A 41250-nucleotide genomic window follows, 5' to 3' on the forward strand; every position below is an offset into this window, starting at 1 on the left:
GCTGCCGCGTTAAGCCTTGACGCAAGGCAATATCAGTCACGGTCGTACCGCCCACGCCGACTTCCCGTAAAATCAACAGCTTAAAGTCAACGGGCCAGAAACGCCGACGCTCGACCCCAACAATCACCTCATGTCGAAAAATCTACGATCGCAATACGATGTCGTTAACCACGTTAGTAACGACGTCTTATAAGATCTGATAATCCGGCGCGGCAGGCGGTTCAAATCGGGCGGTTACGGTAGAGGCGGGACTCCGACCATCGAAATGGTTGTCATTTGATTAATCCTGCACGTCAGTCATGGAGTTGACTACCATCCGATCCAACATCGTGTGTTCGGGAATTTCGAGAGAGGCTCAGTAACCAGTCAAGGAAGGCCGCCGGCAATAAATGCCAGCAAAGGAGCGGCATCAAACCGTGACAGGTCATGGCTACCGGTCAGTGGATCTCAGTGACGATTTGGACCGAGTCAGAGAAGCTGTGAACCACCACGGCGATACGCGGCAGGGTCTCTGCCTGAAAGCAACAACAGACAGCCATCCAAGGATCACAAGCGCCGCCCGGAACGATGCAACGGGTGGAGATCACGTTTCGCAGGCCGGAGGATTGGCAGCGTGTCGCACCATGATCAGACTGAGATCCCAAGGTCCTGTTATTCGCCATCGCCCGCGCTGCCATCGGAATTTCCTGGCGATAGGTGATCAAGGTAGGCCCGCTGACCGAGGCGCTGTGCCGCATACGGTTCGCGACTTCAGTCGCGCACGACCTGGACTGAACATTTTGCATGGCGCACGACCCGGGCTGTGTTCGGGCCGATCAGATAATCTGACAGGGATGGTCGGGTGGCAGCCATCACGATCTGCGTCGCGGGCAGTTCGTCGGCGACATTCAGGATCTCTTCATAGACAGTTCCATAGCGGGCGATTACGTCAAACCCTATTCCCTCGGGGGCATGGGACGTGCCAATCTGCTCCAGCCGCGTGCGTGCATCCCTCAGCAGATCTTCTATCTTGAGATCTTCTGATCCACCGGTCTCACCTCGGATCGAGTAGCGCCAATCAAGGCCCGCGATCATTTCCGGCACAACCGTCATGACCGTGACATTGGCCCCGGTTGGGCTTGCCAGTGCAAACCCTTGGGGAACCGCTTTGTGCCATGAAGACTCATGGACCAGATCGATGGGGATCAGCAATTGGTCAGCCATTGTCTTATCTCCGTTCCGGACGGGCATAGAGCCAGAGAAACCAGCCGAACATGATGATGACCACGGCCGTCATCAATGAGATAGCCGAGGATGGGTTCACCGATGCCGGTGGCGACGGCAGGGTGGGCGCAAGAGCCGGTGCTGCTTGGATCGCCGGGTCGAGCCCGGTGCCGACCCCCAGGGCCGAGTTGATCGCCAAGACCGTACTGTCAGGCAGAGCGGCGACATCGGTTGGAAGCGACGCGCCGGGGCCCGCTGGACCCACTGCATCGGTATCGACGACAACCGGACCAGCCAGAACCAGTTGCGAAGAGAGCGTTTCGATGGCCCCGGGTTGGCCGTCATAGCTGCCAGCGGGGATGCGGGCCTGGCGTAGCTGTGGGAACCGGACCAGGTTGTTGCCGCTGTCCCAACCATCCACGGCGAGAAGGCGGCCATTTGCCAGCAGATCCTGCACGATGGCCGACGCGATCGGCGCGAGAACCAGCGCTGCATCGGCTTGGGCCGATGCAAGATCGCCGTCTGCAACAGGGCTGATCGTGATGCCGTCATAGGTGGTCGCAAGGATCGTTGCGACGCGGTGTGAGGCGGAACCGTCCGGCCCCGTGGCGAGTGTTTGCACATCAACCAAGCGCTCCGTATCGCCCAGGCCCACGACATGCATATAGGCCTGCCCAACGACACCGAACGCTTCAAACGGGCGAACGGTCAGGGCACCCCCTTCTCCAAGATCCGCAAATTCCACGGCGGCAGCAAGGGCGAGGGGCGCGCCGCCTGCACCGACAATGCTCAATGGGTCGTCCTGCGATTGCAGAAGGACGCGACGCCCGGGATAGGCCTGGCGCACGGTGCGGAGCGCAATACCGGTTTCCGCATCTGTGCCGATCAATGGGGAATGTGCGACAACCACCGGTTCGGTGATCTCCAAACCGTCGCCGCCGTCGATCAGGCCCAACTCAGCCAAAGCGGCGCGGGCCACTTCCCGCGGCGACAGCGCATCCTGATCAACACGACTGTTAAGTTCCTGCATCATTTCGGCATCCAGCATGCCCACAAGGCGATTGAACGCAGCCTGCAACTCTGGGAAACGCACCAGCGCGTCGGCCCGGATCAGGGGGGCTGCCTGATATACCGGGAAAAAGGTCAGGTCATCTTCCAGCAGGACAAGGCTCAGATCAGCGATTTGCCCATCGGTGGTAAAGACTTCGACGACATCGACCGAACCGTCGAGCAGCCTATCGTAGAGCGACGGCCGCTCTGCTGCGGGAACTATGTTTACTGATCCAAATTCCATACCATAGCGGGCTGTCATCGGGCCAAAGCCATCCAGCGGACGGGTCTGGAAGTTTTCGTCGATACCGATTGTTAACGTGCCTGCGCCGTCGACGAGATCGGAGATGGTGGTGATCCCAAGTTCTTCCGCTCGCCCCGCCCGCATGGCCAGCCCGTAATTATTGGCAAACCCAAAGCGGTCACCCCAGACCAGCCCAAGCGGCTGATAAAGTGAGCGCACCCGCTCCATCGCAGCATCGCCATCGGCCATTGCAGGCTGGCCCAACATCACCAGGCCGGTGCCGTTATATTCGGCATAGACGTCAATCTCACCCCTGCGGAGCGCTTCGAGGTTCACAAGCGTGTCGCCCAGGTTGGTGCGGCTGGTCACGGCAATGCCCGCATCCTCAGCCAAGGCGGCCATCATCTCTGACAGGATCGAGCTTTCGCTGAAATCCTTACCGCCAATGATTAATGTATCAGAAGCCTGATCGCAGGCGCTTAGGCCCAGAAGAGCAAGAAAGGCTAAGACATGTCTCATCACGCTCACTCCGCAGGTTTGGCAGTTGCGGCCGCTGTTTCAACATGCCCGCGCGCCTCGCGCGGTCTTGTTTTGTCTGGTCGCTCCGTCTTGATCGCCCGCATGAAGCCAACGATCTGCAACAAAAGAATGACGGAGAATGGCAAGGCGCCTGTTATTGCCATGGCCTTTGCCACGGTAATTGATCCCGTCAGGAGGGTTCCGGCTGTCAGGACAGCGATCAGTACGCCCCAGACCATCTTGTGAAAGACGGGCGGGTTCAAATTTCCCTCGGTCGTCATCATGGATAGAACGAAAGTCCCGGAATCCGCTGATGTCACCAGGAAGATGAAGATCAGCAGGCAGGCCACTCCGCCCAAGATCTCGCCCGCGGGGAAATAGTTGAGAAAGGCAAACAACGCCGATGTCACATCGGCAAAGACAAGCTCGGTCAGTCCACCCCCGCCGAAGAGTTGGATATAGATCGCGGTGCCGCCAAAGGCCGCGAACCACAGGATCGAGAACATTGTCGGCACGAAGATCACGCCAATGCAGAACTCACGGATTGTGCGACCCCGGCTGATGCGCGCGACAAAGATGCCCACAAATGGGCCCCAGGCAAGCCACCAGATCAGGTATGTCAGTGTCCAGCCACTGGTCCACCCTGAAAGGCCCTCATACGGGAACATGCGGAATGCCATGGCGGGGAGGCGCGAAAAATACTCACCGATCGAATTCACGAACGTTTCCAGGATAAAGCGGGACGGGCCGAATGTGATGACCACCAGAAGCAACCCAATGGCGATGAGCATGTTGAGGTTCGAGAGGATCTTGATCCCCTTGTCGACCCCCGTGGTCGCCGACAACATGTAACAGACGAAAAGGACACCCATGATGATCAGCGACAGCGTTGTGGTCGCATCAAGACCGAAAACCTCGCTCAGGCCGCCACGCACCTGAAGCGTGCCCATCGTCAGGGATCCCGCCAGCCCAAAGACCACCGCCAATACACCCAGAACATTGGCGAGCGTACCGATGGGTTTGCCCCCTGGCCCGGTGAAAACCGATTTGATGGGGGTAGAAATCTCGGATGTCTCGTTTCGACGGAACGTGAAATAGGCGATCACAAGCGCGCATACGCCATAGATGGCCCAGGCGTGCAGGCCCCAATGCAGATTGGTGATCACCATGGCCTCGCGTGCGGCTTGCGCTGTGCCACCCTCCATGCCCGGCGGTCCCTCGAAATGATAGATCGGCTCGGCCACGCCCCAGAACAGCAAGCCCGCGCCCATACCACCGGCAAACAGCATTGCGATCCAGGACGCGGTCGAAAATTCGGGGCGTTCATCATCGGCGCCGAGGCGGACGTTACCGTATGGTCCGAATGCAAGGTAAAGGCTCAGGATGAGGAACCCAGTGGTAATCGTGAGCCAGTACCAGCTGATACCCGTCAGCATGTAGTTCGTGAAGCCGAGGAAGGCGCCGGTCATCGCATCGGGACTGATCAAGCCCCACCCCCCAATTCCCGCAACGCAGATCAACGAGATGATGAACACCGCGTTGAACAGGGGTGGGCGCGCGACGTCTACGCGGTCTGAGTCCTCGGTCATGGAGCGTCCCTTGTTGGTCATTGGGTGTTTTGTTCGATCGTCTGTTGGATCATGCGGTATCAAAGCGCCGAATTTCCCTAGCGTCACCGAACTCGCGGCTAATTCGAATGTCTATTCGCGACATTTCGGCGTCGTAAACAAGTCGCGAAACATTGGGCAGTTGCATTGTCGTTGGTTTTCATTTCGGCATCACCCGGTTTTTCACAATTTTGCCCAGTCAAGGTATGAATTTTGAAATCTCGCATCGAGCGGTTGCGGTGCCCGCCCTGCTTTATCTCGTACAAATACAAGTGCCACGCACCGGAAATGTTCCATTGCGACCCTATTGATTGACGGAATGGATGGGTCAAAACGTGTCGCGGCAGGCAATGCCGATATCCTTTTGACCGTCAATTCGCGGTATTCGATCCCAATTTAGTTAGAATAACAGTGCCGCGGCGGAGCATGTTACGCCGCGATGATGGCGCTGGCCTTTGCCGGGGAGTTGCAGCTTGAAAAGATGTTTGATGAAGGCAGTTTATCCGAAAGACCCGTTACTTGAATTTGGTGTGCTTTGATGCTGTCCCATAATCGTTACCCCTATAGCGCGATCACAGAGCGCCCGGATTTTTCCTGGCCAGATGGCAAGCGGCTGGCTGTTTATTTGGGGATTAACCTGGAATGCTTTGCCTTTGGTGAGGGGTTGGGGGCGGAGCTTGCGCCGGGAGGGCCGCAGCCCGATGTGCTGAATTATGCGTGGCGCGATTATGGCAACCGTGTTGGGGCGTGGCGATTGCTGGATCTGTTTGATCGCTTGGGCCTGCCGACGACAGCTTTGGTGAACAGTTCGATCTACCTTGAGGCGCCGGGCCTGGCCGAGGCATTCCGGGCGCGAGGAGATGAGATTGCGGGACATGGGCGCACCAATGCCGAGCGTCAGGGTGCGATGAGCGAAGATGACGAACGCGCGCTGATCCAGGAGGCCACGCACACCCTGACCCAGCAGGAAGGCAGCCCGCCGAAAGGTTGGCTGAGCCCCTGGATCTCTCAAAGTCATCTGACGCCGGATTTGTTGCAGGAGGCGGGTTACGAATATTTGTTGGATTGGTGCCACGATGATCAGCCCGTGTGGATGGCGACGCGTGGGGGCAAGATCCTGTCAGTGCCCTATCCGCAGGAGTTGAACGACATCCCGCAGATCGTTGGGCGCAAGCGGGAGGGCGCGGAGTTCTGCGACATGATCATCGATGCGTTCGATGTCATGCTGGAGGAAAGTGCACGATGCCCCTTGGTCATGGGGCTTGCGCTGCATGGCTACATCATGGGGCAGCCACACCGGGCAAAACACTTGGCCCGCGCCTTGCGCCATATGCAATCGGCGGGTGGCGGTGCGGTTTGGTGGACCACAGCCGGCAAGATCAATGACCATTACCGACAGCTCGACCTTGAGTGAGGCGCTTCACCAACCGATGGCGTCGGGCAGCCAGGTTGCGATCGCGGGAAACGAGAACAGCAACACCAGCGCGACGGCCTGAATGCCGATGAAAGGTACCACACCGCGGTAGATCATGCCGGTCGTGACGCTGGGTGGGGCCGCCCCTTTCAAAAAGAACAAGGCCCATCCAAAAGGTGGTGTGAGGAACGAGGTTTGCAGGTTCAGGGCGATGAGCGCGGCCAACCATACCATGTCTGTCCCTTGCGCCACGAAGAACGGCAGGAGGAGGGGGAGGGCGATATAGCTGATCTCGATCCATTCCAGGAAAAAACCCAGCAAGAATAGCAGTACCATCAGAAAGATCAGCGCCCCAAGCTCTCCACCCGGCAAAAGGGCAAGGGTGTCTTTTACCAAGTCTTCGCCTTGCAAACCGCGGAATGCGACGGAGAACACCTGCGCCGCGATCAGGATGAAAAAGATCATGGCAGAGATACGGAGCGCCCCATTGGCCGCATCCCAGATCATTGCCAATCGTAACCTACCATAAAACGCGGCGATCAGGATCGATAGAACCGCGCCCACGCCAGCTGCTTCGGTTGGGGCGGCGATGCCGCCGATGATCGTGCCCAGCACACCGCCGACCAATAAGAGCGGTGGCGCCAAAGCCTTGACCGCTTTCCATGCCAAAGACCAGCCCCCGCTGCGTGCGCGTTCGTCAGCTGGGATCGGGGGCATCATGTCGGGGCGGACCCGGCCCAACACCAGGATGTAGGTGATGTACAAACTCGCCAGCATGAGCCCTGGGATCATGGATGCCGCAAACAGGGTACCCACACTTTCGCCCATGATGTCGGCCAGCAGGATCAGGACCAGCGATGGCGGAATGATCTGACCCAATGTGCCAGAGGCACATATGGCGCCTGACGCCAACCCGCCATCGTAATTGCGTTTCAACAGCACAGGCATGGTCAGCATCGTCAGTGTCACCACGGTTGCCCCGACAATGCCTGTCGACGCGCCCATCAGAACGCCGACGATGATCAGGGCGACCGCCATGCCACCGTTCAGGCGGCCCGAGAGACGGCCGATCACCTCTAACATGTCTTCGGCAACGCGGGACTTCTCCAGCATCACGCCCATATAGACAAAGAGCGGGATCGCGAGGAATTCGTATTTTGTGACAACGCCGTAGATACGTGACGGGACAAGGTTGAACAGAAAGTCGCCAAAGCCGATCCAGCCAAAAATGAAACCCGCAACGGCAATGCCGATCCCTACCGGCATGCCGATGAGTAACGCGCACATAAAGCCCAGAATCATGTAGACTGCAATGTATTCTCCCATGGGTCAGGCCCGCAATTGGCGCAGCGCATCGGCATGGCGGATCGCATTGGCCAGACATTGCAAGGCGAATAGGCCAAACGCCACGGGGATCATCCCCTTGACCACATAGCGCGCGGGCAGACCGCCCGGATCGGGGGAGCCTTCGCCGATGGACCAGGCACTGTCGACGAACCCCCAGGAATATTTGATGAAGAGGCAGGCTATCACGACACCGCACAGCATCGAAAACAGGTCTAGGCCCTCTTGCGCCTTTGGCCCCAGCCGGTCGTATAGCATGTCAACGCGGACATGGCCCTTTTCCAGCATAAGCACGGTGATGCCCAGCAAGGCGATGGGCGCCATCAAATGCCATTCCAACTCTTGAAGCCAGACGGCACTGCCCCCGCCCGCATACCGCCCGAACACGTTGAAAAAGACGAGGGCGATCAAGGCCAGCAGGAGGGCCGAGGCCAGTTTGGCGGCCCAACCTGTCAACGTATCGATTGCCCCAGCCAGTGAAAGTGCGGTGTTCATTCCGATATTCCTTGTCTTTGCACAGGGGAACAGCGCCCTTTTAGGGGCGCTGTCCGAGTGTGTTTGGATGCTAACGCCGGGCGCGGTCAGGCGTCGCGCAGTTGCGAATGCCAGACTTGTTCGGAGGCGGAGGCCCAGATGTCATGCTCCTCCTTGAAGGCGAAATAGTTGTCCATGACCTTTTTGAATTGCGCATCGCTGCTGGCCAGTTCGTCATAGACCGGGCCCATCTCGGTTTTAAGGGCCGCGATCACATCATCGGGCAGGACGCGGAGTTCGGTGCCAGATGCCTCAAATTCCTTGAGGGCGGCCGCATTGTTCGCTTCGGCCCAGGAATGGGAGATCACGTTGCAGGCGGCAGCGGCATTGCGGACGATCTCTTGCAGTTCCGCCCCTAGCCCGTCAAAGGCCGCCTTGTTGATGGCCAGTTCGGTCACGGTCGTCGGTTCATGCCATCCGGTGGTATAATAGAATTTTGCCGCCGTGTTCAGGCCAAGAATTTTGTCCTGTGCAGGGCCAACCCATTCCGCCGCATCGATGACACCGCGTTCCAGTGCCGGGAAGATCTCACCCCCCGGTAGCAATTTCACCTCAACGCCGACGCGGGCATAGGCTTTGGCCGCAAGGCCGGGGATGCGCATCCGCAGCCCCTGCATGTCTTCGATGGAATTGATCTCCTTGTTGAACCAACCGGTCATCTGAACACCGGTGGCACCGACGGGCATGGCGACCAATCCAAGCGGCTCGTAGGTTTCGTTCCACAAGTCGATCCCATCGCCCACGTAGAACCACGCATTCTGTCCCTGGGTCGACATCCCAAACGGAACGGCGCCAAAGAACTGCGCTGCGGGCACCTTGCCCGCGCCGAAATAGCTGACCCAGCCGTTCATCTCGACAATACCCTGCCGGACCGCGTCAAATCCTTCGAATGCTGGGACCAGTTCCCCGCCATTGAACACCTGGATGTCCAGCGCCCCACCCGACATCGCACGCACCCGGTCGGTGAAGTCACTGAGCGAGCCTGGACCTGTCGAATAAAATGGCTGTCCCGGCGGGAAAGCCGTTGTCATTTTCCACTTGAGCGCCTGAGCGCGTGCGATTGTCGGGGCCGCGAGCCCAATGGTGCCTGCTCCAACCCCTGCGGTTTTCAAAAATCTACGCCGATCCATGTCGCAACCTCTCCTGTTTCCTCGGCCTTAAATGGTAGAGCCGCGGTGCCAGAACGGGCGATTGCGCATGTTGATTTTGCGGCTTCGAAAGGGAAAGGTCAGATCGTTGCCCGCTTGTCCGGCATTTGAGGGCGCAAAGGCCACGAAACCGGGCATATCTTTGATGCAACGGGCCAATTCGTACAAATGATATGCCGTCTCAGCTTGCGAAAGCGCTGTCCCGGCCTGACGACGTCCAATCCATCATCTGCCTAGTCCAAAGCTGGCGTTTTCGGGTCTTTGCTGATTTGATATAGGGCCACGGCGGCCATGTTGGCTCCCCCGATTGCACCATCAGCCGACGCGGTTCGTCAGATTGCAGGTAAATCAGCAACGGCTGAAAGGTGCAGAATATCTGTGTGCAACTGAGCCTCGACCCGCAGTCATTCGTGCAATATGCCCGACATCCGGCCGGCCTGGTGTAAGGGGATCTCCGGCGGTCATACCTGCAAAAGACTGAAGTTAGCGCATTTATCACAGCCCCGTTCCCTGCCTAAAACGCGCATGCAGGCCATTGCCGCACTTGATGCCGTGCGGTTTCCCGATGCGGCCTAGGGATGGGCCCGTACTCACATGAATTGTCGGGCGCGGTGGCAACAAATTTGCATCGCGTGAGCCTTGGCCTTGCGGCCCAGACTGATCATTGCCGATGAGCGTGTATCTGGCTTTGATGTGTCCGTTCAGAACGGGGTTTTGGCTTTGCTGTGGGATATTTTATCGGAATTCGGCATCGGTGACGTGCGCGACATTGATGCTGGCCACCGGTGGTGAATTGGATCCTGCCCAGAGGTCAGATGAATAACGGCCCGTCGTATGACCCGTTCGAAAACTCCGGTAATTTCGGGGCTGCGCACAAACCCAATGCCCCGAACGGTCACGGCAACAACGCTTTCATGAAAGTGTCCCGGAACTCAGCCGCCAAACGTGACAGTGGTCGTCCCGGACGTGTCAACATGCAGGCGGAAACGGAAATAGTCGGATCGAAAGGACGTATGGCCAAATCCATATTCGGCAGAAAAGCAGCTGTATATCGATCAACGAACGCGACCCCCGTTCCGGAATGGGCCAGAACGGCGGCTGTATGGCAGTAGCGCACTTCAACCCGTGGTGTGTAGGCAATACCTGCGGTCTCAAACGTGGTTTGGAGCAGGAACCCCAAACGGGACGCTCGGTCCAGACCGATGAAACCATGTTCGCCGGCGACGTCCGCGGGCGTGATGACCGCGTGGGCCGCCAGTGGATGATCATTGCGCATGAGCGCTACCATGCGGTCCGTTCGCATCTTTTTGACGATCACACCCGGATGACTGTCTAGGCCAAGGCAAAGTCCAATATCGGCAGCCCCGGTCGTCACCGCATCGATGACGTTTTCCATCCGGCGTACATCATATTGCACCGTGACACCGGGTCGTTCCTCCAGAAAGGCCAGTAAGGCCCCGGGCACGACGGAATGGCCCAAGGGCGGCGTTGCCACCAGGCGCAGTCGGCCCACAGCACCGCCGCGCAGATCGCGCACGCGCGCTTCGACGCTGCGTAATTGCCCGAACATCGGCTCGACCTCATGAAAAAGAATGTGCGCATCGCTGGTTGGGATCATTCGTTTTTTGGATCGCTCGAAAAGCGCAAATCCCAACTGTTGTTCAAGTTGCTGGATTGATGTCGAAACCGAGGGCTGGGAGATCCCAAGCTCTTCCGCGGCCCGGACAGTCGTCTGATGGACCATCAGCGTGCCAAAGATCTCAAGCAGGCGCAGTGATAGGTCGTTGCGACGGGCGATTTTCATGGCTCTGGTATAGCGCTGTCAGAGGTGTTGCGACAACACGGTCCCCAACGCCATGGCAACCGCCGCCTGGGTCGGGTCGATCACCGGTAGCTCCAGTCGATCTTCCAATGGCGCACGGTGCGCCGCCATGCCAGCGCAACCCAGTACCAGCGCCTCGGCCCCGTCGTGGATCAGGTCCTGTCCGACCTCCACTAGCCGGGAAAACGTGCCGGTGCCTCGCGCGCTTTCATCTACACTCATGTTGAGCGCACGCTCACCTGCCACCCGGTCCAATACGCCCATGCGCCGCATATAAACCCGATGTCGGCGTTCTGAGGCAGCCGAGATGCCAATGATCCCAATCCGATCACCCCGGGAGAGGGCTGTAAAGACACCGCTTTCCTGTATGCCGAATACCGGTGCTGTGGCCACGGCCCGGCAGGCATCGATCCCAGGATCCGAATAGCAGGCGATGACAAACGCGCTGGCATCTGCATGGCCCTGTACCAGACTGACCAGTGGCAAGACGACCTGGTCGGAATGAACCTGCGTTTCAATCCCGAACAGTCCGTCGGTGAGCGTGACGCAGTCGATATCGGGGCCACTCGACATGCGAAAGGGCGCGAGCGCCTGGTCCAACCCGTCGGTCACAGCCGTGTTGGAATTGGGATTGATGACGACAATCGGGCCGGTCATGGGGCAATCTCTGCGCCGAAATTGGTATTCGGGTCCAACTCAACGGCGCGGTGGCCGGGATAACCGGTGAGATCGGTCTTTGCGCGGGCTACATACTGCCCCTGCCCCGGTTCTGCCAGCAACTTGCCCCCGTCAATCACCCGCTGCCCGCGCGACAGAACTGTGATTGGCCAACCGGTGACCCGCCAGCCATCGAATGGCGTGTAATCCATATTGTCGTGCTGGTCTTCGGCGGTGACGGTGCGGCTTTCGGTCGGGTCCCAGATGGCGATATCGGCATCCATGCCAATAGCAATACTGCCTTTTTTCTCCAACCCATAAAGCCGGGCGGCATTGGTGGCTGAAAGTGCCGCGAATTGCTGCAAGGTGATCCGCCCCTTACCGACCCCTTCAGAGAACAAAAGGGGCAGGCGCAGCCCGATGCCGGGCATGCCGTTGGCGATCTGCTTGAACGTGGCTGTCGGGCCATTGGATAGCTTGCCCGTCTCGTCGAACCGGTAGGGCGCATGATCCGACGAGAATATGCTGAAGGTCCCCGCTTGAAGGTGACGCCATAACGCTTCTTGCGTGGGCACGTCGCGCAAGGGAGGTGAGCACATGAATTTTGCGCCCTCCATGCCGGGGCGATCCAGGTCATCGCGGGTCAGGAACAGATATTGCGCGCAGGTCTCTCCAAAGATCTTGGCACCCTCCATCCGCGCCTGTGACACCAACGCGGCCCCTTCTGGCGTTGAGACATGGACAATCAGCAAAGGCGCATCGACCAGCTTGGCCAGCGCTATCGCCCGGTTCACGGCCTCGGATTCCGCCAGCGCGGGATGGCTGGGCGCGTGATAGCGCGGGGTGGTATGACCAGCCGCCACCAGCCGGTCTGACATCCACGAAATCATGCCGCTGTTCTCCGCGTGTACCATGGTCAGGGCGCCATGGCTGCGCGCCACTGTCAGAATATCAAGGAATTGGCGATCATCGACGCGCATCAGATCATAGGTCATGAAGACCTTGAACGACGTCACACCGCGGGCAAAGGCGGCAGGCAACTCTTCGGTCAGCACCTTCTCGGTCGGGTCGGCGACGATCAGATGATACCCGTAATCGATGACGGAATTCCCCTGCGCGCGGCTATCGTACAGATCCAGCGTCTCGGTCACGCCCATGCCGCGATGCTGCGCGGCAAAGGGTACGAAACACGAATTGCCCCCAAAAGCCGCAGAGATCGAGCCGCTGCGATAATCATCAGATGTCATGCCGCCTGTCGCGGATTCCTGTGCAATATGGCAATGCGCCTCGATCCCGCCGGGCAGGACCAGCTTGCCACCGGCATCGATCTGGTCGTGGCCTGACAGATCCCGACCCAGCGCCGCGATCTGACCTTCGGCGATGCCGATATCGGCGATATAGGTATCCGAGGCCGTGACGATTGTGCCGTCTTTGATCACAAGGTCAAACATCACGCGACCCCGATGAGAGGCAGATCATGCACCCGATATTATGGCCAGCCGCCTTTAGTGCTGGTATCAGACGCCCGTGTTTTGTTGTCCGCCTAGGATACATCACCTCAGTTCCTCCAATCGCTTTTCCAGACGGGTCATCAGCCGCTTCAGTTCCGCGTGATCCAGCGGTGTCATCGCAGGCCCTGGCGCACGCACTTTCGCCGAAGAGAGCACGCCCCGCCTTCGCAACGTTTCCTTGCGAATGGCAAGTCCAAGGCCAAGCTGTTGTTCATAGCGCACAAGCGGCAGATAGGCGTCGAACAGATCTTCGGCGCCATCGACATCTCCGGCTTGGTGGCGCGCCACGACCTGGACCAGCATTTCGGGAAAGGCAAAGCCGGTCATCGCTCCATCCGCGCCGCGCTGCATCTCCTGCGGCAGGAACAGCGCCGAATTGCCCGTCAGGATCGACATGCGCGGGACCTTGGAGGTGCCCGTTTCGGTACGAACACGGGAAAGTTTGGTCAGCCCAGGCCAGTCTTCATGTTTCAACATGACGATTTGCGGGTGATCGGTTGTCAGAGACAAAATCGTCTCGACCGAAACCTGCACGCCTGTGGTTTGCGGATAATCCTGAAAACAGATCGGGATATCCGGTAGGGCCGTGCAGACCTGCGCCATGTAACCGGTCAGCTTGGCTTCCGTGTTCATGCCCGGCTGCGGCGCGACCATGACACCGCCTGCGCCTGCCGCCATCACGGTATTGGCAAGGCGTGCCATGTTATCTAGGCCCGCCGCCGACACACCGACCACAACCGGGACCCGGCCAGCCACCCGGTTCATGACGCGGTGGGCAAAGGTTACAGCTTCATCCCCGCCCATCTTTGGAGCCTCGCCCATGATGCCAAGGATCGTTATGCCGGTAACGCCGGCCTCAAGGTAGAAATCTACCATTCGGTCGGCACTGGCCAGATCAAGCGCGCCGCTGTCGTCAAAAGGGGTGGCGGCGATGATGAACACACCCTCGGAATGTCGGTCGATCAGCCGGGTCATCACGGAGTTTCCTTTAATTCTGGTAGGGTCGGAATGCTCCGCGGTTCAATCTCGTCAAGCCGGGCATAGCGATCCGCAAAAAGGCGGGCGACCGGATAGTCGCCCTTCCAATCGACACGCCAAGTGTCGGTATCGATCAGCCCATCCCGCGCTGCCAGCCCAACAGCCTTGCCCACAACGATGTCGCGTTCGGCTGAATAGGTCAATCTGTCCAAGAGCCTGCATTCAATGGCAACCGGCACATCGGCCAAACGCGGTGGTGCGACATGGGTCGAGGCGGCCAGCCCAAGGTCAAGCGCGCCCGCTTCGGATACATCGCTGGGATAGGTCGCTGCCGTATCGACCATCGACGCATTCAAAGACGGTGTGGCGATATTGACGACAAATTCGCCGGTGCGCCCGATGTTTTCGGTCGTGTCTTTCGGGGATCCATCGGCGCGATGTTGAAGGCCCAGGATCACAAGGGCCGGGTCCTGACCAAAGAGGTTAAAGAACGAATAGGGGGCGGCGTTGACCGTACCCCCAACCGCCAGTGTCGTAACCCAGGCCACAGGGCGCGGCAGCACCACAGCAGTCAAAAGCTTGTACCGCAGTGCGGGTGTCATCGCGTCCAGATCCAGGGATAGGGTCATTCAGGCAGAACCACCCCGGTCTGTGCAGTGATCCTGCTGTAATGCTCGGTCCGGCGGTGGCGGGCAAAGTCGAAAATAGTGGTCTTGCCGAAGGTGCAAAGATCCATATCGCAGCCATGCACGATCAGTTCATCGCCCTCTCCCGCGGCCCGGGCCACGACATAGCCGTTAGGATCCACGATGATGCTGCCGCCAATCAGGGGATGCCCATCTTCGACACCTGCCTTGGCCACGCCCACAACCCAGGCGGCATTCTGGTAGGCACCCGCCGTCATCGACAGATCCGAGTGATACAGCCGTTGCTCCAACCCCTCCGCGCTGTCCTGACTGTTCACCGACGGCGTGTTATAGCCCAGCGTGATCAACTCGACCCCTTGCAACCCCATCTCGCGGTAGACCTCCGGCCAACGGCGGTCATTGCAGATGCACATACCCATCCAGGCATCAAGATTGCGCCAGACCGGGAACCCCAGATCTCCCGGCTCGAAATACCGCTTTTCCAGGTGCTGAAAGGCGCGGTCCGGGTCATAGTCCGAATGCCCCGGCAAGTGGACCTTGCGATACTTGCCGACGATTTGGCCAGACCGGTCGGTCAGGATCGAGGTATTGAATTTTCGCCCCTCTGGCGTCTGTTCAGCGTAGCCAAAGGTGATGGCGGTACCATGCTGGCGCGCGCGGTTAAACAGCGGCGCGGTAGCAGCATTGGGCATTTCGACCTCATACCAGGACGCGACCTCTGCTGGATCTTCCATCCACCAGCGCGGAAAGAACGTTGTCAGGGCCAGTTCGGGAAAGACCACCAGATCGCAGCCAGCCTTGGCTGCCTGATCCAGCAATACGATCATGCGTGCCACGACCGCCTCGCGGCTCTCGGCCGTTTGGATGGCGCCCATCTGCGCCCCTCCGATCACAATCTCGCGCATCTCCGCTCCTCCACGTTAACTTGCCAGGCGCCGCTCAAACCGTCCGATCAATCGGATCACGGGCCAGAGCAACAGCAGATAAATCCCCGCCGCAAGGACCAGCGGCGAAGCATTGTAAGTGATTGACCGCACCATCCCCGCGGCATGCAGCATTTCCCCAAGGCTGACGACCGAGGCGAGTGAGGTCAGCTTGACGACCTCCACCACATTCGACAGCAGATCCGGCAACACATTACGTGTGGCTTGGGGCAGCGTAACCCAGATGAGCGTGTCGCGCTGCCCCAGACCGGTCGAGCGCGCGGCCTCAACCTGTCCCTTTGGAACCGACAACAGGCCTGCGCGAAAAATCTCTGCGAAATAGGCAGAATTGTTCAGGAAAAACCCAATTGTAACAGCCATGAAGGGCGACATGCTGATCCCGGCAAAGGGCAAGCCTGCATAGATGAAAATCAGCAAAACCAGTGGCGGCACAGCGCGAAAAAAATCGATAAACCCGATTGTGAGCCAGCGCAGGGCACGGCTTTCGGACACAGAACCAAGGGCGGCCAACAGTCCGCCCAAAGCCCCCAGCGGGATCACAACGGCGCAAATGAGCAGCGTCATACCCAGTCCCGTCAGCACCAATGGCAGGGCCTTGGCCATGATGGCGAGGTTGAAGAACTGATCCAGCATCGCTTCCATCCTAGGCCGCCGGCGGCGCGAAACGGGCCTCAAGCCAGCGCGAGGCAATGACGAAGGGCAAGAACAGGATCACATAGGCGATGGCCGCCAGGGTCAGAGGGGAGGCATTGGCCGAAAAGCTTTGCGCCGTTGTCGCTTGGCCCAGGATGTCGGGCACACCGATCACCATGCCCAACGCGGTCATCTTGGTGATCGCGATGGCGCGGTTGGTCAGGGGTGGGATCACCATGCGTACGGCTTGGGGCAGAACCACAAAGATCAGCGCGCGGGTAAAGGACAGGCCCGTCGACCGCGCCGCCTCCCACTGGCCTTTGGGTGTGGCTGTGATGCCGGCCCAAACGATTTCTTCGGCAAAGGCGGCCAAGACCAGGGTCAGCACGACAAAAAGCACCATGAAAGACGACAGCACAATCCCCACATTTGGTAGCCCGAAAAACGCCAGAAGGATCAAAACCAATGGTGGCAAGGCGCGCAACATATCAGCAAATACCACGATCAAGATCGATACCGGCTTGATCCGGTAAGCCCGGAGGCATGCCAGCCCGCTGCCCAAAACAGTACCTGCCATAACGATCAATAGCGATAAAAGCACGGTGACCAGCGCCCCTTCCAGTATCGCAGGCGCGTAGCGGGCCAGCACCGCTGCGTTGAAAAAGGTGTCGATAAACCGCTCCAACCTGCTACTCGTGAAAGCGCGACAGGAAGGCGCGCGTGCGGTTGTGCTGGGGGTCGCCAAAGATCTGCTCTGGTGGGCCTTCTTCGACGATCAGGCCATCATCCATAAAGATCACGCGATCGGCCGCATCGCGTGCAAATTTCATCTCGTGGCTGACCACGACCATGGTCATCCCTTGCCGTTTCATATCGCGCATCACGTCCAGGACGTCGCCCACGAGCTCAGGGTCCAGCGCCGAGGTCGGCTCATCAAACAGCATCACGGTCGGGTTCAGCGCCAGCGCACGGGCAATCGCCACCCGCTGTTGCTGCCCCCCCGACAATTGCGATGGGTAATGCCGCGCGCGATCGCTCAGGCCAACGCGGTCCAGCGCCTCAAGCCCTGCAACCCGCGCCTTTTCGCGCGGCATCTTTTGAACCTTTCGCAGCGCCAAGGTGACATTCCCAAGCGCGCTGAGATGCGGGTAAAGATTGAAGGATTGAAACACTATTCCGATCCGTTGGCGCATTTTGTTCAGGTCGACGCCCGGCCCGGTCAGTCGATCCCCTTGGATGAAAATCTCGCCCGCATCGGGTTCTTCCAGCCGGTTGCAACAGCGCAGCATCGTGGATTTGCCAGAGCCGGAGGGCCCCAATACAAAGACCATCTCGCTGCGCTGCACCGACAAGTTGATGCCCTTCAGCACCGGATCGGCCCCAAAGGATTTGTGCAGCGCCTCAACCCGAAATGTTGCCGTGGCGGCTGATCCTTGGGGCGCGGGCGACAGTATCATGTCAGGCACAGCCAGGCGTATGATCGCTTTCGACATATCCCTTAAAGTCCGGTTCACCAAAACCCGGCAGCGGGGTTAGCGCCGCAGATCCCGGCGCAGGTTCCGCGCCGAACCATTTGATGCTCATCGTGGCCATCGTCCCATCGAGTTTCATGCATTCGATGACCTTCTCGACCGAGGCACGCAGCTCCTCGTCACCGGTACGGAAGGGCATGCCCCAGACCAGACCGGTGGTGTGGACATAGCTCATCTCCAGTTGCGCGTTTTGTTTGACGGCCCAGGCTGACACGGTGTTGCCAGCTACATTGGCAAAGGCACGACCGGAAATAACAGCCTGAACGGCATCCGTGTTCGTGCCATAGCTTTCCACCGTCCACCCGATCTCTTCGGTCAGATCGGTGGCCCAGCTATCATAGACCGACCCTTTATTGACGGCGATGATCTTGTCCTTGAACTGTGCCAGATCGGTGATCTCTTCGGTCCCGGCTTTGACGACAAAACCGAAATCCGTGTTTAGATACCCTTCGGAGAACAGGATATTCTCGGCGCGCTCTTCCGTGATGGTCGTGGGGGCCACGACGAAATCATAGGTGCCCGCCGCCAGACCCGGCAGGATCCCGGAAAATTGGGTGGCCACGATATCCATCTTAACGCCCAGCCGTTCGCCGATCTCATTGGCAAGATCGACGTTGAACCCCTCCACACCGCCCGAGAGAGAGGGCATCGCATGAGGTGCAAAGGTGCCGTCAAGCGCCACGGTATAGGTCTTGTCCTGCGCAAGCGCTGCGCCACCCAGACTAAGCAGCGCGGCCACCGCGCCTAGGATCATCGTTCTTTCCATGGGAAACCTCCTGTGGTTTGTCGATTTGGCGGGCTCTGCGCCCAATGTTTTTCGCTAGCTACGTTTCGTGTTTTCGGTCCTTTGGTCTTTGATCGTCACATCATGGCCTCGATCAGAAATGGGCCTGGCTCGTCCATCGCCGTCACCAGAATGCGCTGAAGATCCGCGACGCAGTCCGCCCGCCGACCCGGCACACCCATCCCCTTGGCCAGCGCCACAAAGTCGATATTCGGACGATCCAGGTCCAGCATATCCAGCGCCGAACGTCCGGGATTTGCGCCCACCGCGAAGAGTTCCGTCTTGAGGATTTCGTATGTGCGATTGGCAAAGATCAGTGTCGTGATATTGACGCCTTCGCGGGCCTGGCTCCAAAGGCCCTGGATCGTATACATCGCCGATCCGTCCGCTTGCAGCGTCAGAACCGGCCGGTCCGGGCAGGCCACGGCCGCACCCAGCGCCAGTGGGATACCGTCACCGATGGCCCCACCGGTAAGTGAGATCCAGCTATGGGGGGCTGCGGCTTTTGTTGCCGACCAGATATCACGCCCGCCTGTGAGGCTTTCATCCACGACGATTGCGTTCTCAGGTAAGGCATTGGCGATGGCCGCCGCGATGGTGTCATGGCGGATCGTGCCTGCCTGTGGTGACGGCGGTAGTGCCACGCCTGGCACATGGGGCTCCGCATCCATGTATGCCGCCAAGGCAGATACCGCGGCAGGTCCGTCACCGTCGATGCCAGTCAGGACCATCTGTTCACACGTTTCGGGGAGCAGCAGGCTGGGCCGTTCGGGATAGGCAAAGAACGCAACCGGCGGCACCGTTTCGATCAAGATGGCCTTGCGAAAAGGGGCAAAGGTCTGCAGCGCCATATCGATGGGATATGGGCATCTTACCAGACCTGCCCGCCCGGCCCCTCGGTCACTGCGCCGGTTCGATGTTGGTGCCACGACTTTCGCGCCGGTCTGTGCCGCGATCCCCTGCAACAGCGCCACCGCTTTGGGCGTTTCCAGCACGCGGCCGCCCACCAGAAAAACCGTGTCGGGGCCCAGCATCTGGGCCGCGTTCTCAACGGCTACAGGATCCAGCGGTGCAAAGGATGCCGTGTCCGGGGGAGGCGCCACGACCCCGCCAGCATCCCAGCCCAGGTCAGCGGGCGCTATCAGCGTGGCTACCTGACGGGGATTGGCCATGGCGGCGCCTAATGCCTCCATCGCATCCGCCGCGAAAGTGGCGGGGCTTGAGGCCGTGCGCACCCAATCCGAAAACGGCTCCGCCGCGCCTTCGACATCTGCGGTGAGCGGCGCATCATAGCCCCGGTGGCGGACCGCATGATCCCCCACCAGGTTAACCATGGGTGCGCGTGCCTTGCGCGCATTGTGCATGTTGGCCCCGCCATTCGCCAAACCGGGGGCCAGGTGCAGCAGCGTCACCGCAGGTTTCAGGGCCATGCGCGCATAACCGTCCGCTGCACCGGTTGCGACCCCTTCAAACAGTCCCAGAACACAGCGCAACAGGCCCGTCCGATCCAGCGCATCGACGAATTGCATCTCCGACGTGCCCGGGTTGGCAAAGCACACCTCAACGCCAGCACCATGCAAACTGCGCACGACGGATTCGGCTCCGTTCATCACGGGTGCTGCATCAGTGGGTTCGTCTTTCATGCAAGCTCCTGTCGTCTGGCTGCTTCAAGCACTGCGAGCCGTCGTTGCAAGGCATCCGATGGCGCAGGCTCTGCGATTTTGCCCTGAACCGAAGCGTCCTCGTCAAAATGGCACGCGACTTGGGCGTTACCGACCATGCGCAGGACCGGGCGTTCACGCTGACAGCGCGCCTGGGCCAAGGCGCATCGCGGGTGAAAGGCGCAGCCTGGCGGTGGCGCCAGCGCCGAAGGCAGATCGCCTTGCACCGGGGCACGGTCATTGCGCTGGTTCGGATCGGGGCGCGGGGCCGCCGCAATAAGGGAACGCGTATAAGGATGGCGCGGGTTGGCAAAGAGATCCGCGACCGGTGCTTCTTCGACGATGCGGCCCAGGTAGACCACGGCCACCCGTGTCGCCAGGTGCCGCACCACGGCCAGATCATGGCTGATGAAAACATAGCCGATACCGAACTCTGCCTGCAGATCCCGCAGCAGATTGACGATCTGCGCTTGGACCGACACATCGAGGGCCGAGACCGGTTCGTCACAGACGATGAGCCGGGGACGCGTCGCCAGCGCCCGCGCAATGCCGACCCGCTGGCGCTGCCCACCCGAAAACTCATGCGGGTAGCGCCCGGCATGCCAAGGTTGCAGTCCGCAGGTTTTCAACAGCGCCGCCACCCGTTCGGTCACGTCTTTGGGCGTGGCAAGGCCGTGGAGCAGCAGAGGCTCCGACATCGTTTCCGCCACCGTCATGCGCGGGTTCAGCGATGCATAGGGATCCTGAAAGATGATCTGCATGCGGCGGCGCATCGCGCGCATCTTGTCTGGCGGCAGCGTCAGGATAGGCGCCCCGTCCAGTCGCACCGAGCCATCGGTGGGCGGGGTCAACCGTAGCAAAGCGCGACCGATGGTGGATTTGCCACAACCGGATTCACCGACGATGGCCAGGGTTTCCCCTTCGGCCACGTCAAAGCTGACATCGTTGACCGCCTGGACCTGCCCCACCACACGGCGCAGAACACCGCGCCTCACGGGGAAGTGTTTCGTCAGACCGCGAACCTCCAGCATCGCCGTCATGCCGCCGCCTCGATCGGGGCTTTCCAGCAGGCCACCGTGTGGCCCGGCGAAAGCGTCTGAAGCGGCGGATCCACTTCGCGGCATTGCGGCCCCGCCAACGGACACCGGGAGGCAAAGCGGCAGCCCGCCACGTCGACCCAAGGTGGCGGAACAGCCCCGGGGATCGTCGCAAGCCGACTGGCAGCCGTGTCAATGCGCGGCACGGCGGCCATCAACCCGACCGTGTAGGGATGCTGCGGGTCATCGAAGAGGGCCGCGGTTGGCGCCTGTTCCACCACACGCCCGGCATACATGACGACCACGTCGTCACAGGTCTGCGCCACGACGCCCAGATCATGGGTGACCAGCAGGACCGCAGCCCCAGTCCTGGCCCGCAAGTCGCCCATCAGATCCAGGATCTGTGCCTGTATCGTCACATCAAGCGCCGTTGTGGGCTCATCCGCGATCAGCAGATCCGGGTTGTTGGCCAGGGCAAGCGCGATCATGACGCGCTGCCGCTGCCCCCCCGAAAGCTGGTGCGGGAAGTCGTCGATGCGCGTCTTTGGCGACGGCAGCCCGACCAGATCCAGCAACTCCACAGCCCGGTCTTGCGCAGCGTTGCCGGATCGCCCGGAATGCGCCTTCAGGCTCTCGATGATTTGCGTCCCGCAGGTATAGACCGGGTTGAGGGAGGTCATGGGCTCCTGAAAGATCATGCCGATCCGCCCGCCCCGCAGGCGACGCATCTCCCGCTCCGGCAGGGTCAGCAGGTCTTGCCCGTCAAACAGGATCTGACCGCCCGCATAGGTCCCGGGTGGCTGTGGGACCAACCGCATGATGGACAGCGAAGTGACTGACTTTCCGCATCCGGATTCGCCGACAACGCCCAGGGTGCGTCCCCGCTCCAATGACAGCGAAACGCCTTGGACAGCGCGGTGCACTGTGCCGCCGACATGGAATGTCACCTCCAGATCGCGGATCTCAAGCAAAGGCGCGCCTGTGGTCATGATGTGCCGTAAACATAAGGGGAGGCGACATCGTGCGGACGATCCGCGAAATCCAGGCCCTGAAAGGTCGCTTCCGCGCGCCGTTGCGCCTGTTGCAGGCGTGCCAGGGCGTCGGGCAGATCGAACGCCGTGACCGTGCCATCGACCACAACCGCGTGGCCATCGACAAAGACGTCCCTGATTGCTCGCTCTGCCGCGACATAGATCAGGGACCGCAACGGATCGCGCAGGGGCATCATCGCCGGGTCGGTAATATCGGCCAGGAACAGATCAGCCTTGGCCCCGACCGCAAGCCGCCCGATATCGTCGCGCCCCAGGATCTTGGCCCCACCCAAGGTCGCGGCATCGAAGATGTCGGATGTACGCAGGTCATAGGGGTTTTTCGACATGACGCGAGACAGATACAGCGCGTTGCGCAGCTCTTCGAGCATGTTGTGCGGATAGGTGTCGGTCCCGATCCCGACATCGATACCTCCCCGAATGTAACGCCCGACCGTGTTCATCGCGATCCCGCGGCGTTGGAAAACCGTCGGGCAATGGGCGACAGCGGCGCCTGACCCTTGCAAAAGCGCGAAATCCGCCGCCTCCGGCCAAAAGACATGGGGGTAGTCATTCAGGAAGATGCCATGCCCGACGATCGCCCCTGGTTTCAGCACACCTAGACTATGCAACCATTCCAATGAGGTCACGCCGTGGCGGCGCGTGATCTCGTTGAATTCGACCACGGATTGCGCGGCATGGATCTGGAACGGTAAGCCACGCTCTTGCGCCAGGGCAAAGCTGTCGCTGATCAAACCGGCGGTGCAAGTGTCGATCTGACTGGGGGAGACCATGCCGGACAACCGGCCAGAAGGATGCGCAATGGCGGCGTCGATGACACGGACAGCCTCCTCCATGGCGGCGCGGCCTTCGTCCGGTTCCCATTCGTAATTCACCACATGGCCATTGTCGGTATACCAGCGGGCGGATCGGTACATGGGCGAAACGACACCGCGCAGCCCAGAGGCCGCGAAGGTTTCAACCCAACCGTCCCACGCAACCGACAGATCGACCAACGTGGTGACGCCAGACAGCAGCAATTCGGAATAAGTCACCTCCACGCAGGCGCGACGACCGTCGTCATCGGGGCGAAAGAGCGGCATGAATTCATAAAGCGATGACATGCCCAAACGCGGGCTACCCAACTCATCCAGCATCCCCTTGTTCATCGCCTCGCTGGAGGGGTGGGAATGGATGTTCACCAGACCCGGTGAAACCAACCGGTTGCGCCCATCAATCTCGGTATCGACCTGACCATCGTATGTGCCACCGACCTGCACGATAAGATCACCCTCAAAGGCCACATCGCCGTCGCGCAAATAGCAATGCGTGCCCTTTTCGGTGTCATAGGCCACAATCCAGGCAGCGTTTCTGATCACGGTGACGGGCATGGAGATCCTCTGGTTAAGTTAGGTGTCAAGGGGCCGCGCAACGCGGCCCTTTGGGTCAGCGACCGATGGCGTCACTCTTTGAACTTGAGGTCCAGACCCTTATAAAGACCGGCGCCATAGATGTTGTGCGGCACCACGGTTTCCAACTCGGTCGATTGCGCGATCACCATCGGCTCGTGGTAAAGCGGCAGCCAGACGGCCGCGTCATGCACCAGTTCCAAAACTTCACCATAAGCCTGTGCCCGGTCCGTATCCGTGGTCGCTGTCGCTCCGGCCAACAGCAGCGCATCCGTCTTGTCATCGATCCAGTTCATCCGGTTCGGGCTGGGGGCGTTTTGCGACCGGAAGTAAAGATTCAGCGCATCCCCGGATGACACATAGGGAAACGACATGCCGTACATATCGAATTCCTGCGTCGCCAGCTTGCCCCAGGCCACCGTCGCGTCAAAGGCCTGGATCTGCATATCGACCCCGATTTCCCGCAGGTAGGCCTGCACAGACTCAGAGATCTTGGCCCAGGTCGATCCGGCAAAGACATAGGCCACCGGTGCCAGCCGCACACCATCTTTTGATCGCACGCCATCATCGCCCATGACCCATCCCGCCTCGTCCAGGATCTGGTTGGCCTTCGCCGGGTCATAGGTCAGCAATTTGTCATCAAGGCCGACATTCCAATCAAGCGCCTCTTGGCTGACATAGGAATAGGCGGGTTTGACGGCGCCAAAGAACAGATCCTCCGACATCGCCTCCTGATCGACAGCCAGGTTGACAGCCCGGCGCACGGCAGGATCGGACACCGTCTCCTTGTCGATCTTGAACCCCATGTAATAGGTCCAAAACGCGAGATCCGATTGCACGACTTCAACCCCGGGCGAGGCTTTGAGCTGTTCCAGCGCAATGTAGGGCACGTATTGCGTCACCTGGGTCTGACCGGTGATCACACCCACGGTGCGGGTGTTTTCCTCAGGCACGATCTGCCAGGTGATGCTGTCCATGGAGGCAGGGCCGGTATTGACATGGAAGCCCGCGCCCCAGGCATAGGCCTCATGCTTCGTGATCACCATCTTGTCGCGCGGCGTCCATTCTGCCCAGCAAAACGGGCCGGTCCCGTTAAATCCGGTTATCCCGAAATCCTCCCCCAACGCTTCGACATTGTCCTTGTCGATGATCGTGCCAAAACTTTGCGTCAGCTGATACAGCAGCTCAGAGAATGGCGCTGTCAGCTTGTATTCGACCGTGTAGTCATCAATCGCGGTCACGCTTTCCACTTCCCCCGCACGCCAGGCGACGGGAGACTTGGTCTCTGGGTCGATCCAGCGGTTGACTGAATAGACCACGTCTTCGGCGGTCATCTTTTTTCCGTCGCAAAATTGCACATCCTCGCGCAGCTTAAAGGTATAGATCGTCCCATCCTCGGACATGGTCCAGCTTTCGGCCACGCCGGTATCGATGGTCTGCATATCGGGGGCCAAGCTGACCAGCGTGTCCCCCATCATGAACAGCACCTCAGAAGCTGCGCGCGAGGTGGTTTTGTGCGGGTCATAATTGTTGCTATCGACCTCCCGCAGGATGGTGATCTCAGCCGCCTGTGCCAGGCCGGCTGTCAGCACAATGGCGGTGCTCGTCAGAAGTCGTCTCATTCCAAGTCCTTTCCCCGTTGTCTTTTAAGATCGCAGTCGTGGATCCAGCACATCGCGCAATGCGTCCCCCAGCACGTTGGCCGCCAGCACCATGACAAAGATCAGCACCGATGGGATGATCGCGATATGCGGTGCGAACAGCAGAAAATCGCGGCCCTGTGCGGCCATCATGCCCAGCTCAGCCGTAGGGGGCCGCGCGCCCAGCCCCAGAAACGACAAGGCCGCCCCGATCAGGATGATCTGGCCAAAGCGCAGTGAGATGAAGATCATGATCGACGAAATACAGTTGCGCAGCAGGTAACGGCTGAACAGCGCCAGATCCGACAGGCCCACGGCGCGCCCTGCCTCCACATAGTCTTGCTGCATGACGGAAACGGCGACCGACCGCGCGATGCGGGCACAATCGGGCACCGTGGCCACGGCCAGCGCGACGACGACCGGCAACGCCCCGGGCCCCATCACCGCCACAAAGGCGAGGCCCAGTAAAATGGCCGGGAAAGACAGCATGACATCCGCACAGCGCATGATCCATGGGTCGAGCCCAGGTCGAAACGCCGCCAGCAATCCCATCAGGGAACCAAAGGCACCACCAATCCCGACAGAGACCAGCCCAATGATCAGGGTCAGCCGCGTTCCGTAAAAAAGGCGCGAGAGCATGTCCCGCCCTTGCCCGTCGGTCCCCAACGGATGAACCCAATCCCCCTTCGCTGCCCAGACCGGGGGCTGCATCACAGCGCGAGAACTTGCAAAAGGATCATGCGGCGCAATAAGCGGTGCGGCCGCGGCGCATAGCGCAACGCCACCGAGTATCATCAAAGCAATCAGTGCTGCGGGGTCCTGCAGCAGCCGTCGCCACCAGATCGCAATCGGCTGTGGCGCATCCAATATCTGGGCATCGGCGACGGTCATGCCTGCACCCGCGGATCCAGCAACACATAAAGGATATCCACGATCATATTGATCAGGATGAACCCCACGGCCAAAATCAGGATCGTGCCCTGTGCCAGTGGAAAATCGGAGGATAAGATCGCCCCGACGGCCAACCTGCCGATGCCTGGGAAAGAGAAAATGCTTTCGGTGACCACGGCACCGCCCAGCAGGTAACCTACCTGCAATCCGATCAGCGTGACCACCGGGATAAGCGCGTTACGCAACCCGTGACCCAGGATGACCCGGCGTTCTGACAGGCCCTTGGCGCGCGCCGTGCGCACATGATCGAGTTTGAGCACCTCCAGCACCGATGACCGTGTGATCCGCGCCACGGGCCCGATGAAAATTGCACCCAGCGACAGGGCGGGCAACGCGATATGGCGCAGGCCATCGATGGTCCAAAGCGGCCCGCCCCGCCCGATGAACGGCAAAAGCCGCCATTGCACGCCCAAAAACTGGATCATCATCAGGCAGATGAAAAAGATCGGCAGCGAAACACCGGCTACGGAAATCGCCATGATCGCGCGGTCCAGGATGGATCCGCGCCACACCGCCGCCAGCGTGCCCAGCCCGATGCCCAAGGGGACTGACCAGATGAGGCAGGCAAACATCAACTCGGCCGTCGGCCCGATCGCCGCCGCCAACTCTGACACCACCGTCTTGTTAGAGATCAGCGACCGCCCCAGATCACCTTGCAGCACCCGCCCCAGATATTTACCAAATTGCACCAAAACCGGGTCATCAAGGCCCATCTCTTCCCGGATCGCGGCCACAACCTCCGGCGTTGCTGTTGGTCCCGCCATGACAATCGCCGGATCGCCGGGGACCAGGATCAGCAATCCAAATCCAAGCAGCAGAACGCCAAAAAGCACGGGGATTGAGATCAGCAGCCGTTTCAGGATCTGGTCGATCATGTCGCGGCCTCGCGGTCATAAACGACGCGTCCTCCCAGAATTGTCACGTCACAGCGTGCGTCCCGTATCTCCTCGGGCGTACAGGCCAAAAGATCCGTATCGAAAACCGCGACATCGCCCAACTGGCCCGGGATCAGGCGGCCTTTGATCGTCTCCTCATGCGCCGCATAGGCCGAGGCATAGGTATAGGCATGCAACGCCTCTTTGATGGTCAGCGCCTGATCGGTGCCGATTTCGGTGCCCTGTTCCGTTTTGCGCGTCACCATCGTGTAAAGGTTGGCAAAGGGATTAATCTCCACCACCGGGCAATCGGTGCTGGCGCTGGGCTGTAGACCGGCCTCGATCCAGGTCCGCATCGGGTGGCTGGCCGCGACCCGTTCGGCCTCCAACAACGTCAGATAAAGGTCGCCGAAGTAGTACAGAAATGCAGGTTGCGGCGCGGGCAGAATATGCGACGCAACCATGCGCGCCATCTGATCGGGTCGCAACCATCCACAATGCTCGATCCGGTGGCGTCGGTTTGGGTCTGGCGTGTCGGCCAAAGCGGCCTCCAACGCATTCAGAACTTGCTCAATCGCCGCATCGCCGATGGCATGGACCGCAAAGCGAAAGCCCTGGCGGTGACCTTTCAGCACCATGGCGGCCAGTTCATCATTGCCAAGGCAAAGCAAACCCAGATCATCCGCCCCACCGCCGATATAGGGGCGCGTCATTGCCGCGGTGCGTCCGCCAGCGGAGCCATCGGTGAAAATCTTTACCGGACCGATCCGGAACATGTCGTCGCCACCGCCCGAAATCATCCCCGCTTGCAGGCATTGCGGCAGGATCGAGCGGGTCTTGTCCCCCATCAGTGTCGTATAGACCCGCAATGGCAGGCGCCCCGTCCGGTGGGCTGTCTGATAGGCGAGCATCTCGGTCCAGCCGTCGCGAATTCCCACCGCGGCTTCCATGCAGGACGTGATGCCATACGACAACAAATCGGCTCCCGCGCGTTCGATGCTGCCCACCAAATCCTCGACCGTGGCCGGTGGCAGGACCTTCATGACAGGCTCGCGCCCGGTTTCGGCCAAAAGCCCCGTCAGCCGCCCATTCTGGCGTTCGATTAGTCCGCCAGGGGGCGATGGTGTGTCATCGGTGATCCCGGCCAGGTCCAGCGCCATAGAGTTTGCCACCGCCAGATGCCCATCGGTGCGCACGATGTAAACCGGGTGGTCGGGGGCCGCCTGATCCAATTCTTCCCGAAAGGGGTGGCGCCCGGTATCTAGCTTGAAATGGTCGTAGCCGCGCCCGATGACCCAATTGCCCTTGGGCACAGCAGTGGCCCGCGTGGCAATAGCGTCTAGCAACGCCGTCAATGTCGGGGCCACCTTGGGTCGCAAATCAACCTCAGCCATCGCCGTGCCATAGGGGATCAGATGCATATGCGCGTCGTTCAGGCCCGGTGTCGCCAAACGCCCATGCAGGTCAAGCATATGTGTGGCCGGACCGATCAAAGGGGCAATCTCAGCGTCTGACCCTGTCGCCAGAACACGCCCGTCCCAAAGCGCGATCGCGTCAGCCGGTTCCAGGCCAAGCCCGCACCAGACCGTCCCATTGTGCAAGACAAGATCGGCGTGGACCGCGCCCACCGTCATATCCCGACCAATCCCGACATAGGTAAACCGGCAGTCCTGCGCGTCATCGAAAGCGTCCTCGACACTCGGTTACAGTTCTCATTGCCTTATTGACGCAGCGCCGAGACTGATTGTGTCAATGAGGACGTTGCCTGCATAGGACGTCCCGAAATTTTGGTATGTATCTGTAGAAAAAAGATTATTTTACCATTTGCGGAATTTTCTAAGATTATCAGTATTCCAATAATCTTATTTTCTAACCTGGCAGCATTGGCGCTGTGCCCGATTGCTCGGAAAATGCGCGGCGGGAAAAACGTCGCGCGCCGGGGCCAGAGTTTCCAGGCAGATTGCGGCCAAGCCGGCCTGTGGCGCAAATCTTAACCGCATTCCGCATCGATCGCTCTTTTGCTATGGCTCTGGCAACGCCGCCGTCATCGGGCGGCATCACATTGTTTAAGTGCAGGAGATCCCATCATGCCCCGCCCCGAAACTCCCAATGAACTTGCTATCACGTTCCTGTACTATCGCGACTTGGCCACGGCGATGCAGTTCTACGAGAGGGTCCTTGGTTTGCCGCTCGCCATCGATCAGGGCTGGTGCAAGATCTACCGCATTTGCCCCGGCGCTCATGTCGGCCTAGTCGATGAAACCAAGGGTATGAACAAATGGGCGGCGGTCAAACCAGTGCAGTTGTGTATTCGTGTGACGGATGTGGACGCGTGGTATGCGTATGCGCGGGAGATGTCTTTGGATGCCCTGTCAGAGCTTTTCGAAAGCGATCAGCTTGGCATCCGGGCCTTCGTGTTCAACGATCCCGAAGGCTATCAGATCGAGATCCAGTCGGCCACGCGGGAAGGTGCTTGACCCAGCAAGCACCGATTTACTGCCGTTCAGTTGCGCCGATTTTGGCCGCAGCGGGTCACGCTGCCTCCAATGCAGAGATCAGGCGGTCGATATCCTGAACACTATTGTAATGCACAGCGGAGACCCGGATGACTCCATCCGCGTTCGGTAGGTTCAAACCCTCAACCAAGCTGCGTGAATAGAAATCACCGTAGCGGATGCCGAGGCCGGTTGGATCCACGGCCTCAACCACATCACGAGAGTTGCGGTCCGCCAGCGTGAACGAGATCGTGGGCACGCGTTGCATGTGGTCCGCTTCAGGGGCGCCGATGATCGTCGCATCGGTGCGTTTGCGCAGATAATCGAGCAACCGATCTGACAACCGCTCTTCATGGGCGGTGATCACATCAAAGGCACCCTCGATGGCGGCACGCCCCTGCATGTTGATGCCATGCTCCTGGGCAAAGGCCACCAGGTAATCGATAATGCCGGTGCAGGCATAGGCCAGCTCGTAATTGGCATTGCCCGGCTCCATCTTTTGCGGAACCTTTGCGCGCGTAAAGAAGCGATGGTTAATATTGCCGGCGGCAAGTAATGCCTCGTAGCGGCCGTACAGGGCGGCAAAGTGCGGGCCATACACTTTGTAGGCTGAGAAAACGTAGAAATCGACGCCAAGTGCCTGTACATCCACGGCCCGGTGGGGTGCGTAGGCCACGCCGTCAACGCAGATCAGGGCACCTGCCTTGCGGACCGCTTGCGCAATTTTCGGGATCGGGTTGATCGTACCGTAAATGTTGGAGGCATGGGTGACCGCAACCAGTTTGGTGCGATCCGACAGCAGCGACCGCAGATCCGCCAGATCGGGCTCATGCGCGCTGTGCGGCATCTTCCATTCCCGGATGACAATCCCCTTATCGGCCAGTTTTACCCAAGGCCCGATATTGGCCTCGTGATCAAAATTGGTCACCACGACCTCATCACCCGGTTGCCAATCCTGGGACAACGCTTGGGCCAACTGTCCCAAAAGCTGGGTCGATGTGGCGCCCATCACCACCTCTTCGGGGCGGGCTGCGTTCATCAGCATGGCCAGCGCGGCCCGGCCCGCATCAACCATCTGGCCCGCCTGTGCAGAGGCCGGATAACTCGCCCCCAGTTGAACGTTCGCGGTGTAAAGGTATTCGACCAGCCGGTCGCCGACATGGCGCGCCACCTGCGAGCCGCCCGCATTGTCGAAATATACCTGAGACCCGCTCAACGCGGGAAAGGATTGCTTGAGAAAATCGGTATTCAGTTCGGACACGGGCTTACGGCTCTCCTGCGCTGTCTGTTTGACCAGATAACGGTAATCCGCCTTGGCAGGTGGCCATAGACGCAGCGGATATCACGCTGACGGATCCTCAGTTTTCGATCATCATTCGATGAATTTGCGGGCAGGCGCATCTAATTTGCCCTCTTTTCCTTCCTATTTTGCGTCTTTGATGTCCTCGCTCGCAATTTTGACCTTTTGGAATAGTGCCACCGCGCCAGTGTTTCGGTGTGCATGCGGCCGACCACGGTCTGTCGCGACCAACGGGGAACTGGACATGAAACGTATTTTACTGACGGGTGCCGCATTGGCGGCCCTGAACGCAACACCTGTATTCGCGCAGGAAACGCTGGCCACCGTCGAAGAACGCGGCATTCTCAACTGCCAGGTGGGTCTTCCCACACCAGGGTTCTACGCATTGGCTGAGGACGGCACATGGTCCGGCATGGATGTCGATCTGTGCCGTGGCGTGTCCGCCGCCATTTTCGGTGATCCTGACAAGGTGGAATACCAATCGGTGACCTCTGCGGTGCGGTTCACGGCGCTGGCCAATGCCGAAAGCGACATGCTGTCCCGGACGACGACTTGGACTGCGGTGCGCGATACGCAACTTGGCCTCGATTTTACCACGGTGAATTTCTACGACGGGCAGGGGTTTCTGGTCCCTGCGGATTCAGGCATCACTTCGGCATTGGAACTGGATGGCGGTGTGATCTGCGTGCTGACCGGCACGACGACGGAGCTGAACCTGGCCGATTACTTCCGCGCCAACGAGATGAGTTTCACGCCCGTCACGAACGAAAACGTCAACGTTCTGGTTGAGACCTATCTGGGCGGCGGTTGCGATGCCTATACCAACGACAAGTCCGGTCTGGCGGCGCGGCGATCCGCCTTTCCGTCACCGGATGAGCATATCTTGCTGCCCGAAACCGTCTCGAAAGAGCCGCTGGGGCCGGTCGTACGCCAAGGCGATGATGCCTGGGCCAACCTAGTGCGCTGGGTCATCTTCGGTATGATCAACGCCGAAGAACTGGGTGTGTCGTCCGAGAATGTCGATGAGATGGCCACGTCAACCGACCCCAACATTGCCCGCCTGCTGGGCAGCGAAGGCAATATTGGCGAGGGTCTGGGCGTCAAGCCAACCTTCATGATCGATGTCATCAAGATGGTCGGCAATTACGGCGAGCTTTACGAAAAGCATATCGGGGCAAACACGCCCATCGGCATCCCGCGTGAGGGAACGCTGAACGCACTTTGGACCGAAGGCGGCATCATCTACGCTCCGCCCTTCCGCTGATCCGGTATCGGCGCTGCCCTGCGGGGCGGCGCCATTGCGCCCCAGCCGGAAGGTCCCCCAATGACAAGCATCCCAGAGCTGTCTGACAAGACAAAGCAGCGCGGCAAGCTGAGCCGGGCCATTTATGATGCGCGCATTCGGTCGGCGATCATCCAGGCGCTGACCTTGTTCACGGTTGTGGCGTTGCTGTTCTGGCTGACGCGCAACACCATGATTAACCTCCAGGCCCGCAATCTATCGGCGGGCTTTGGTTTTTTGGATGTTTCTGCCGGCTTTGGCATTGGGTTCACGTTGATCCCCTACAAGGAAGGCGACACTTACCTGCGGGTCTTTGCGGTGGGCATAATGAACACGCTGTTGGTGGCGGTGGTGGCAATTGCTTTGTCGACGGTCTTTGGCGTGCTGGTTGGCCTGGCGCGGCTTTCCACGAACTGGATCATCGCCGCCGTGGCCCGATCCTATGTTGAGATCATTCGCAACACGCCGCTGCTTTTGCAGATCATCGCGTGGTATTTTGGTGTCTTCAACCTGCTGCCACGGCCTAGGCAGAGTATGGAGATTACGGGCGGTTTTGTCCTGAATAACCGTGGCTTTTACCTGCCTGGCCCGGTGGTGGAGGCGGGGTTCACCCTGTGGCTAGGGATCCTGGCAGTCTCCGTCATTGGGGCCATCGCTCTTTACATCTGGGCCGCGCGGCGATTGGAGCGGACCGGACAGAGCTTTCCCGCCATTCTGACCGGGCTTGGCATCGTCATTCTGGTGCCATTGCTGGCTTTTCTGGTACTGGGCAGCCCGCTGAGCTGGGACATGCCGGAGTTGAAGGGACTGAACTACGTGGGTGGCATCACAGTGCCCCCCAGCTTTTGCGCGCTGATCGTGGCGTTGTCGGCCTATACGTCGTGCTTTATCGCAGAGATCATTCGCTCGGGTATACAATCCGTCTCAAAGGGGCAGCTAGAGGCTGCAGGTGCCCTCAACCTGCCTGCAAACTGGACCCTGCGCCGGGTGGTGATGCCCCAGGCCATGCGGGTCATCATCCCGCCTTTGATCAGCCAATACCTGAACGTCACCAAGAACTCGTCGCTCGCCATCGCCATCGGTTTCCCCGATCTGGTGAGTGTGTGGATGAACACTTCCCTCAACCAGTCGGGCCGGGCCATCCCCATCGTCGCGATGACCATGGGCTTTTATTGCGCTGTCAGCCTGTCCGTCTCGGCGGTGATGAACATCTACAACAAACGCGTCCAATTGAAGGAGCGATAACGGGTGACCAGTGACCTGCAAACATTCGTGCCGCGCCCCGACCGGCCGCCCCCCGCGGATAGTGCGGGCGTCGCGGCCTGGATCCGCAAGAACTTGTTCAGCGACATTCCCAACGCGCTGATGACGCTGCTGGGCGCCTATATCGCGTTTACGGTACTGAGTGCAGTGCTGAACTGGGCCTTGTTCAATGCGGTCTGGTCCGCCGATACCCGCCGCGAATGTTTGGACGCGGTCGGCCGTGCCGGTGCCTGCTGGCCCGGGGTCGCCATCTGGTTCGAAAACCTGATCTATGGGCTTTATCCCAAGGATCAGGTCTGGCGGATCAATGTGGGCTTTCTGGCCCTGATCCTGTGGATGGTGCCCCTTTGGATACCGCGCGTGACCTCGAAAATCGGCATCGGGCTCAGTGCGGTCATGCTGTATCCGTTTCTGGCGAGCTACTTCTTTCTGGGCGGTGATAAGGGCGTGGTCTGGACCGGTTTGATCGCCTTGGGTTTGACCGGTTTTGTCATCGTCTGGGCCACCGCATTGACCGAGACCTTGCAGGCCAAAACCGCTGGCGCGTGGTTGATCGATGCGTTGGGGCGCGCGAATGCCGAGGAAAAGATGCAAACTCGCATTCGCCTGCTGGCCGTCTTGGCGATTTTTTTGCTGGCGTGCCTGGCCGTCTGGTCGGTCTCTTTCACCGAAGTGCGCACGCGGTTCTGGGGCGGGTTGTTCCTGACCCTCGTGATCTCGGGCATCGGGATCACATTCTCTTTGCCCGCAGGCATCATGCTAGCTCTGGGGCGGCGGTCAAACATGCCGGTGATCGCATCGCTCAGCACGATATTCATTGAGCTTTTCCGCTCTGTGCCTCTGATCACCATCCTTTTCATGTTCAACACGATGTTGCCGCTGTTCATGCCAGCCGGAACGGAGGTGAACCAGCTGTTGCGCGCTATCGTGGCAGTGTGCCTTTTTGCCTCCGCCTACATGGCGGAGATTATTCGGGGCGGATTGCAGGCCATCCCCAATGGTCAATATGAAGCCGCCCATTCCCTGGGCCTGACCTATTGGCAGACGACGTCGCAGGTGGTGCTGCCCCAGGCGCTCAAGATCATGATCCCGGCCATCGTCGGCAACTTCATCGGCCTTTTCAAGGACACAACGCTCGTCTCGATCATCGGGCTTTTTGACCTGATGAACATGGCCCGTGCCATCGGCGAAGACACCAATTGGCTAGGCCTGTTCATTGAGCCGTTCTTCGTCGTGTCGCTCATCTATTTCGTGTTCTGCTTTGCCATGTCGTCCTATTCGATAGGACTAGAGAAAAAGCTGGCGACGGGAAGGGATACGGGATGACAAAGCCAGACCGGATGATCGAGATCATCAATTTGAACAAATGGTTCGGCCCGTTCCATGTTCTGAAAGATATCAACCTGACCGTGCGGGATGGTGAAAAATTCGTCATCTGTGGCCCGTCAGGGTCCGGCAAATCGACCTTGATCCGCTGCATAAACCAGCTTGAGCTCCACCAGGAAGGTAGTATCGTCGTGGACGGGATCGAAGTTGAAGCCAAGGGGCGTAACCAGCGTGACATCCGATCCCGCGTTGGCATGGTGTTCCAAAGCTTTAACCTATTTCCCCATTTGACGGTGCTTGAGAACTGCACCCTAACCCCTTTGCTGGGGCAGCAAATGCCCAAGGTCGAGGCCGAAGAGATTGCCATGATCCACCTGACCCGTGTCGGCATCGCAGAGCAGGCGCAGAAATATCCCCTTCAGCTGTCCGGGGGTCAGCAACAACGTGTGGCCATCGCCCGCGCCCTATGTGTGAAGCCAAAGATCATGCTGTTTGATGAACCGACATCGGCGCTGGATCCAGAGATGATCAAGGAGGTTCTTGATGTCATGGTCGAACTTGCCGAGGCGGGCATGACCATGATTTGTGTCACCCATGAGATGGGGTTTGCCCGCCAGGTCGCTGACCAGGTCATCTTCATGGATCAAGGGGAAATCGTCGAAACCAATACGCCAGAGGCGTTTTTCACCAAACCGGCTTATGACCGCAGCGCTGATTTCCTGTCTCACATCCTTTGACGAGACCTCGCGGCTGCCGAAGACCTGGCTTTAAACGCGCTTTGTGTTTTGGCGAGCGGGGCACGGAGCATGATGTTGCATCGGCGTGGCGCGCACATCGTCATAACTCCAGGTCTTCATCCTGTCGCCTGAAGCCTGACGTTAAAACAGCATGGTTTCGACAGCGGTTTGCGTAGATTGACACCTGTGTTCATGAATTTGCGAAGTTACCTTAAACTAACCGTTTGGTGATCGTATGCGGGGGAAGGCATAGGGTACGTCATGCCTATATGCCTCAAATCGCGATCCGTACCGCTTGGCAAACCGGCGTTCCTTCAACCTTGGGGCCATCAGACAGTAGGCGGTCAACGCAATTGCCAGGCAAAATTGATCAGGTGTCCAAGCCGGCACCGTCCAGGTCGTTAATGCAAAGGACACATAGATCGGTTGGCGAATGATGCGAAACAATCCCGTGGTTGGCATGTCGGGGAAAACAGGTTTGATGTTCTGCGCCAGCGACATCCAGCCCAAGGCACCGGATTGAACTTCGGCTCCCGCGTCGTAGCTTGACCAGGCGAGGAGCACCCAGGACAGCCCATAAAGCCCACACAAAACAATGAAAACAGATCCTTCCGCCTGCCACCAAATGATCCCGCTGGGCGTCCAAAAGACGAATAGGGCAAACAGCTGAAGCGATGCGATAATCGCGTAGGTCGTTGTGGCCAAGGTGGGCCCAAAGGCCCGTGGTGCCATCTTCGCCAAGATCTGACCGCCGCGCCGCGATAAAAGTAAGGAATGGGTCAGTGGAAATTGAATAACCAACGCAAGGTTTGCTAAAACCGACCACGGCGCAGCAACCCGGCCAAGGCTTTCCGACATTCCCCAGAACATGGCGCAAATCATTGCCGTAACGGCCAGAAAAAAGGCCACATGACACACGATGCCATAGAGCACCGCAGTGGTTATGCGGGCCGCGCCAGGAGGGCTCCGCCGGAGACCCATCACCAGGTCTATCAGTTTCAACATTGGTGAGACGTTTGACGATTTCATTCGGAGGCAGATAGCGGTGACAGATCCCACGTCTAGGTCGGGTGAATGCGACATCCACGCATTTTCAACGCAACCAAGGGCGCTAACTTGTTTCACAGATGCGAAAGGTGTTCCATTATGTCGAAGATCATGCCTGCAACCGTGGATTCAGTGGATGGCTTCCTAACGGGCCAACAAGCTGATGCCGAACAATGAACGCATGTCGAGCAGCAGTTGGCGCGAAAGCTATGACCGTCGATTGAGACTGGTGTGTTGGGTCACGCGCGGTCTGCGCGGCTTCTCCGGCCGTCAGACCGCATGAAAACATCATGATAATTCAAGCCAAATTGGCAGATCTCACAACGCAACGCAAAACTGGGCACGGTACAAACCATAGGATTGAGGCGGAGATACAGCATGCCAAAACGCTCTTCCCCGGCAGACGCCGAAAAAGTCGAAGTTGCGCAGGATATCGACGCACTTGTGTTCGACAAACGGGCGGATTGGCGAGCGACTGCTGCCAAGGGCCGCAGACGTCAAAGACGGTACAAGAAGCGATTGACGCAAGAACTCGCCCGCTTGGCGCACGGGAACTCCGATCTAGCCGAAGACTATGATGACAATTGAAAACTGTCGGGCACCGCTGCGCCGAACGATAGTAGGCAGAGCGAAATGGCCGGCTGATCCAAGCTGGAATGGCGCAGCGCGCCAAATACAGTGGCCGGTCTATCCGGGGATCGTTCAGGAACTTTCGCGTCAGCTCGTCGTGATTTGATATTCGCCAGCGCTGCTCATCGGCGGTGGACCGTAACACTGGATCGGCCGATTGGCGATAATCGGGCAGTTATGCGGTGCAGCTATATGAACTTTCTGCGCACTCCGTGCGTTCTTTTACAACGCCTGTAGGAGGACCTAGATCCATGACCAAACATACGCTTAAGACCAGCACTGCTTTGATCGCATCCCTGTCGTTGATCATGCCGACAGGTCTGGTGGCCCAACAATCGGGCGATTTACCCGGACTTTCCGACGTCTGCGCAGCAGCGGAGGATCCGACATCGTGCGCGGAACAAGTGATCGCGGCTGTCACTGACGGTCGGATTGACTTGGACGACAGCGGTGCATTGCCGGATGGTGTCACATTTGTCGATGGCGCCTTACAGATCACCCCTGCCGTGCCGGACGCTGAAACCGAGCCGACCGAGGGGGCCGTTTCGGCCGAAGAACCAGAGATTTTGACCAATGAGGCCCCGGCTGCGACTGCCGAAGTTCCCCTTGAGGAAAAAAGCGACGAAGACGTCGACGCGGAGGCCATGCCCAAGACCGATCAAACCACCGAAGAAGCGCCGACAACTGAGGCCGAGGTAACGACCGAGCCGGAAGCGGATCAGGAGGGGCAGGCCGAGGCAGTCGCAGAACAACCCCAGGACACGCCGGATCCGACTACAGCACCTTTGGAGGAGAACGAGACCTCTGAGGGTGATGGTGCAGCAGCAACCCAAGAGACAGGTGACACAACAACCGAAGATACCGAAACATCGACAACCGCGCAGGAGCAAGCACCTGATGCCAACGCCGCGCCGAAAGATACAGCGACGGAAGATCGGACACCAGAGACGGCCGAGATTGAGACAGTAGAGCCGTCCGAGCCCGATGCAGAGCGGGTTTCACAGGTTGATACGGAAACCAGCACCGAACGCGCCAATGAAGCTCCCGACGTTGCTGCATCAACGTCAACCGATGCGGATGAGACCGGTACGGTCGAAACAGAGACCGTGACCGAAGCCGATATTCGGTCGAGCACCCAGGACTTCGACACGGATGCGAATGCCAGCATCCGGGAAGACGACGATGATGAGGGGTTGAGCACTGCTCAGAAGCTCGCCATCGGGGTCGCAGGGGCCGCCATCGTCGGCTCGATTTTGAAAAATGGTGATAGGGTCATGACCAATTCCGGGGACCGGGTGGTCGTGCAACGCGATGATGGTGGCCTGCAGGTTCTAAAAGATGATGACGTGCTTTTGCGTCGCCCGGGCTCCGAGGTGCAAACCAGGACCTTTGACGACGGATCTACCCTTACGACTGTGCTGCGCCCGGACAACACACGCATTGTGACCATACGAGACTTCAACGGCCAGGTTCTGCGCCGCACCCGGATCTTGCCGGATGGTCGCGAGATTGTCCTGTTTGACGACACCCGGGACGCTGCGCCTGTAGAGATTTCAGAACTGCCCCAAGCCGTTCCAAAGGTGCGCAGCGATGAGGCAGAGCTTGATGACCTGCGCGCTGCCCTGCAAGCACAGGATATCGGTCTGGAGCGTCGTTTCACACTGCAACAGATCCGCCAGATCCGTGCTGTCCGGGAATTGGCACCTGAGATTGAGTTGACCACCGTGACGTTCGAGACTGGCTCGGCCGCCATTCGCGCGACCGAGGCAGAGGAATTGCGCGATCTGGGGGTCACCATTCGTCAGCAGATCGCAGACAATCCGGGCGAGGTGTTCCTGATTGAGGGGCATACCGATGCCGTTGGGGATGCCAGCTACAATCTTGCCCTGTCAGATCGCCGGGCGGAATCCGTGGCCCTTGCCCTGACCGAATATTTCGATGTCCCGCCCGAAAACATGATTGTTCAGGGATATGGTGAGGCCAATCTAAAGGTCGTCACCTCCCAAGCCGAGCGTCTTAATCGTCGCGCCTCGGTTCGCCGCATTACCGATCTTTTGTCGACAGCCAGCCTTAGATGAGGCTCAGGGGGTGGCCTATGCGGCCGCCCCTTTTCCATCGCAGTGTTTTAAGCGGGATCATAAGCATACCTTCGACAGGACTATGTTAAATATTAACAATGGCTTACTATGTGGAAAGGCATACAAAGAGGAGAGCTCGTACACAGGGTACAGAACCAACGGAAGCGGTGGAGATATGCGAAGACAGGAAAGTTTTTCAAAATGAGGTCACCCTACGCGTGCGATTGCGTTGGCCGATTTCATTCTGTGCGAGGCCATCGGATTTTGGCCCGTCATATCGGCCACCTATACGATCCGCATTCTGGCGATACCAATCAGATCAACTACAGGGATCTCAACAACAGCGTTGAAAGCGACAAGGTGATCCTAAAATGACGGTTCAGATATCACTTCGGCTTCCGGTTGCCATATCTTTTTGAAAGGGATTTCTATTGGTGCATTGATGCCATGCTCCGCGATGTAACGTTGATCATGGCGCGCATGCCGACATAGCATTTGTCAGCATCATCTAGGTTCTTTGTAAGCGTTGTTTAAGGGGCACGTATCGTTTTCTGAGCTTGTGAAGTTTTATCGATCCAAGTGAAGAGGGATCGTGAAATGTCACGTTTGTTGGAAAACGATTTGCTTTTGCTAGATGAAGCCGCGCGTGTTGAACGGCTTGAGGTGCTCGAAGGTTCGACCGGACGACGGAATTGGCCGGATGAGGAGAAAGCCAGGATCGTGCTGGAGAGTTTCCGGTCTGGCGTGAAAGTCGGCGACGTGGCACGGCGGAACGGGATCCCGCCTCAGCAGCTATCGACATGGCGGCGCTTTGCACGGGACGGCAAGTTGCCGATGCCCGCGTTGCCAGACGAAGACTTTGCGGCATTGGAAATCACCAAGCCGGCTGCGGTAACCGAACCCGATTGTCTGGATCACATCGAGATTGTCGTGCATGGCATGTCCGTGCGTGTGCCCGGTGCAACCGGTGCTATGCGCATCGGTGAGATCGCGCGGGCTCTGCGCGGGGTATGATCGTCCAGGCGCAGGGAGTGAAAGTGGTGATCGCCACCAAGCCCGTGGACTTTCGCAAGAGCCATGACGGGTTGGCCGCGGTGGTGGAGAAGCAGCTTGGCCTCGATCCGCACTCCGGGGTCGTGGTGGTGTTCCGTTCGAAGCGAGGCGACCGAGTGAAGGTGCTGATGTGGGACGGGTCTGGCCTGGTGCTGACTTACAAGCGGCTCGAAGAGGGCAAGTTCGCCTGGCCGGCTATCCAGGACGGGGTGATGCGCCTGAGCCCGGCGCAATTTTAAGCCCTGTTCGAGGGTTTGGATTGGCGCCGTGTTCATGCCCGGCGGGTGCGTCGCCCAACTGCGGCGGAGTGCATCAGCGGGCTATTCTGGGCCACCCAAGACGCTTTTTTTGCGATATATTGCGGGTATGACCGTCGATCCGAAATCACTGGATCTGAGCCTCCTGCCACCGGAGCATCGGGCCGCCTTCGAGCTGCTTCTGGCGAAAAGCGAACGGGTGGCGGAACTCGAGGCGGTCACCGCCCGCCTGGAGGCGCTGATCAAGGAATTGCACCAGGCGCTCTACGGCAAGAAATCCGAGAAGCTGCCGGAAGATGACCGTCAGCTTGCCTTTGAGGATCTGACCGTGGCGATCGCCGAGGCGGAAGAGGCTAAGGACGCCCAGCAACCGGAGAAGCCTCGGCGCCGCGCCGCGCCGATCCAGAAGAACCTAGGTCACCTTCCAGAGCATCTGCCACGGATCGAGGAGGTCATCGAGCCAGACACACTGGACTGCCCATGCGGCTCTGGCCGAATGCACCGGATCGGTGAGGACCGCACGGAGCGGCTCGACATTGTCCCCGCCCAGCTCCGTGTGATTGTCACGGTCCGTCCGAAATATGCCTGTCGGGCCTGCACCGATGGGATC

Annotated in this window: 38 protein-coding genes; 12 read left to right on the forward strand and 26 right to left on the reverse strand. The window is 59.3% G+C overall.

The annotated features are described in order from the left end of the window. Positions 1-750: 750 nt before the first annotated feature. The 3 genes from IU397_RS21610 to IU397_RS21620 are packed head-to-tail and all read right to left on the reverse strand — an operon-like array spanning position 751 to position 4605. Entirely contained in the window at positions 751-1203 is a 453-nt protein-coding gene (locus IU397_RS21610; protein WP_204417586.1) for a universal stress protein, read from the reverse strand. 4 nt (positions 1204-1207) lie between these two features. Next, on the reverse strand, positions 1208-3016 hold the full coding sequence (locus tag IU397_RS21615) for a glycine betaine ABC transporter substrate-binding protein (RefSeq protein ID WP_204417587.1): 1809 nt from the start codon (positions 3014-3016) through the stop codon (positions 1208-1210). A gap of 5 nt (positions 3017-3021) precedes the next feature. Then, positions 3022-4605 (reverse strand): BCCT family transporter, encoded by a 1584-nt coding sequence (locus IU397_RS21620; RefSeq protein ID WP_204417588.1) that lies wholly within the window; start codon positions 4603-4605, stop codon positions 3022-3024. A 556-nt stretch (positions 4606-5161) separates the two neighbouring features. Between IU397_RS21620 and IU397_RS21625 the strand changes: the two genes are divergently transcribed. Next, positions 5162-6037 carry a polysaccharide deacetylase family protein gene (locus tag IU397_RS21625; RefSeq protein WP_239479982.1) on the forward strand — a complete coding sequence of 292 codons (876 nt, stop codon included), beginning with the start codon at positions 5162-5164 and terminating at the stop codon, positions 6035-6037. A 6-nt stretch (positions 6038-6043) separates the two neighbouring features. Here the strand turns inward: IU397_RS21625 and IU397_RS21630 are convergent, their stop codons facing one another. From IU397_RS21630 to IU397_RS21640, 3 genes are all read right to left on the reverse strand, one after another. Next, complete coding sequence (locus IU397_RS21630) at positions 6044-7363, reverse strand: TRAP transporter large permease subunit (RefSeq protein WP_204417590.1); 1320 nt, start codon at positions 7361-7363, stop codon at positions 6044-6046. 3 nt (positions 7364-7366) lie between these two features. Further along, positions 7367-7876: a TRAP transporter small permease subunit gene (locus IU397_RS21635; RefSeq protein ID WP_204417591.1), complete on the reverse strand. Its 510-nt coding sequence runs from the start codon at positions 7874-7876 to the stop codon at positions 7367-7369. Positions 7877-7962: 86 nt separating this feature from the next. After that, on the reverse strand, positions 7963-9045 hold the full coding sequence (locus tag IU397_RS21640) for a TRAP transporter substrate-binding protein (RefSeq protein WP_204417593.1): 1083 nt from the start codon (positions 9043-9045) through the stop codon (positions 7963-7965). Between the two features lie 663 nt (positions 9046-9708). On the opposite strand from IU397_RS21640, the gene IU397_RS21645 reads away from it, so the two are divergent. Further along, a complete protein-coding gene (locus tag IU397_RS21645; RefSeq protein ID WP_204417595.1) occupies positions 9709-9855 on the forward strand; it encodes a hypothetical protein in 147 nt (48 codons plus the stop codon). Between the two features lie 103 nt (positions 9856-9958). Here the strand turns inward: IU397_RS21645 and IU397_RS21650 are convergent, their stop codons facing one another. The 18 genes from IU397_RS21650 to IU397_RS21735 all read right to left on the reverse strand — a co-directional run bounded on the left by IU397_RS21650 (position 9959) and on the right by IU397_RS21735 (position 28806). Continuing rightward, a complete protein-coding gene (locus IU397_RS21650) occupies positions 9959-10867 on the reverse strand; it encodes a LysR family transcriptional regulator (RefSeq protein ID WP_204417597.1) in 909 nt (302 codons plus the stop codon). 18 nt (positions 10868-10885) lie between these two features. After that, positions 10886-11542 carry an aspartate/glutamate racemase family protein gene (locus IU397_RS21655; protein ID WP_204417599.1) on the reverse strand — a complete coding sequence of 219 codons (657 nt, stop codon included), beginning with the start codon at positions 11540-11542 and terminating at the stop codon, positions 10886-10888. Next, the gene (gene hydA / locus IU397_RS21660; protein ID WP_204417600.1) at positions 11539-12996 is read right to left on the reverse strand and encodes a dihydropyrimidinase; all 1458 of its coding nucleotides are present in this window, start codon (positions 12994-12996) and stop codon (positions 11539-11541) included. The genes IU397_RS21655 and hydA overlap by 4 nt, the downstream gene beginning before the upstream one ends. A gap of 99 nt (positions 12997-13095) precedes the next feature. Next, positions 13096-14028, reverse strand: coding sequence for a dihydrodipicolinate synthase family protein (locus IU397_RS21665; protein WP_204417601.1), 933 nt, complete (start codon positions 14026-14028; stop codon positions 13096-13098). Further along, positions 14028-14660: a flavin reductase family protein gene (locus tag IU397_RS21670; protein ID WP_204417602.1), complete on the reverse strand. Its 633-nt coding sequence runs from the start codon at positions 14658-14660 to the stop codon at positions 14028-14030. Before IU397_RS21670 ends, IU397_RS21665 begins: the two co-directional genes overlap by 1 nt. Further along, entirely contained in the window at positions 14657-15583 is a 927-nt protein-coding gene (locus tag IU397_RS21675; RefSeq protein ID WP_204417603.1) for an N-carbamoyl-D-amino-acid hydrolase, read from the reverse strand. The genes IU397_RS21670 and IU397_RS21675 overlap by 4 nt, the downstream gene beginning before the upstream one ends. A 15-nt stretch (positions 15584-15598) precedes the next feature. Beyond that, positions 15599-16255 carry an amino acid ABC transporter permease gene (locus IU397_RS21680; protein WP_239479984.1) on the reverse strand — a complete coding sequence of 219 codons (657 nt, stop codon included), beginning with the start codon at positions 16253-16255 and terminating at the stop codon, positions 15599-15601. A 10-nt stretch (positions 16256-16265) separates the two neighbouring features. Next, positions 16266-16940 carry an amino acid ABC transporter permease gene (locus IU397_RS21685; protein ID WP_204417607.1) on the reverse strand — a complete coding sequence of 225 codons (675 nt, stop codon included), beginning with the start codon at positions 16938-16940 and terminating at the stop codon, positions 16266-16268. Between the two features lie 4 nt (positions 16941-16944). After that, complete coding sequence (locus IU397_RS21690; protein WP_204417630.1) at positions 16945-17712, reverse strand: amino acid ABC transporter ATP-binding protein; 768 nt, start codon at positions 17710-17712, stop codon at positions 16945-16947. Between the two features lies 1 nt (position 17713). Further along, entirely contained in the window at positions 17714-18553 is an 840-nt protein-coding gene (locus IU397_RS21695) for a transporter substrate-binding domain-containing protein (protein ID WP_204417608.1), read from the reverse strand. A gap of 95 nt (positions 18554-18648) precedes the next feature. Further along, positions 18649-20214: an acetolactate synthase large subunit gene (locus IU397_RS21700; protein WP_239479985.1), complete on the reverse strand. Its 1566-nt coding sequence runs from the start codon at positions 20212-20214 to the stop codon at positions 18649-18651. Next, positions 20211-21272, reverse strand: coding sequence for an ABC transporter ATP-binding protein (locus tag IU397_RS21705; RefSeq protein WP_204417609.1), 1062 nt, complete (start codon positions 21270-21272; stop codon positions 20211-20213). The genes IU397_RS21700 and IU397_RS21705 overlap by 4 nt, the downstream gene beginning before the upstream one ends. Then, positions 21269-22258 (reverse strand): ABC transporter ATP-binding protein, encoded by a 990-nt coding sequence (locus tag IU397_RS21710; RefSeq protein WP_204417610.1) that lies wholly within the window; start codon positions 22256-22258, stop codon positions 21269-21271. The genes IU397_RS21705 and IU397_RS21710 overlap by 4 nt, the downstream gene beginning before the upstream one ends. Continuing rightward, positions 22255-23688 (reverse strand): amidohydrolase family protein, encoded by a 1434-nt coding sequence (locus IU397_RS21715; protein WP_204417611.1) that lies wholly within the window; start codon positions 23686-23688, stop codon positions 22255-22257. The genes IU397_RS21710 and IU397_RS21715 overlap by 4 nt, the downstream gene beginning before the upstream one ends. 71 nt (positions 23689-23759) lie before the next feature. Further along, positions 23760-25328, reverse strand: coding sequence for an ABC transporter substrate-binding protein (locus IU397_RS21720; protein WP_204417612.1), 1569 nt, complete (start codon positions 25326-25328; stop codon positions 23760-23762). Between the two features lie 24 nt (positions 25329-25352). Continuing rightward, positions 25353-26237 (reverse strand): ABC transporter permease, encoded by an 885-nt coding sequence (locus tag IU397_RS21725; RefSeq protein WP_204417614.1) that lies wholly within the window; start codon positions 26235-26237, stop codon positions 25353-25355. Further along, on the reverse strand, positions 26234-27172 hold the full coding sequence (locus IU397_RS21730) for an ABC transporter permease (RefSeq protein ID WP_204417615.1): 939 nt from the start codon (positions 27170-27172) through the stop codon (positions 26234-26236). The genes IU397_RS21725 and IU397_RS21730 overlap by 4 nt, the downstream gene beginning before the upstream one ends. Then, a complete protein-coding gene (locus IU397_RS21735) occupies positions 27169-28806 on the reverse strand; it encodes an amidohydrolase (protein WP_204417616.1) in 1638 nt (545 codons plus the stop codon). Before IU397_RS21735 ends, IU397_RS21730 begins: the two co-directional genes overlap by 4 nt. 453 nt (positions 28807-29259) lie before the next feature. Here IU397_RS21735 and IU397_RS21740 point away from each other — a divergent pair, with 453 nt between their 5' ends. Next, complete coding sequence (locus IU397_RS21740; RefSeq protein ID WP_204417617.1) at positions 29260-29649, forward strand: VOC family protein; 390 nt, start codon at positions 29260-29262, stop codon at positions 29647-29649. 55 nt (positions 29650-29704) lie between these two features. Here the strand turns inward: IU397_RS21740 and IU397_RS21745 are convergent, their stop codons facing one another. Continuing rightward, positions 29705-30928: a cysteine desulfurase-like protein gene (locus IU397_RS21745; protein ID WP_204417618.1), complete on the reverse strand. Its 1224-nt coding sequence runs from the start codon at positions 30926-30928 to the stop codon at positions 29705-29707. Positions 30929-31211: 283 nt separating this feature from the next. Here IU397_RS21745 and IU397_RS21750 point away from each other — a divergent pair, with 283 nt between their 5' ends. The 4 genes from IU397_RS21750 to IU397_RS21765 are packed head-to-tail and all read left to right on the forward strand — an operon-like array spanning position 31212 to position 35575. Next, positions 31212-32231: an amino acid ABC transporter substrate-binding protein gene (locus tag IU397_RS21750; protein ID WP_204417619.1), complete on the forward strand. Its 1020-nt coding sequence runs from the start codon at positions 31212-31214 to the stop codon at positions 32229-32231. Between the two features lie 60 nt (positions 32232-32291). Next, on the forward strand, positions 32292-33494 hold the full coding sequence (locus IU397_RS21755) for an amino acid ABC transporter permease (protein WP_204417621.1): 1203 nt from the start codon (positions 32292-32294) through the stop codon (positions 33492-33494). A gap of 3 nt (positions 33495-33497) precedes the next feature. Continuing rightward, positions 33498-34838, forward strand: a complete 1341-nt coding sequence (locus tag IU397_RS24050; protein ID WP_204417622.1) for an amino acid ABC transporter permease — start codon at positions 33498-33500, stop codon at positions 34836-34838. Next, positions 34835-35575 (forward strand): amino acid ABC transporter ATP-binding protein, encoded by a 741-nt coding sequence (locus IU397_RS21765; protein ID WP_304519821.1) that lies wholly within the window; start codon positions 34835-34837, stop codon positions 35573-35575. Before IU397_RS24050 ends, IU397_RS21765 begins: the two co-directional genes overlap by 4 nt. Positions 35576-35791: 216 nt before the next feature. On the opposite strand, the gene IU397_RS21770 is transcribed toward IU397_RS21765, so the two are convergent. Further along, entirely contained in the window at positions 35792-36580 is a 789-nt protein-coding gene (locus tag IU397_RS21770; RefSeq protein ID WP_239479986.1) for an isoprenylcysteine carboxylmethyltransferase family protein, read from the reverse strand. A gap of 420 nt (positions 36581-37000) precedes the next feature. On the opposite strand from IU397_RS21770, the gene IU397_RS21775 reads away from it, so the two are divergent. From IU397_RS21775 to IU397_RS21795, 5 genes are all read left to right on the forward strand, one after another. Beyond that, positions 37001-37210 carry a hypothetical protein gene (locus IU397_RS21775; protein WP_204417624.1) on the forward strand — a complete coding sequence of 70 codons (210 nt, stop codon included), beginning with the start codon at positions 37001-37003 and terminating at the stop codon, positions 37208-37210. Positions 37211-37503: 293 nt separating this feature from the next. Then, a complete protein-coding gene (locus IU397_RS21780; RefSeq protein ID WP_204417625.1) occupies positions 37504-39330 on the forward strand; it encodes an OmpA family protein in 1827 nt (608 codons plus the stop codon). A gap of 597 nt (positions 39331-39927) precedes the next feature. Further along, the gene (locus IU397_RS21785; protein WP_204417626.1) at positions 39928-40344 is read left to right on the forward strand and encodes a transposase; all 417 of its coding nucleotides are present in this window, start codon (positions 39928-39930) and stop codon (positions 40342-40344) included. Then, a complete protein-coding gene (gene tnpB / locus IU397_RS21790; protein ID WP_204417627.1) occupies positions 40341-40622 on the forward strand; it encodes an IS66 family insertion sequence element accessory protein TnpB in 282 nt (93 codons plus the stop codon). The genes IU397_RS21785 and tnpB overlap by 4 nt, the downstream gene beginning before the upstream one ends. 109 nt (positions 40623-40731) lie before the next feature. Next, positions 40732-41250, forward strand: a 519-nt coding sequence (locus IU397_RS21795) for an IS66 family transposase zinc-finger binding domain-containing protein (protein ID WP_204417629.1), incomplete at its 3' end; no start/stop codon positions are given.

The sequence above is a fragment of the Actibacterium sp. 188UL27-1 genome, from assembly GCF_016901225.1.
Lineage (GTDB): Bacteria > Pseudomonadota > Alphaproteobacteria > Rhodobacterales > Rhodobacteraceae > 188UL27-1.

What these genes read in the sequence shown, in the direction of transcription:
- IU397_RS21695 (WP_204417608.1), bottom strand. Translation starts at nt 18,553, where the DNA reads ATGGAAAGAACGATGATCCTAGGCGCGGTGGCCGCGCTGCTTAGTCTG.
- IU397_RS21730 (WP_204417615.1), bottom strand. Translation starts at nt 27,172, where the DNA reads ATGATCGACCAGATCCTGAAACGGCTGCTGATCTCAATCCCCGTGCTT.
- IU397_RS21740 (WP_204417617.1), top strand. Translation starts at nt 29,260, where the DNA reads ATGCCCCGCCCCGAAACTCCCAATGAACTTGCTATCACGTTCCTGTAC.
- IU397_RS21765 (WP_304519821.1), top strand. Translation starts at nt 34,835, where the DNA reads ATGACAAAGCCAGACCGGATGATCGAGATCATCAATTTGAACAAATGG.
- IU397_RS21650 (WP_204417597.1), bottom strand. Translation starts at nt 10,867, where the DNA reads ATGAAAATCGCCCGTCGCAACGACCTATCACTGCGCCTGCTTGAGATC.
- IU397_RS21615 (WP_204417587.1), bottom strand. Translation starts at nt 3,016, where the DNA reads ATGAGACATGTCTTAGCCTTTCTTGCTCTTCTGGGCCTAAGCGCCTGC.
- IU397_RS21610 (WP_204417586.1), bottom strand. Translation starts at nt 1,203, where the DNA reads ATGGCTGACCAATTGCTGATCCCCATCGATCTGGTCCATGAGTCTTCA.
- IU397_RS21670 (WP_204417602.1), bottom strand. Translation starts at nt 14,660, where the DNA reads ATGACCCTATCCCTGGATCTGGACGCGATGACACCCGCACTGCGGTAC.
- IU397_RS21770 (WP_239479986.1), bottom strand. Translation starts at nt 36,580, where the DNA reads ATGTTGAAACTGATAGACCTGGTGATGGGTCTCCGGCGGAGCCCTCCT.
- IU397_RS21655 (WP_204417599.1), bottom strand. Translation starts at nt 11,542, where the DNA reads ATGACCGGCCCGATTGTCGTCATCAATCCCAATTCCAACACGGCTGTG.
- IU397_RS21755 (WP_204417621.1), top strand. Translation starts at nt 32,292, where the DNA reads ATGACAAGCATCCCAGAGCTGTCTGACAAGACAAAGCAGCGCGGCAAG.
- IU397_RS21780 (WP_204417625.1), top strand. Translation starts at nt 37,504, where the DNA reads ATGACCAAACATACGCTTAAGACCAGCACTGCTTTGATCGCATCCCTG.
- IU397_RS21690 (WP_204417630.1), bottom strand. Translation starts at nt 17,712, where the DNA reads ATGATACTGTCGCCCGCGCCCCAAGGATCAGCCGCCACGGCAACATTT.
- IU397_RS21720 (WP_204417612.1), bottom strand. Translation starts at nt 25,328, where the DNA reads ATGAGACGACTTCTGACGAGCACCGCCATTGTGCTGACAGCCGGCCTG.
- IU397_RS21625 (WP_239479982.1), top strand. Translation starts at nt 5,162, where the DNA reads ATGCTGTCCCATAATCGTTACCCCTATAGCGCGATCACAGAGCGCCCG.
- IU397_RS21630 (WP_204417590.1), bottom strand. Translation starts at nt 7,363, where the DNA reads ATGGGAGAATACATTGCAGTCTACATGATTCTGGGCTTTATGTGCGCG.
- IU397_RS21785 (WP_204417626.1), top strand. Translation starts at nt 39,928, where the DNA reads ATGTCACGTTTGTTGGAAAACGATTTGCTTTTGCTAGATGAAGCCGCG.
- tnpB (WP_204417627.1), top strand. Translation starts at nt 40,341, where the DNA reads ATGATCGTCCAGGCGCAGGGAGTGAAAGTGGTGATCGCCACCAAGCCC.
- IU397_RS21750 (WP_204417619.1), top strand. Translation starts at nt 31,212, where the DNA reads ATGAAACGTATTTTACTGACGGGTGCCGCATTGGCGGCCCTGAACGCA.
- IU397_RS21725 (WP_204417614.1), bottom strand. Translation starts at nt 26,237, where the DNA reads ATGACCGTCGCCGATGCCCAGATATTGGATGCGCCACAGCCGATTGCG.
- IU397_RS21705 (WP_204417609.1), bottom strand. Translation starts at nt 21,272, where the DNA reads ATGACGGCGATGCTGGAGGTTCGCGGTCTGACGAAACACTTCCCCGTG.
- IU397_RS21675 (WP_204417603.1), bottom strand. Translation starts at nt 15,583, where the DNA reads ATGCGCGAGATTGTGATCGGAGGGGCGCAGATGGGCGCCATCCAAACG.
- IU397_RS21665 (WP_204417601.1), bottom strand. Translation starts at nt 14,028, where the DNA reads ATGACCCGGCTGATCGACCGACATTCCGAGGGTGTGTTCATCATCGCC.
- IU397_RS21775 (WP_204417624.1), top strand. Translation starts at nt 37,001, where the DNA reads ATGCCAAAACGCTCTTCCCCGGCAGACGCCGAAAAAGTCGAAGTTGCG.
- IU397_RS21700 (WP_239479985.1), bottom strand. Translation starts at nt 20,214, where the DNA reads ATGAAAGACGAACCCACTGATGCAGCACCCGTGATGAACGGAGCCGAA.
- IU397_RS21710 (WP_204417610.1), bottom strand. Translation starts at nt 22,258, where the DNA reads ATGACCACAGGCGCGCCTTTGCTTGAGATCCGCGATCTGGAGGTGACA.
- IU397_RS21635 (WP_204417591.1), bottom strand. Translation starts at nt 7,876, where the DNA reads ATGAACACCGCACTTTCACTGGCTGGGGCAATCGATACGTTGACAGGT.
- IU397_RS21735 (WP_204417616.1), bottom strand. Translation starts at nt 28,806, where the DNA reads ATGACGGTGGGCGCGGTCCACGCCGATCTTGTCTTGCACAATGGGACG.
- IU397_RS21680 (WP_239479984.1), bottom strand. Translation starts at nt 16,255, where the DNA reads ATGCTGGATCAGTTCTTCAACCTCGCCATCATGGCCAAGGCCCTGCCA.
- IU397_RS21715 (WP_204417611.1), bottom strand. Translation starts at nt 23,688, where the DNA reads ATGCCCGTCACCGTGATCAGAAACGCTGCCTGGATTGTGGCCTATGAC.
- IU397_RS21620 (WP_204417588.1), bottom strand. Translation starts at nt 4,605, where the DNA reads ATGACCGAGGACTCAGACCGCGTAGACGTCGCGCGCCCACCCCTGTTC.
- IU397_RS21640 (WP_204417593.1), bottom strand. Translation starts at nt 9,045, where the DNA reads ATGGATCGGCGTAGATTTTTGAAAACCGCAGGGGTTGGAGCAGGCACC.